The organism is Paenibacillus sp. p3-SID867 (assembly GCF_025142895.1).
GTDB lineage: Bacteria > Bacillota > Bacilli > Paenibacillales > Paenibacillaceae > Paenibacillus_AQ.
Genome location: NZ_JAMBDM010000010.1, coordinates 115,344 through 173,014 on the forward strand (window position 1 = coordinate 115,344; position 57,671 = coordinate 173,014).

Consider the following 57,671-nt stretch of genomic DNA (forward strand, 5'->3'; position numbering starts at 1 on the left):
CATACCGGCATGACGGATCGAGCCTTGCGGCGAAGCCCCCGTACCGCCATCGTAACCGCTGACCAGAATGATATCCGCGCGGCCCTTCGCAACACCTGCAGCGATCGTACCCACACCCACCTCGGATACGAGCTTCACGTTGATATCCGCACGCGGATTGGAGTTCTTCAGGTCGTAAATAAGCTCTGCCAAATCCTCAATGGAGTAGATATCATGATGCGGCGGCGGCGAGATCAGGCCAACACCCGGCGTCGAACCACGAACCTCGGCTACCCAAGGATACACTTTACGGCCCGGGAGCTGTCCGCCTTCGCCCGGCTTCGCGCCCTGCGCCATCTTAATCTGGATTTCGTCCGCGTTCACCAGGTAGTTGGAGGTTACGCCGAAACGTCCCGAAGCCACCTGCTTGATGGCGCTGCGGCGGGAATCGCCGTTAGCATCCGGGATGAAACGGGCTGGATCCTCTCCGCCTTCACCCGTATTGCTCTTGCCTCCGATGCGGTTCATCCCGATCGCAAGGCTCTCATGCGCTTCCTTGCTGATCGAGCCGAATGACATCGCGCCCGTTTTGAATCGGCGCATGATGGATTCTACGGATTCAACCTCATCCAGTGGTACCGGCTCGCCGACCGGCTTGATTTGGAGCAGTGAGCGCAGCGTAAGATGCTGCTCATTCTCACCTTTCACAAGCTCTGCGTATTTCTTGTAAGTTGCATAGTCATTGGTGCGGACCGCCTGCTGCAGCAAATGGATGGTTCTCGGGTTGAACAAATGCTCTTCCCCGTCAGCTCTCCATTGATATTCGCCGGCTGAATCCAGCGCTTTATCGTTCCCGTCCTTATCGGTAAAGGCACGCTCGTGATGGGCCAAGGCTTCCTTGGCCACTTCTTCCAGACCGATCCCCCCGATACGGGACGGCGTCCGTGTGAAATAGCTTTCTACGAAATCTTCTTTGAGGCCGACAGCCTCAAAGATTTGGGCTCCACGATAAGATTGGATCGTGGAGATCCCCATTTTCGATAAAACTTTAACGACGCTCTTGCTTGCCGCTTTAATGTAATTCTTCACGGCTTTCTCATGCGAGATCCCGCGAAGCATGCCCTCCGCAATCATGTCATCCAGTGTTTCGAACGCCAGATACGGGTTGACCGCGCTCACGCCGTAACCGAGCAGCAGGGCGTAATGATGTACTTCGCGAGGCTCACCGGATTCAAGCAGGATCGCCACCTTGGTCCGGGTTCCCTGACGGATCAGATGATGGTGGAGTGACGATACGGCAAGCAGCGATGGAATCGCCGCATTGTCTTTATCCACCCCGCGGTCCGACAAGATCAAGATATTATGGCCCTTGGCGATGACCCGGTCCGCTGCCTCGCAGAGGGTATGGATCGCTTGACGAAGCCCTTCTGCTCCTTCCGCTGCCGGGAAGAATATCGGAATGGTCATGGACTTGAAGCCGGGACGGCGAACGTGGCGCAGCTTCGCAAAATCTTCATTCGATAGCACCGGCGAATCCAGACGGATGTGACGGCAGCTTTCGGGCTCGGGCTTCAGCAGATTGCGCTCCGGACCGATCGTTGTTGCCGTTGAAGTGACCAGTTCTTCACGAATCGCATCAATGGGCGGGTTCGTCACCTGGGCGAACATCTGCTTGAAGTAGTTGAACAGCCGCTGCGGACGGTCGGATAACACTGCAAGCGGTGCATCGTATCCCATGGATGCGACAGCTTCCGCACCCGTGATCGCCATCGGCTCGATGACTTTGCGCAGCTCCTCATACGTATAACCGAAGGCTTGCTGCAGCTGACGTACATTTTCATGCTTCGGATCCGGCAGTTCCGGCGCGTCAGGGAGATCATGAAGCTCTACCAGATGCTCATCCAGCCATTCAGAGTATGGAAGTTCCGCGGCGATGCTTGCTTTGACTTCTTCGTCAGAGATGATCCGACCTTCCTTCGTGTCAACGAGCAGCATCCGGCCGGGACGCAAGCGGTCCTTGTACAGCACGTTTTCCGGCGGAATATCCAGAACGCCCGCTTCGGAGGACAGAATGATCAGATCATCCTTTGTTACATAATAACGGGATGGACGCAGTCCGTTCCGGTCCAGGGTAGCTCCGATCTGAACGCCGTCCGTGAACGCCATCGCAGCCGGGCCGTCCCATGGTTCCATCAGCGTGCTGTGGTATTCATAGAATGCTTTTTTGGTCTTATCCATACTCTCATGGTTGCTCCACGGCTCAGGGACCATCATCATGGCCACATGCGGCAGGGAACGACCGCTGAGGTACAGGAATTCAAATGTATTATCGAACATCCCGGTATCGGATCCGTCCGGGTTGATGACAGGTTTAACCTTCTCGAGATCGCTTCCGAACAGTTCATGCTCGAACAGCGATTGACGGGCGTGCATCCAGTTTACATTCCCGCGCAGCGTGTTGATCTCGCCGTTGTGAATCATGAAGCGGTACGGATGCGCGCGTTCCCAGCTTGGGAACGTGTTCGTACTGAAACGGGAGTGAATCAGCGCAATAGCGGATTCCAATCCCTCTTGCTGCAGATCCAGGTAAAATTCCCCTACCTGCTCCGTCGTTAACATACCTTTGTATACGATCTTCCGGCAGGACAGGCTGGATACATAGAAGCTGTCGCCTTCGGGCTTTCCGCTGTAACGGATAGCCAGCTCGGCGCGGCGGCGGATGACATACAGCTTGCGCTCGAACGAGAGATCATCCTGAATGTCGGAGCTTCGTCCGATGAACACTTGGCGGACGTACGGCTTTGCCGCTTTTGCGGATTTACCCAGCATTTCATCATGGGTCGGGACATCACGGAATCCGAGCAGGGTCTGGCCTTCTTCAGCAATAATCGAAGCCAACTGATCCTCATGGGCCGAGCGGACAGCAGGGTCATGGGATAGGAACAGCATGCCGGCACCATAATGCCCGGCTTCCGGAAGTTCAAAGCCCAGCTTCGCTGCTTCGGCGGAGAAGAAGGAGTGAGGAATTTGCAGCATAATCCCAGCGCCGTCACCGGAGTTCGGCTCGCTGCCCTGTCCTCCGCGATGCTCCATATTAGCAAGCATGGTCAGCGCGCTGCTTACGATTTCATGGGATGGCTTACCCTTGATATGGGCAACAAATCCCATACCGCAAGCATCTTTTTCAAACTGCGGATCATAGAGGCCCTGTTTCTGGGGAAAATCAGTATGTTTCATAAGATGCAACCTTTCTTTGTATAGAATAAAATGCTGCTGATCAATAACGGAAAACATAAAGGTTGGACATCAATCCTCTCCTGCAGTGTGACACACTGTCTTGAGGTGATGCAGTATTGTGCAAAAGCGGCAAGGGGTAACATTTACCTGACACGTAAGATTTATTAGTTCTATATATTTTATCACCGTCATACAGTGCAGGCAATTCAAAGTTTTTATGAATTTGATAAGAATTGTTTTTATGAGAGTTATCACAATACACAGTTAAAACTTATGTAGAATAGTGCAAAAAAACATGCAAATAAAACATTCCGAACAGGCGTTTTTGTTCACCTTATCTCATTTCCACGACCATCCGCTCATCTTTTTCCCTTCACCTTCTCTCCAACGGGAGGGGCAAGTGATCATCATCACCATGATCCAATATAAGATGATGCGACTCTAAGGTCGGTTCTCCATGGCCACGCTCACGCTACACCCGAGCATCAAAAAAGGGACTTCCCCGAGATCTGCTCGACCTTCGGGGAAGTCCTTTTCCTTCATATATAAAGATATCTCGCTTATGCAGTCAACGCTGTATCGGTGTCTGCTGCTTTCTTGTTGTTTCGGGTAGCCAGGAAGTACACGGCGGTCAGAGCCAGGAATACGAGACCGAATCCGGCCAGCACACCCACATTGGCCCACATGCCGTCGAAACTTCCTGTGGATATGACGTCCTTGTAGCCTTTTACGCTGTAAGTCATCGGCAGCAGCGGATTCAATGCCTTCATCCAGTTCGGAATCAGCTCTACCGGGAACGTGCCTGCGCTTGTTGTCAATTGGAGGATCAGGATAACGATGACGACGAAGCGTCCAGGCTGATCCAGCCAGGTTACAAACATTTGCACCAGGAACATGAACGACAAACTCGTGATGATGGAGAAGAGATAGAAGAGCGGAACGCTCTGCACCTCAAGCTTCAATCCGTACAGCATCACGACCGATGCCAGCAGCGCTTGAATCAATCCCATACCGGCAAATGAAAGCGTACGGCTGACAAACCGGTTCCAGCCCGATGCGTTCGGTACCGATGCTTCACGGATCGGCAGGATAATCGTACAGAGCAAGGCTCCGACAAACAAACCGAGCGACAGGAAGTATGGTGCGAATCCCGTACCGTAGTTCGGTACTTCGTTCACTTTATGCTCTTCAACCTGTACCGGTCCGGCAAACATGGTGACCGTTTCGTCGGTTGTTTTGATATCGCCTGTCTTGTCGGCAGCCTCGTTCAGCTTGCCTGCAAGCTCTCCGCTGCCTTCCTTCAATTCACTCATCCCGTTTACCAGCTCACCGGCTCCGGAATCCAGCTTTTTCGAGCCGTCGGCAAGCGTTGTAACGCCACTTCCGAGCTTGCCCGCTCCTCCTGCAAGCTGCTGCGTGCCTTGCGAAAGGGTGGCTGCTCCGCTTGCGAGCTGTTTACCGCCAGCTGCTGCTTCGCTCAGCTTCGTGCCGAACAGCTTCATGCCGTCAACCAATTGGCTTTGGCCGGCGCTCAGCTGTTTGGCACCAGCCAGCAGCTCTTGACCGCCAGCTGCGAGCTGTTTGCCGCCTTCAGCCAGCTGATTCGCTCCTGCGCTCAGCTTGCCTGCGCCTTCCTGCAGCTGCAATGTGCCTTGATTCAGCTCGGCTGCGCCTTGTGCCAGCTGTTTCTGACCGGCATTGAGCCCGCTTGTGCCGTTGGCAACGGATTGGCTTGCAGCCAGCAGCTGCTGAACCTCCGGACTTTGCGCCAGCTCCGGATTGCTTTCAGCCAGCTTCTTCATTCCGTCTGCAACGGCCTTGGCGCCTTGCTCCAAGGAAGCCGTAGCCTCCAGCGATTGATTCAGCCCGGCTTTCAGGCTGCTGCTGCCTTCATGAGCGCTTTTTGCGCCTGCGGCAAGCTGGGCCGCCCCTGCCTGATTGGCTTGGAGGCCTTCATTCAGAGTGGTGCTGCCGGCTGCGGCAGATTCAATCCCCGCTTGCAGCTTGGCACCGCCCTTGCTAGCTTCCTCAGCTCCCGCTTGCAGCTTGCTGTGACCCGCTTTAAGCTGATCCAAGCCGGAAGCGAGAGTGCCGGCTCCTGTGTTCAACTTGCCCGCACCGTTATTCAGCTCCTGCACGCCTTTGGTCAAAGGCGCGATTCCATTCTGAAGCTCCTGTGTGCCGCTGACGAGTTTAGCCAGATTTTCCTTTAGCTTCACGGCACCGTCATCCAGCTTCACGGCACCTTCGGATATCTTGGTTGCACCGTCTCCCGCTTCGCTCAAGCCATCGGATACCTTGGCTACTTGATCGAACAGGGTTTCCGTATAGGCTTCCGTCACTTTCGCGGACACCTTGGACTGAATCTGCTTCACCGCAGATCCGCCGATCTGGGCCGCCAGGAAGTTGTAGCCTTCATTCGGCTCAAATACGATCTGCGCAGGCTGCGGATGTTCATCCATTAAGGTTGTTGCCTGCTGGGAGAAATTCTCGGGGATGCTGATGGTCATGTAGTACTTGTTATCCTGCATGCCCTGCTCCGCTTCCTGCCGATTAACGAATTGCCAATTAAAATCTTTTCCCTTCTTCAGCTCGGCAACCAAATCCTCGCCGGCGTGAAGCGTCTTTCCTTCAAAAACAGCGCCCTGGTCGTTATTGACGACCGCAACGGGCAAATCCTCCATCTTCCCGTACGGGTCCCAGAAGGCCCCGAGGAACATACCGCTGTACATGACCGGTATGAACAGCACCGCGATGATCGGAATCAATATTTTTTTATTCCGAACGGCAGCCCCAAGATCTTTTGCAAATACAGATAATGACTTCATCCCAGTCTCTCTCCTTTTTTCTCTAGATAACCAGCCGACATGAATCTGCATCAGAGCAGATCACATTCCAGTACAGAATGACCAATATCCTCAATCAGTCAGTTTAGGCCAAAAAAAACGATCCCTGGCAAGGAAGACGATCCCTCAAAGCCTAGAGAGTCCGCCTTCCTCATCACGAAGGAGGTTCCTGTATTCTTCTTATGAAGTAGCCTTCAACCCGTCAGCCAAGAACACCATCATATATTCCTTGATCTGTTCCTTGCTTAGCGGCTTGTGAAGCTGATTGAAGTCCGTCGTGAGGGCAACGTACAGTTTCAGCATCACGAAGGATACCACTTGAGCATCCAGCGGCTTGAGCTCACCGATCGATATGGCCTGCTCCACAATTCCTTCGAGATATCCGACGATCCCGTTCTCCACTTTCGTCAATCCTTCATGCGCCTTCGGCGTGCCAATATCCCGCACCTCTTGCGATAGCTTAATGAACAGCTCATGCTCGCCTCGGAATTCAAGCAGCGCATCCAGCACCCGATACAGATTGTCGAAGAAATCTCTGTCCTTCCGGATCTCCCGCTCGGCAATACGCTTCATCTCCATAATGGCCGACAGCAAAATCTCGTCAAACAGCTCATCCTTATTCGTGAAAAACGTGTAGATCGTACCTTTCCCTACATTTGCAATCTTCGCCACCTGTTCCATCGTCGTCGCTTTATATCCGAACAAAGCAAACGACTTGGAGGCAGCATCCAGCACCTGCTTCCGACGGTCTACAGCTGACATGCTTACCCCTCCTTCTTGATCTTTTAGATTGGCCTTCATTTCAAAACTGACCAAAATACTTTTTCAGTCATTCGGTCAAAAATCACTTTACCAGATAATCGGTGGCATTGCAATATCTTTTCGTTAAATTTTTTAATATTCTGAATGCAGGGTTCAAATTTTATCATGACGTCTAATGTAAGGGTACACTCTGACTCCCAGCCGTAAAATAATTGAAATGCTTTTCCCTTTTGCGCGTATACTTATGATGCATACTCTTTTTTTTCGCGCCGCTCTTCAAAAAATGATTCCTGTTTTGTAAGATAGAGGGAGAAAGAAGTAGGTGAAACCATGCGATATACAAGAGTGCTCCTCTTTTCCGAGGGTTTCGGCACAGGTCATACGCAAGCAGCGTATGCGCTGGCTGAAGGTATACAACGGATGAATCCCGGCATCCACTGCCGTGTCATTGAGCTCGGCAATTTTTTGAATCCAACCATGGGGCCGTTAATCTTATCCGCTTATCGAAAAACCGTCAGCACCCGTCCGCGCCTTGTCGGCATGCTGTACCGTTCGCAATATAAGAAATCGCTAAACCGTTTGACGCGGCTCGCGCTGCACCGTATATTCTACGCGCAGGCTCAGCAGGTCATCGAGCAGCTGAAACCGGATCTTATCATATGTACCCACCCCTTCCCTAACGCCGTGGTCTCCCGCCTGAAGCGTCAGGGACTCGAGGTTCCGCTCTATACGCTGATTACCGACTATGATGCCCATGGCACCTGGGTCAATCCGGAAGTGGATGAATATCTCGTATCAACGCCTCATGTGAAACAAATGCTGCTACGGCGGGACATTCAGCCCGAATTCGTTCATGTGACCGGCATTCCGGTGCATCCCAAGTTCTGGGAAAGGGGCAATCGAGAAGCGCTTCAAGCCGAGCTTCAATTAAAAAACATGCCAACCGTACTGATTATGGGGGGCGGTTGGGGTCTCGTATTCAACAAGGAGCTGCTCAGCAAGCTGGCCAGCAGGGCCGATGATATCCAGCTGGTCTTCTGTATGGGACAGAACGAGAAGCTGGTTGCCAGCATGCGTGAGGACCCGATCTTTCAGCATCCCAACATTCATGTTCTCGGGTACCGCGAAGATATACATAACCTCATGGAAGTGTCGGATTTGCTCATTACCAAGCCAGGCGGGATGACGTGTACAGAGGGAGCCGCCAAGGGAATTCCCATGCTATTCTATGAGCCTATCCCGGGACAAGAAGAAGTGAATTCCCATTTCTTTGTCAGCGAAGGCTATGCGGAAATTTTGGACTCTCCTTCCGTGATCGACAAATGGCTGAACCTGCTGTCCGATCATTATGATCAGGTGAGTAAGAAACGTAATGGAGCCGACCGGCGGCGCATACCGCATCTGGAGCCCGACCACTGCGCAAGCCAGGTAATGGGATTGCTGACCGAAGGGCGCATGCCCGATCGTCGTGAGGAAGCCATCAAATTGTTGGCGGACCAGCCCTGATATCTATAGCATGCTCTATAATTCCGCTTTGAACTTTTACCCCAAAAAAGCTTCCCTGTCACGAAGACAGGGAAGCTTTTTATATGAAAAATCCATCTATATTTCCAGCGTTTCTCCAGCCTTCAATGGATGTCCCTGAATGCCTGTTTTGGCTAGTTCGTCGCAGAAGGCCCCTGCATCCTGTTTAATGCCCGGGAACGTGTCATAATGGACTGGGATTACATGCTTCGCACGAATCCACTGTGCGGCCAACAGGGCGTCCTGTGGGCCCATCGTCAATAAATCCCCAATCGGCAGCGCAGCTGCATCAATTTGGTTCATCTCTCCGATCAACCGCATATCGCCAAACAAACTCGTATCGCCCGCATGATAGAATGTTTTCCCGCCCATCGTCAGAATGACGCCACCAGGTTGCCCTGCATAGATCCAGGTGTCCCCTACCGAAATGGATGAAGAATGAAAGGCCGGGGTAAACTTTACCTTAAAACCATCGAATTGCGCGCTTCCGCCGATATTCATTCCATGGGATTTGGCGCCCAGGCTGCCGCAATACACGGCGAGTTCATAGACCGCGATAATCGGGCAATCATTCTGCTTCGCAATCTCGATGCAGTCGCCAAAATGGTCGGAGTGCCCATGCGTCAGCACAACCGCATCCACCTTTACGTCCTTGGGCTCAATGCCGGAGCCTGGATTCCCTGATAGCAGCGGGTCGATGATCACACGAACTCCGCCTTCTTCCACCAAAATGCTAGAATGGCCGTAATACGTAATATTCATGCTTAAACACACCTCCTACATCCTAGTTTACCCATATGGGCACTACTTGTAAAAAGAGTGATTTCCTATTTTTTTAACAAATGTTCTTGAATGATGTACCGTCAGGTCCTGAGCCAGCTTCAAAGACAGGAAGAAGTACGTATCGTCCTTTACCTCTTTTTGGCCATGAAGTGCCGCATTCACGGATTTAATCGTCTCTTTGTTCGGCTTGACACGTTTAAGACGCCCGTTCGCTACAGGACTAAATTGGTGCTTTTGATAGATGACATCGGTAATCGTATCGGGAAAATTAGCGGACCGCAGCCGGTTTAAGACAACATTAGCAACGGCTACTTTGCCTTCGTACGGTTCGCCTTCCGCCTCTGCCATGACAATCTTCTGGAGCAGAAGCAGTTCTTCAGCTGACAAATCATAGGTCCAGGTCGCTTTGGCTTTCTGATCCTGGGTTAACGTATTTGTTCTTGTGAAGAATAAAGTTGTGGGGGGTGTTAAGCTTTCAGTCTGAGATTTGACGACATGCGTCCCCTTTTGTTTTGCCGGTTTCCCGTCCGCAGCCTGAGATTTCGATGGTTTCTTTTTCTCATCTGCAGCCTTCAATGCTTGTTGCGAGTTCCAATATCCGTTTTCAGCCAAACCTATGCCTTTTGTATTTGAAAAAGCATGACTCTTGCTCCCCGGCTTATTCCACTCTTGGAAAACAATTGAAGACAAAATATTGACAGGTTCCCTATCCTGCTTGGTACTCGCGTCTTTTACTAATAGATCAGGGTCATTTACAGGAGCCGGGGCAGCCGTAACGAATTTCGGCATATCCTGCTGCTGTTCTTCCCCTTCCGCCTTTGTCTGCATTCCAAGTAAACTTATAAGAGACAAACTCACAAAGAGCGCTCCGATGAGCAGCGCAACCCAGCGATTTTGCCGTAGCACTTTCATAACCATATTTTTCCTCCTATGATGTCGGCACATTCCTACACTATGTAACCACATTTTTAGGCGTTGAAAACATGGTAATTTTATGAACATTCTATTTTCAGTTTCAGAAAATGGTCGAAAGCCGCGCCACACCTACTGTTTCGTACATTGGAGTTGCATGCAAATTTGTTCGAAAAAGAACGAGCTGCTGCACTTCCCACTGGATGGGCCTGGGTCCTGTTCCGATAACATCCAATGAAAATTTGTGGTTTCCTTGAAATTTCCGGCTAACCGTAATATGCGGACGAAACGGTCGCTCCTCCGGGACAAATCCGAAAGCCTCCATCCTCGATACCACCGATTGCTGAAGCTGAGACAGAGCATTCAAATCCCCGCCGACTCCCGCCCATAAAATTCTTGGCGAGACGCTTGCCCCAAACACGCCGGCATCATAAAGGCCAAGCTTGAAGGGCTTATGCTCCTTAGCGACTTCCTGCAGCGCCGCTGTGAGCTCAGCTATGCGATTTGACGGCGTATCGCCTAAAAACTGTAAGGTTATGTGGTAATCCTGCGGATGAACCCATTTTTTAAAAGTTACCTGCTCCCCCAATGTTTCCGTCCATTCCTGAATTCGGGACGACACCTCCGAAGGCAGATGTACGGCAACAAATAAACGATCCATAGCTCCCTCAGCCGAATGGCTCAACTAAGACACTTCCTTCCAATCTCTTTTATCCTAAGCAGCCGCTTGGCCGCAATAAGCACCATGTTTTCTTGGTTCGTTTATAGTTTGAGCAACAATACCTGAAAATAGTATGAGGGGTGCATCAAATTCGCCTAAAAATATGATGAAGCTTCAATTTACCATAAACCGGACAAAAATTCATGTACAAATTTTCCAATCCGGACAGTTCGTCCATGCGCAAAGTGATGATTTCTGATAATATGTTCCCAAAGAGTTTAACACTTTTATTCTGGTTTATATCACATTCTTTAGGAGGTAGCACCATGCCGAAAATCGTTGCCATACACGACTTAACCACCGAACAACAGCAAAAAATCAGGGATCTCGCCCCCGACTACGAGCTGCTGGTTACGAAAGCGAAAGAGCTTACGCCAAGCATCGTTCAGGATGCCGAAATCATGATCGGCTGGTCACGCTCCATACAGGAGGATATATTGTCTGAGGCCTGCAAACTGAAATGGATTCAAGCATGGTCAGCCGGGGTCGATAAAATGCCGCTCAAAGAGCTCGAAGAAAAGGGCATTCAGCTTACCAATGCCAGCGGCGTACATAGCGTTCCGATCACGGAGCATATTTTTGCGATGATTCTGGCCTTCACGCGCAACCTTCATCTAGCCATTCGACAGCAATCGAACAACAAATGGGATACGTCCGGCACGTTCACGGAATTGGCAGGCAAAACCATCGTCATCGTCGGCGTCGGCCAGATCGGCAGTCATACAGCGCGCGTGGCCCAGGCGTTCGGTATGCGGACCGTCGGGGTCCGTCATTCCGGCAAATCCGATCCTTATGTGGAAGCGATGTATAAGGTCGATCAGCTCGATGAAGCGCTGGCTGAAGGTGACTATATCGTGAACATCCTGCCGCTCACGGATGATACCCGCGGACTGTTCAATGAGGCAAGATTCTCGGCGATGAAGGACTCCGCCTTCTTCGTTAATGTGGGCCGGGGTCAAACCGTAGTAACCGAAGACATGATTCGGGCACTTCAATCCGGAGCCTTAGCAGGTGCTGGACTGGATGTCTTCGAGGAAGAACCGCTTCCTTCAGACCATCCGCTGTGGTCCATGGACAACGTCATCATGACCCCGCATATGGCGGGCGATACGGATCGCTACGGCGAGCGTGCCGTGGATATTTTCCTGGAGAATTTGCAGAATTATGTAGGCGGTAAGCCCCTGTCGCGAAATGTAATCGACTATAGCAAGTCGTACTAAGACCAGGTAACAAGTTCTTAAACACAGCTTTTATCCTGCTCTCAAAGGAGCCGGGAATCGATCGTGCAACAAAGACCACAAGATCTATACAACAAAAGGAACGTCCCGAGGTTTTCATACCTTCCGGGACGCCCCTTTTTATTTATTTAACTACATTTATACGCAATGGGAGAGAGAATCGATGCAGCCGTATACGGAACGTGTAATTGAAGTGATCCGGAGCATTCCGGAAGGATATGTCATGACGTACGGACAGGTGGCCAGACTGGCCGGCAGCCCAAGGGGCGCACGACAAGTCGTCAGAATACTTCACACCCTCAGTCACATTCACAAGCTGCCGTGGCATCGGGTCGTCAACGCAAAAGGAGAAATCGCCATCAAGGACGATGAATCCAGACTCATGCAGGAGCTGTACCTCCAAGGCGAGGGCGTTGCCGTCAATCCCAAAGGCATCATCGATTTAGAGAAATATCGTTATGACCCTGGAGAATAATTAGCAGGCCCCATTATTCGCACAACCAGATATCCCTCACAAAACTCCCCTTGCGGGTCGTGCAATGACGCAGGACCTTCCAGCCCGTGCTCATCAACAACTCGTGTAATGGTTCTGTGCTGACGATGACAGCTCGATCTGACAACCGGCGTAAGCTTTGCAGCATCTGCAGCTTCTCTTCTTCAGGGAAAACAGAACACAGATTATACGGCAGATCCAGGATCGCGGCATCATAATGCCCTTGCAATGTATTCATATCCTGAATGGCAACTTTGTTGTCATCATAACCGTAGTGCCTCAGATTCACCCTCGCTCCCCGAATGGCAAGCGGATTGATGTCACGCCCCTCGGCCGCGATTCCCATCGAGAACGTCTCAATTAATACATTCCCCATGCCGCAGCAGGGATCCAGGAGCGTCACTTCGCTTAATCGAGGAACTGCCAGGTTGACCAGTGCCCTCGCGATTCGCGAGCTGAGGCCTGTGGAGTAATTTTGCGGCTTCTGTTTATGCTTCAGCCATGCGCGTTCAGGTTCATGAAGGAGTCCCAATCTCCAGATGCCGCCTGTTGATATCATACCGAGCGTGACATCCGGGGCTTTCATCTGTGCAATTCCTGTAATTTGGCGGCCTACCACCCGCTCATACCCGCGTGATTGTTCATAACTGAACCGATCTCCCGCCTTGAGACAGACGACTTTGAAGCTTGCGTGGTTAAGATGAATGCGGTCTGCTTGCTCGGCCATTTCTTCGATGGATTCTCCAGTCATCCTGACGTCGATACAGGCTGATAAGAACGGGCTCCGATCCGGATCAACCCATTGCTCGCTTACCAGCCAATCCTCACCGTCAGGCTCATGACCGAACAGCTCCGTCAGCTCCATCAAGCACAGCTCACGCTCCGTTTCATGACAGGCATACGTGTACAGATAAGTGGACTTATCGCTTATGAAGGATGGACCAAAAGTAATGTCATTATCGTTTGAATGCATCATTTAATTTCGTCTCTCTTCTATTATATATGTGCAGCAGTTGACTGCTGCTCCATTAACAGCCGATAGGATTCCAGCCGTGCATTGTAATCACTTACCGGCGTGACGATCAGGAACTCGTCACACCGATACTGCTCTGCCATATGCTGCAGTCTGTTTCGCACACTTGCAGGCGTGCCGATGATCAGCCGCTGGGATGGGCCTGACGAATCGGAACCGGACGGGGCCGGATCTCCGGATTCTGACGCTGAATTCCCTTGAGGATCCCCTTCATGGATCGTGGCTGCTGTTCTGCCACTGGAATGTGTATCGCCGCCGCTCCCACCAATTTCTGCTTGTCCGATCGCAGCCAAGACTGGGCTTTGTTCATGATCGGCCGTTTCCTTACGGCCCGTCGATACGCTGCCCTGCCCTGGTCGGGGTATTTCCGCGGCAAGCTTCTGCGCCTGTTCCTCCGTCGCCGCGCATACCACGCTTACCGCCACCATTGCGCGCGGTTCATGCTGATGAGCGCTTGGCCGATAAGCTTCCCTGTAAGATTGGAGAACTTCCGCCCCGTCTGTATCGCTCATAAACTGGCCGAATACATAGCCCGTACCGAATTCAGCCGCATAACCCGCACTCTTCGTATTCGTGCCGAGCATCCACATTACGGGCGGGGTTACGGGCACCGGCTTCGCAGCAACCGGCACGTCTTCGTAGCGATAACGATCCTCCAGCAGTTCGGTTAATGCCCGAATCCGCTGTGGCAAATCCGCCACATGACCCAGAAAATTTCCGCTGAGCGCCATACTCGTATGCGCCGAACCTCCCGGCGCCCGCCCAATCCCGAGATCGATGCGTCCGGGATACAGCGCTGCCAGCATGCGGAAATTCTCCGCCACCTTCAGCGGGCTGTAGTGGGGCAGCAGCACGGCCCCGGAGCCGAGCCGAATGCGCGCGGTCCTGGCGCCGATATGGGATAGCAAAATCTCGGGCGATGCACAGGACAAATGCTCCAGATCATGGTGCTCTGCCGCCCAGTAGCGCCCGTAGCCCCATGCTTCCGCATTCTGAGCCAATATCACCGCTTGCTGCAAGGCTTCTTCGAACGTACTCTCTCCAAAACGCGGAACCAGATCAAGCACGCTCAGTTTCAATTGGTTATTCATGCAATCCCCCTTTCCGTCAGCATTTCAACTTCCTATAGAATAAGATGCAGGTTCATTAGCAGGTGGTAGCTGAACCATTATCAACGCAACCACACACCTGCTCGCCGCTGCTAATCCAAATCGTAGATCGAGCCTACCTTGAGGCCATACAGCTCGTTGTAGATTTTCTCGGCAAAAGCGTCCGTCATGCCCGCGATATAATCAATCACCATATGCTCCCACGTCCAGATCGGCTGCGCCCGCTTCTGGTCCGCTTCATAGCGCTGAAGCCAATCGGAAGGAATGATCGCCGTGGAGGCAACTGGATCGAGAAAAGCGTCCCACAGGCGCTTGATGATCCATTCGCTGCGTTTTTGCAGTCGCTGCACCCGCAGGTCGCGAATCATGGTCACCCAGGCAAAACTCTTCAGGACGCTGACCGTACGCAGCATATCCTCATCTTCCACGCCGTCTTTAACAAACGTCACCTTTTTCCAATCCCCGTTCGTGATCACGCCCAAGCTGCCTACAAAGAGGCTGACCCAGTAAGCCTTGACCTCCCGCCGGGTACGGGAATAGTCATTCTCGCAGGTCGGCATTTTCTCGTTCCAGATTTTCAGAAACTCGTCCAGCACCAAATCCACTTTCGGTTGGATCTGCTCCTTGGTCCATCCCTTCCATACCTCGTCTTCCAACGTCATGATCTTCTGCACGATCAGTTTGTTCAAGTGACTGTCCCGCAAAAAGTGTTCATGCACCTCGATCTTCCCGGCTTTGATGCCATCCTCTAGATCATGCGCGGAATAGGCGATGTCATCGCAAAGATCCATCAGCTGCGCTTCGAGCGTTCGATGCGTGCCGGGAATTTGCCACTCCTTCCGGATATGGGAGATGTATTCCCATTCATGCCGGTACATCCCCTTGTGATTATCCAACCCGGAGAACGGATATTTATTGATGCCAAGCAGCACCGCATCGGACAGATTGAGTCCGTTGACGTTCTCTCTTTTCTCCAAAAACATGATCAGCCGAAAATTGTGCGCATTCCCTTCAAAATGCTCATACTTGCGCCGCATCGCCTGCTGTACCTCGGCTGCCTGCTCCGGTGTCGGCGTGCCCGGCTGACGTGTCAGCTCCTTCTCGGTTCTCCGGTCAATATGTTTCTCCAGAATGCCCTGCAGCACCTCTTCGCCCTTGTGACCGAATGGAGGATGCCCAAAATCATGCGCGATCGCCGCGCATTCCACCACCTCGGGGTCAATCATCAGCCCGGCGTTCTCCGCCTGTTCCGGCATCACTTCAGGGTAATTGCGGGTCAGGCTTCGCGCTGCTTCACGCGCAATCTGTGCAACCTCAAGCGAATGCGTTAAGCGCGTCCGGTAATAATCGCCGGTGCCGGCACCGAATACCTGTGATTTTCCTTGCAGCCGGCGGAACGTCGGCGAATGGATCAGGCGCGAATAATCCCGCTCATATACCGCGCGCGAAGCATCCGACTTCGTTTGCTCCGGATATTGGCGATGCTCTCTAAGCTCCTTCAGTGTCATTTATCCCACTCCTGTTTTATCTGTATAGGGTCGATTCGAAATCGTTCGTTCTTTAGATTATATGCCATCCGGCAGCTGAAAGAAAAATATGATTCCCAAGTAAACCCGTTCCTCCTTGTATACCCGAATCGTGTCATACGTTATCCACCAGACACGATATTCCCGTCAGGGTGGTGGAGCAAAACATTAACAAGATGATTTGCAATCTCCAATACGCTATTTCGCACCCACAGGAGGCAGAAGCATCAATAATTCCTCCATTATGCAAAAATGCCAAGCGCTTATAGGATTAACACAAGACCTGTGCGCGCATTCTTGCTACGTTGTTAGGTAAGCGCTGTCATTCCTGTCTTAAAGCGCACCACGGAAAGGAGGGAAATGATAATTCATAAGGGTTTTCACCATTATACGGGAGGGATTGCTGTGAAACGAAGGCATGCTTTTTCGAAAAAACTAACGTTCTGCCTACTCAGTGCAGCCATAGTGTTCGCTCCTCTGTTTGAAGGACGCGGATTGGCCGCCGGAGAGAGCGAATACTCGGTTTCCGCATCGGCAAGCAGCTATGACTCTCGCTGCGCTTGCGATGCATCCAAAGCGGTGGACGGCAGTCTTAGCACACGCTGGTCCGGCGAAGGTGACGGCAGTTGGCTGAGGCTGGATCTAGGATCTGTCAACCCGGTTTCAATGGTTAAAATCGCGTTTTACAACGGAGATTCGCGCAATTTCACCTTCGATATTCAGACCTCAACCGATGGCTCCAACTGGATTCAGGCACGGAACACTGTCACTAGCGCTCAAAACAACCAGCTGCAATCCTTCCCCATCCCCGTCGTGGAAGCCCGGTATGTACGCATTGTGGGCTACGGCAACACCTCCAATGACTGGAACAGTTACACTGAGGTCGAAATTTGGGGAGGTACTGCGGATGGAGGAGGTGGAACCCTTGACCCGGCTAAACCCCCTTCGGGCAACTTTGACCTAACCAAATGGAAAATCACCCTGCCCGACGCGTCCGAGATCCAGGCCGGAACACTCGCCAGCGGGTATGTGCATCCGGATTGGTTCTATACCGATCCCGTCACCGGCGGCATGGTATTCACATCGCCTAATATCGGCGAGACCACCGCGAACAGCACTTACACCCGCTCCGAACTTAGGGAGATGCTGAATCCGTCGACAAACAGCGCCTCCTCATGGGCCAACAACTGGGTAACCTCTACCTCCTCCCCATCCATAAAATCTCAGGCAGGCGGCGTGGACGGAACGATGAATGCTACCTTACGCGTGGATCATGTCTCCGTCAGTGGGAACGAAGCCGATAAAATCGGCCGCGTCGTGGTCGGGCAAATCCATGGCCCCAGCACCGAACCGATACGGCTCTATTACCACAAGCGTCCTTCGGACAGCAAGGGTGCCGTTTATTTTGGAACCGATGACCTGGACAACAACAACACCTGGGTGAACATTCTCGGCGGACCGAACCAGCTAAATCCTGCAAACGGCATTGCCCTTGGCCAGAAATGGAGTTATGAAGTCAAGGTGACCGGGCTTCTTATGACAGTGAAAATAACCCCTGAGGGCGGATCGGCCACCACCGTGACGCATACCCTCCCTAGCGGTTATAACGATAAGTATCTGTACTTCAAAGCCGGCGTCTACAACCAAAACAAATCGGATACCACTCCTGATCAATCCGATCATGTCAAAGCCACCTTCTTCTCCCTTACCCGCATGCACCCCTGACATCCACTAGCCTAATCCCATCCCGGGGCAGTCAAACGACGGCTTCCGGGTTTCTTAAACGAGCTTCATACACCCATATTGAAAAGCGAGGGATGAAATGTTGAAAAAGAAACTTAACCGGATCTCATGCCTGATCCTCTGCCTTCTGATCGTAATGAGCATCATGGTTTCACCAGCGCAGCTTATGGCCGTATCGGCACAACCTGCGGCAGAGGTTGATCTTGCGGATGAATCTTTTGCATCGAATTCCGATCCCCTGCCGGAACCAGAAGGGCCGGATATTCTCTTCTTCTCCGATAATTTTGATTCGGAGCGCTACGGAACCACGGGTGGTGTCGTCATTCCGCTGCCTTGGGTTCAGACCGGGGATGGCGGGAGTAAAGCCAAAACCTCCGTATCCAGCAGCGCGCCGTCCACGCCAAACCTTATGAAGATCGATGTAACCGACTCCGTCTATCTGCCTGTCAATACGACGGGGTATGGCAACATTAAGCTGAGCTATTATACGCGAGCCTCATCCTATGTCAGCGGAAGCATTGTGGCCGAGTGGTCCGGTGACGGCGGAGCGACCTGGAGCACGCTGGAGGAGTTTAAACTGGCCCCGGGAACGCCCGAAGCGCCGCGCAGCGAATCCAACACGCTGAAGACTTGGACGCTGCCGCCGGAAGCAAGCAGCAACCCAAATGTACGAATCCAGTTCCGGGTAGGTGATCCGATGAACGCGAATATGTACATCGACAGCGTCTCGCTGTCAGGCCAGGCCATCCCCGGCATTCCGCCTGCGGTCGATCCCGTGCCTGAACCCCCGCCGACCGAAACCGGCCCATACCCTGCTCCGGAAGGCGTAACCCTTTATGAGGATGTTCTGATCGGCAAAGCCGGCGACCGGGACCTCTATACGTCCATCGCTGTTCCGAGCACGCCGCCAGCCGAGCCTATGCCGGTCATGATCTACATTCACGGCGGAGGCTGGAATAAAGGCGACCGCAAAAACGCCCTGGGCAGCATTTGCAACTATGTCCTTAAACGCGGGTACATCGGCGTATCCTTAAGCTACCGCCTAACCCCCGAAGCGCCTTACCCGGCCCAAATTCAAGACGTGAAACTGGCCATCCGCTATTTGCGCGCCCATGCCGAGCAGTACCACATCGATCCGAGTCGTATCGGCGTTTGGGGAACTTCGGCGGGAGGGCATCTCGCTTCCCTGCTGGGAACGACCGGAGACCTGACCATGGAGGATACGGTTACGCTGGATACCGGAGATACGGTTCATCTGCCCGATATCGAAGGCACGGGAGGCTGGCCGGAATACTCCACCAAGGTGCAGGCTGTGGTGGAATGGTACGGACCGGCCGATTTCACGACTGATTTTGCTGACCGCTACAGCTCGGTCACGAAACTGCTCGGCGGGCATAACGCCCTGTCCGTTCCGATTGAAGCACGGCTTGCCATGCCGGGAACGTATGCCACTCCTGATGATCCGCCGTTCTGGATCCGCCATGGAGACGCGGATGCCACCATCCCATATACCGACAGCGTGACCTTCGCCGATCAGTTGACCGATGCCGGAGTGCCGGTCGTGGATTTTGAGATCGTGCCCGGCCAGGGCCACGGTTTTACCGGAGAAGCCAAGGCAATCGCGGATGCCGAAGCTTGGGCCTTCATGGATCAGCACGTGAAGAATCTGGAGGTAACGACACCGATCCTCTACAAGGACGGCTACACGCCGCCTGATCCGACGGATCCTACAGATCCAACCAATCCAACGGACCCGACCGATCCTACAGATCCCTCTCCGGGCGTTCCCGTTGAGGTTGGCCGTTTGGGCCCTACAGACGATGCCCTAATCGACAGCTCTAAACCTGATACCAATATCAACTCGGCTACCGGCACAAGTATCGGACTTCTCAGCGTATCATCCGGTACAACCAACAAAAAGGTTGTCTATTTCAAATTCGATGCTTCCACCCTGAGCGACCCTGACTACCGCTACGAATTCCAAATCGCCGCGAAAAAAGGCACCAGCAACACGGATCTCGAGCTCTCCCTTTATGGAATAGAGGACACGGCTTGGAGCGAAAACGATCTAACCTGGAACAATGCGCCCGTGAACAGCCTCGATCCGGCCGCTTATGTGGGATCGTTTACGGTAAAGGCCGAGAATAGCGGGCGTCCGGAGGTGTACAGCGTCGATGTGACGGATTATGTCCGCAGTCGTCTTGCGAATGGCGTATCTTTTCTCCTTGCGGATGCGGCCCATACCGGTGTCAGCGTCAATATCTATACCAAGGAAGCCAACGGCTCCAGCAATCCAAGGCCTGTGTTGGTCGTAAGCGAGTTGGTGGATTCCAGTCAGGATACGACGCCGCCGTCCTGGCCGCACGGAAGCCGTCTGTCCGTCAGCAGTATCGGCGAAGATTATGTGCACCTGGCATGGCCTTCGGCGGAAGACAACAAGTTGGTTGCGAAGTATAACGTTTATCAAAATGACGTCAAAGTAACGGAGCTGAGCTCCGACATCACCCGCTATGAAATAGAAGGACTGTCTCCGCACACGGAGTACAGCTATAAGGTCGAGGCCGTGGATGCCGCCGGAAACGTCAGTCCGGTTCCGCTTACGTTGGCGGTTACGACGCTTAGCGCTCCCTTAGCCCCTTGGCCTGTGACCTCGGTCACGGCAAGCGGCAGCGACGGCAACATCGAGGATAATACCTTGGACCAGAATCTGTACACCCGCTGGTCTGCCGCCGGCGACGGTCCGTGGATCATGTACGATCTCGGCGAGGCCCGGGACATCGGCTACCTGGGCATTGCCTTCTATAAAGGGAACGTTCGCGCTACGGAGATCGATATCGAAACCTCAGATGACGGCGTGTCCTGGTCTCCCCTGTTCAACGGTTCGAGCAGCGGAACCACCACCGCGATGCAGCCTTTTAACGTTCCGGACACGAGTGCACGTTACGTGAAGCTGACCGGGCGCGGAAATTCGGACGGCAGTGCCTATACGAGCCTGACGGAGGTCCATATCTATCCGCCTTTCGCTAACGGGGATACGCCCGTGGCGATCATTCCGGATTTTGTGCCGCAACCACCGGAAGGAACCGTCCCTTTTACCGCTCCCGGCATGAAAAATGCGGACGGGAGCAACCATCCGGTGCATCAGGCTTTTGTTGCTACCGGAAGGACGTTGAACGTGGTCGATTACGGAGCAGATCCTGCAGACAATGCTTCGGACGATCGACCGGCAATTCAACGAGCGATAGATGAAGCAGTCCAGGGAGACGAGGTGTTTTTCCCGAATGGCGTATACAACTTAAACAGTACTCCAGATGGCCTGACCAATCTGATACTGAAATCGGAGGTCAATTTACGGGGGGAAAGCCAGAACGGCGCGATCCTGAAGACCTCGCTGAACAAGGTCCGGAACAGCACGATGCTGAGATCCGCCAAGCAGCATGATCTGACCATCTCCAATCTGACGCTGACCTCCGCTTGGGAAGGTCAATATACGACCGATCACAGAATCAACAACCCGGATGCCGGCGGTCCGGACATGATGATCATTGCCGCTAATTATGGCGAGACGCCATCGTACAACATCACGATCGACAACGTGACGATCGAGAAATTCAGCCGCATGGGTGTCCGCATCGAGAACAGCTATGACATCGTTGTCCGCAACACCACGTTCCGAAATGCCACGGACCTTGGACCGGGCGGTGCCGGGTACGGTGTATCCATTCAGGGCGTGCCGAAGGTCGACCGCAACGGGTTTGCCAATGATACCAGGTGGAATCTGGTCGAGAACTCTTCCTTCCAGGGACCTTACCTTCGTCACGGATCACTCATTCAATATGTGGCCCATAACAATGTGATCCGGCACAATGAATTCCACCAAGTGCGGCTGGATGCAATTGATCTGCATGGGGAGCTGGAGTATTTTAACGAGATTCACGATAACCTGATCACCGACATGCCTTATGGCGGTGGCATCGGCATCGGCAATACCGGAGGAACCGCCCCGACCAACCACAGCAAATCCGGTCCGCAAAACTATATCCACGACAACACGATCCGCAATACGCGGGAAGGCATCGTCGTATCAATGGGATCGCCGGATACCATCATCGAGAACAACCGGATCGAGAATACCGCCGATATTCCTAACGCGGCAGGCATCAACATTTTGAACGGGCCGGGCACGATCATCAAAGGGAACACGATCCGCCAGAACACCGCCGAGCATTATTGGGGCATCCTGCTTGAGCACGACAACGGGGACACCAACGCGGGCGGCATTGGATCCGGAGATCCGGAGAATGTACAGATTCTGAACAACACCATCACCGGGAACAGCAACGGGATTCAGCTCAAGGCAGGTAAGAATATCAAGCTAAGCGGCAATACACTGGATAACATAGGCGAGAACTTTACGGCGGCTACTGGCGTCACGTATAGCGATCTCACCGTGGGCTTGGAGTACAGCACGACGGCCCCTACGAATGGAGACGTTGTTGCAGCCTTAGTCTCGGAGAGTCCAATTACCGTCATTAATAACGGCGGATCTCCAACTTACAAATTTACCGAGAACGGTTCATTTACCTTCGAATATGAGAATGCAGACGGCAATGAAGGCACCGTTACGGCAACCGTATCGAACATCGATAAAATCGCCCCGGTGCTTACGATTACACTCTCGCCTTCCGTACTAAAGGCGCCGAACCATAAAATGGTCGATGTTCGCGCTAGCCTCGAATCCAGCGATGAAGGCTCCGGCGTTGCGTCAGTCGTGCTGACCTCTATTACCGTGGAGAGTGCGGGCGGCAAGGGGCATAGCGGAGATACATCGGAGATTGTGAACGGTAAAGATAAGGATACGGGTAACAGGGAAAGCAAAGACAATCGAAGCGCCGGGGGACGGGATATACAAGATGCCGAGTTCGGCACCTATGATACCCATTTTCGGCTGCGCGCAGAGAAGTCGGAGCGTGGCCAAAGCCGAATCTACACCGTTACTTATACTGTGACGGACCATGCGGGGAATCAAGCGCAAGGGGTGGGGACGGTGAGGGTGAAGTGAGCTGGGTTGTATTGTTAAGTAACAAACGATGAGGAGCATGTTATTTTGAGTTTACGTAGTGAATTATTATTAAGGTGAATGCACGGACAGGAATTCATCGAACAATCAAGCATGACATTCGTCGGAAGGGTAAGGAATGTTCGAATTCACTAATAACGAACGACTCCGGGAAATGAATAACCGAATCTGCTAGTAAAACACTAACTGATATAAATTTACCCATACAACAAAAGCTGCCCATACCGCTCTAACGATTGGGCAGCTTTATTGTTCAAAATAACGCTTCATTATATAGATGTGACCTGAGAGAGCAGTTTGCACGTTATATTCTCGGTTCACTTACTCGGTCTATCGAAAAACCCCAAACGGTGCAGCACGGTCATGATTCGATAAAAATCAAAACTGCCCTCAGGATCATGCAATACTTCTGCCTGCTGTGCAGCTTGTACTGCCGGTTCTGCCCAAGCAGGAACTTTAGCCGGTTTCTCTGTCTCTACGGCCTTGAGCCTTGTGTTCAACTGCTTCATGGTATTGCTCTGCTCCTCTAACAATTTCATAGCAGAAGCATATTGCTTGCTAAGCTGCTGCATCTGCTCTTGTGTTTTTTGCAGCTCGGCCGTCAATTGTTCAATTTTCATGCGTTCCTCCTCCTCTGGATTAAGCAAATCATATTGATGGAGCAAATTCTGTTCCATTAAGGCGATGAGTTTTTTCGGATAATTAGGGTCTGTAGCGTAACCCCCCCTCCAAATCTCGGTCGCCGCCGTTTTATAATTCGCCCATAACACGCCATGGTAACGCTGTGGCTTGTCACGTGTGCCGTTCAGGATCAGTCGAGTATGATCGGCAACCGATTCACTCCAGCTGTTATACTTACGGAACTGGGCTTGGGTCGTATAGGGTGTCTGCCCCCGGTATTCGGTTGTCTGCATGGTGACGCTTCCCGCCGGACCGGTTCCTTTGATGCCAAACAGATTGTTCGCTTTTTGCGTTAGACCGCTCATTCCCCAATTGGATTCCAAAATTGCCTGAGCGAGCGTAAGCGAAGCAGGCACCCCGTACTGGCGCATATCCTGAGTGGCTATAGGTGCCAGCTTGGCAATAAATTCAGAGGGTTTCATCCTTTTTCTCCTCCTTTCGTGCCGTTTGCTTATCCCCTTCTTCGGATTTGATCTGGAATACCTGTACCACATTACGCAGGGACTGGGGGATCGGTACCCCCATTCTTCCCACGTTCTCAATAATAGACAGCAGCTCATTCGCGAGATAGAAGAAGATCACCGTATTCTGAAAATAATTCATCTCTCCCAGCACCCGGTCCACCAGATGCATCAGAGCGATGATGAGAAAAATGGTCATTTTGCGTGCAATACCAGTATAACCAATACGGCTGCGCAGCTCGCCGTTCATCCAGGCCGCGCCCCAACCGGTCAACCAATCGATCACCACGAACCACAACAACAGATGCAGCGGCAACGACCATCCGCCCCAGACGTACCCTGTCACGGCCCCCGTCCCCGCCACCAGCATCTTAAACAGTTGACCGATGTGCTCATACATAATTGTTCCTCCTTTTATAATGGTTTGGAAGGTGTGAAAAAGCCCTCGGAGGAGCCGAGGGCTTTTGTTGTTGATTTACTTGGTCGTTCTGTGCATGCTATCTCCTAGCTAAACATCACTCCGCATGCGGATCATTCTTCCGATCGCTGTTGCCCCCAGATTTTCTTATAACTTGATAGATAAGGTTAAAATCCGGGAACAAAGGCGAACGCTCCGCTTCTCCAGGATGATTCCGCCTTCTCCGTTGAAGCCTCTTTTAATGTATAGTAATTCAAAGCAGCGTTTAGTATGCCTCGCCAGTGATGATTTCATATTCTTCGGAAGTGATCACCCCTTGCTCCGACTGGGAATAAAAAAGGGACGACACTTGAAAAGGTTGATTCAGGGATATAGAGGGCCCCCCTACACCTCTACTCCGTTGGGATCCATCCAGTCAGCCTTACCCTTATAGTATATTCTGTGGACAACGCGACATCTGCACTCTCAACATTGCATAAAATATACATTGTATTACATCGATTTATCCTAAAATAAATTTCCCATCCATGAATATTTTCCATTTACTGTCTGTCGGAGGTGTTGTCCCCGGCTCTAATTCAATAACTAGGGATACTGGACCGGAAGTATCAAAATTATCAGGAATAGTTGTTGTTATAACTCCGCCTGATGTCTCCGTGCTAGCGTACGAGAAATAACATCTTTTATATTCTAGATCGAATTGTAGAGACAATAAATATAGAGTGGGACCTCTAGACCAATAGCCCGGTCCGGATGAGGCTATTATATGCAAAAGACCGTTTTTATCTCTTAAATGCCATTTACAGCCGAGCATCAATGTGCCGCCAGTCACTATCGTAATGTAGGATGCCCCGGCTTGGTCTTTTTGCGTCTTTTTAGGTATAAAAAAGATATTGGATAAACCCGCATCGAATGTATAGATATTTTCTACTTTTGTCGATCCAGCAGGAACATATGAGTATGGGTACTCAAAAGCAGTAGTAAAACCCTCTACTTCCATCCCTTTGTTAGATCTTACTTTCTCCGCAAGTGTAGCCCAGCTATCGTTGATGGAAGCACCGCCCAAACTGGCGTTAATGGCTTCCACCATAACATTTTTAGCATTAACGCCAGATTGAAAAGCTTTATTCGCTGCCTCTAAAGAGACGGATATAGCGGTCGCATTCTGCTGGACGGCGTCGGTCAGCTCTTGGAGCATGGCCTTTTCGTTAGCTGCGTAGGTTCCGGTGAATGGAACGATAGACGATTTGTCGAGCATTAGGTAGTTGACGGAATAGGCTGCTGATGGATCGTAATTAGAAACTGTTGTATACGCATATCCCATTCCATTGACTAATGATGAATTCGGAGAAGTTCGCAAGATCCATCTGTCGTCTCTCTTCCCATTCATGAAGATAGCCGCTATACGAGCAACCTTATTTGATAGGAATGATAATGTCTGCCCAGTCCCCGAACTGTCATTTATCCGCACGTACCCGTCCGCATAAACAGAAGGATTCGCTCTCTCCCGAGTTACAAACCCCGTTCCAACTTCGATCAGGTTATCGCCTTCGTTAAACGTAAACATGCCCTCGGAAATGATAGGCTCAATCGTTGGCGTTACGAGTTGGTATATGAGTTGGTATGGTTGCCATGCGGTATTTATCGTACGGGTAGTGGGCAATGTTGTTGTCCAAGCCCCGGATTGAACGCCCGTCGAGGAGGTTGGATCTAATTGTACCCATGCTTTTGTTCCAGTTCCATTGTACGGAGGGATTGGAACGGTGTCCCCTTGCTCATATGGAAACATCCTCCAGCCCATAAAATACGCCTTAATCTCGTCAGGCGTCGGCGTGTAGTTGTCGCCCCATCCGCTGTCTGTGTTAGGGATACTTAGCCCAAGGGCAGCACTACCCGTTGTTGTCCAATTAATTGTACTGAATTGGTCAAAATTACCGGGAAGAGTCGGCCCTCCAGCTATTAACGATTTCCCATCGTATTTAATTAGGTATGGAAGGACCCCTATATTTCGGTCTAGAGGCGCTATATAAGAAGTTATACTTTTTGCTCCAGCATAGGATGTGTAGTGTACATACGATATGTTGCCATCAAAAACAACTTTCTTCCACTTTGCCAGCTTGAAATACTGCCCGTCCTTTTCGAACACTTCGTCAGCATTCACACCTGTTAACGGATCGGCGTATAAGTCCGTTTGTAGTACGAGCATGGCGTCTTCGCGTGGTTTGAACGGTTTTGGAGTGGAACCGATATTAAGCATAATATCTTCAACAACATAATCACCAATTTCGGCATTTTCTGGTATTACAATACGAACCTGCATTGTTCTAATATTTGCTGGAGTAGAAAATGTGTCTGTTCCAATACCTGATCCATTGATGGCGGTTCCGGCTATGTCCAGTACCGACCGCCCATTTTCGTCGTACCCCATTACATCAACATACACACCATCATATCTTTCTACACCATTTCGAGATATTTTCGCCTTGAGTGTATAGATAGTATTTGGTATAGCAGAGACGAGATTAGAACTATACTGCACTACCGTTGATCCCGTTGCTTTAATTAAAGCAGAATAGGCTGACATTATGTTTGTAGAACTACCGACAGTACCCTCAAATAGTGAAGGAGTTAAATTCTCCCCGTACCGGATAGCATACGGATTTCGGACAGGCTGAACGCTATCAACGTATGGGTATTTGTCGGCGACCTGTTCCGGTGTCATGCTTGCGAGGTCAGCATATTCCTCGGCCGATACCTCGTATATCCGAGCTGCATCAAAGTAGGCAATGATCGCCGATGATCCCGATCCTTTTAATGCTAAGTCAGCGTTAGACGTGGTATCAGCTGTAGGGCTGTAAAATGCAACAGAAGGTTTAAAGGTTGTCGAAGTTACATTATTACCGATAGCCCCGACTCCGGAAAGATGGATTCTAGCATACTCGGCATTCTCTATCCGTGCATCAACAATAAGAACATATTTTTTGTTAGCGTAGAATTTCACATTAGGAATGAATGCAGCTCCGCTCGAAAATCCTTGCGCAACTGTTACTTTCAGTGCTGTTCCTTGGCTATATTGGCTATTATCAAGTGCAAGTGTTACCTGGTAAGGGGAAATGCCGTTTAAAGAATCACAAGACCCATCCCGCCCCAACAAATTCACCAACGTCCGCCCCTTAATCCCGCTCAACTTAAAAGGCGCGCTCCGCTCCGCGTTCACGATCTGAAGCCCCGGCTGCAGCACGACTTCCCTGCGTTCTTCCGTATCCAGGCGCTTTTCCAGAGCATGGATGGCCTCACTGCTTTCACCCGCAAACCGATCTACGGCATCCGCGTTCTGATCGATATACTTCTCCAGATCGAAATACGTCGTGGACGGCGAGGTTCGATCGATTTTGTTCAACCCGATATTCGGTGTAACCGGATTCGTCATTTAGGCTCCTCCTCCCAACAATCTGTCTTGTGTTGTTGCTGATATTTCCTCAAAGGTCATGCCCTCTACCTCGGCAATGGTGAGATAACGCAAAGCGTAATCGACCGCCATATGCGCGGGTTTGATTTCCTCAATGGCTGATTTTAGATCACTTAAATTTGGCGGAATACCCAGCGTATCTCGAAAATGAATCGTCACTTTATACTCCGCTGGCTGGACGGATACCTCGATGCTGCCTCGCTCATAAGCTTGCGCCACATTTTTGAGCATGCTGGCGGACACCTTGCCGCTTCCCCGCATCTTCGAGATGATAACCGAGCGCCGCTGCTCGATCGGCTTGGAGAGATTCACCGGAATGTTCAAGTCCTGCTCGAACCGGGATAACGCCCACGTAGCAGTTTCGGGATAATACTGGTCCACTTGATCCTCCAGTTCCTGCGCTAACTTGTCCAATTCAGCCCCTTCTGCCCCGGCAATGGCTTTCATTTCTCGAACATCATGATAATAGGACGGCAGGTAACCCAGCCAGGCTTCGGCTTTACTCATCGGACCGTCACCGTCCCCAAGACAGCCACTGCTTCCGGTTCGATCGGAATGCTGTCCGTTCCTCCGTTCACGGTCAATACCTCGTAGTCGATGACCGCCGGAATATCCAAAATCACGTTGGCGATCCGGTTATACCGGACCAACGGGTCGGACATAGCCAGATCTTTCAGATACTGGTGAACACCCTGCTCAATGGCTTCCTGCACACCATCCATTCCGGCCCCATCGAGCAGCGTAACCTGCACTTCGATATTCACAGGCACTTCGGCCGCCCCAACGACGGTGACAGCCGAACCGACAGGCGCTGCCCCTTCCCCCATGCCATCCATGGTCGGATCGATGTACTGCTGCACCGATTCCACAACGGAAGGCGTCGGCGAACGCATCTCGTTATCCAGCAGCACCACCTTGACGGTGCCCGGACCATCCCATAAAGGAAAAGCCTTAGCCTTTCCAACCCCGGCTTTCTCCCTCGCCCACAGTTCATACTGATTCCGGTTTGCACTGGTCACGGGTCGGGAGATTTTTTCGCGGTATCGGTCATACAACGCTTCGTCCGACTCGGTATCTACGCCAGGTACCCAGAGCTCCATCAGCTCCGCCTTCACCAAGCCTTCTACGTATTCCAGCGGAAGCAGCGAACCGAATCGGCGGTTGCCTTCCTTCCCGCTTGTCTCGCACTCCAGAACAAATTGCCCTGCATCCAATCGGGTGATGACTTTGTAATTCAGCGGATCCAATGAAAAACGGCTCCCTAGAGGCACATCCACCGCGGCACCGTTATTGCCTGAGAAGTGCCCCAAAAGCTGTGCTTTTGTAGACTGCTTCCGGGTCAGCCCTGACCAGGCAATGCTCCGATCCAAAAATTCGCCCGATGCCGTCGCGGCAAATTTCAGGTTCATGGAGTACCCCAATTCCACGTACATCTGGGCAAGCTCAGCCGCAGAGGGGGCCAACGCATCGTAGATGATGCTGCCTTCCCTTTTATCCATACCATCCGGGATTCGATCCATCATCCGCTCCAGAATGGCTTCATACGTCTGTTCCTCAACCATCCTCCCTCACCACCTTAGTCATACTGTAAATGCCATACACACTTCGGACCGTAAACTCTGCCATGGCCAACTCGCCCGTAAAAGTAATATTCATATCATCGACCGACAATACGCGATCATCCTGCATCAGCGCTTCCTTGATATGCCGCTCGATTTCAGCATAGGCCCAAAGCGGGTCGCGGCCAATGACGGAGTCCAGCTCCTGCCCATAGTTGCCGCTATAGATCAGATGCTCAAATCGGCGAGTCTGAAGGATTTTGACGACAGCCTGTTTAGCAGCCTCAAGACCGTCAATGTGACCGGAGATCGTCCCTTCCTCCAGATTCAAGTCATATGTCAAACTAGGCCGCTCTATGGTTTCCACGATCTCGCTACTCGGTTGCAGCGTTCCTCCTTGCGGGATCATGACGGCTTCACCAACCGATCCAGCACGAGATACGTTTGCCCGCCCTGGTAACGTATGAGCAGCACCGTGTCTCCCGTTTCCAGCCCTTTTCGAATTACATATTCCGCGCCGCCAATGTTCAGCTTGTACTCGGTCATCGACTCTCCGATAACTAAAAAATCCTCCGTCAGGCTGAAACGCTGATCCACGTTCACCTCCAGAGGATGGATTGATGTGACTGTACCGTACAGCACCGCCATCGGGTTTGTGCTTCCCACGGCGCTGAGACTGGCTTTTTTGATAATATCCAGCATCCCTGCTTACACCACCTTCATATTCAGCGACATCGTGTGCGTACCGTCCGAGAATTTATGCGTACACTCATCGATGAGATACGGCTTCAAGCCTTCTTCCGGCAGATTCACATAGATCGTGTTTCCGGCACGGACCCTCAAATCCCCGATAGCCTCAATCGACAACGTCTGCTGCTCCCTGTTCTTCAGCTCCAGCAAATTTTGCGCTAACTGCTTCAATTGTGCGGGGTTCATGTTCTCGTCAGCAACCTCATACAACTGGAGCAGGCCCCACTGGGCAATGTTTTGTCCGTGCTGGTAAAGGTAAACGTCCCGTTTGCCCGTCTGCTTGTTATCCCGCACGACTTTGATGCGGTTGTACGTCTCGTTGTCGATGCTTTTTTTATATGAAAAATCCGTCATGAGGCTATCTTCTCCCACCGCTAGCATGAGCAGCATGTCGTTGATGTTGGTCAACCTCAGCTCACCGTACTGGTCGTAAAACATATAGTACTGCTTGGTCGCGATCAGCGTAGAATCCAAGGCCTTGCAGATGATATCAATCAGTTTCTTGTCCGCTTCCAGCATGGCAGGGATGGTATGGCCGGTATCGGCCAACGTCCCTGTTTTCAGATTAAAATCCTTGGCAATCTTGCGAATGATATCCTCCACCTTGGCATTCGTAAACCGGTAGGTGTCGTTGCTGGACAGGTAACGCAGCTGGTCGTAAGCCATCACTTTAACCTGGGCGTCCATGCCCCACTCCTTGGAAAAAACATATCCATAAAACAGATCCTTGTTATCCTTGCGGAAGCGCACAATGTCGCCGTTTTCCACTTCGAATTCCTTGCTCTGCGCAAGACCATTATTCACAAAGTTGATATCCAGACTCGCCGGCTTCGCCTGACGGCTTGTTTTCCACGTGATGTCGGTTACGATCTGCCCCAGATCCCACACGCTTCCGTTCTTGCGGTCAATCATCAGTTCAATCATGGCGCCACCTCTTTAGGGAATCTTGAGAACCCGGCCGACGGCCAGCTTCCGGACCTCATGGTCCTTGATTCCGTTCAGTTTTTGGATATCCGCATGACGGGAACCGCTGCCGAGTAGCTTTTGGGCAATGCTCCACAGGGAATCGCCTTTGGCAACCGTATAGGAAGTCGGCTTTTTCCGGTCATCCGGCCTGTCTTTGGTTTTCACCGCAGCGGCTTTTTTGTCCTTAACCGGCACGACTTTACGCGCCCCGTAGAACACATAGCGCTTGAGCGTAATTGAGAACTCGATATCTTCCGGTGAACCGGCCATCGTATTCCAGTTGAAGCTTTCGATGGATGCCGCCATGTTGATGCCAAAAGACTTCATCGCTCTCACCACATTCTTGCCATCCGTACCGCTCAGCGGATCGGGAACAAGCCCCGTCATGACAAAGCGAACAGGTCGACGGGACTCCATCCAGCCCTTAATGGTATTAACGTATTCAATCGGAAGCTTCAGCTTTTTGTCAGAACCTAGATGTACAAAGGGATACACTCTCCCCGGGAAAAAGCTCTCAAACGAGATCTCCGTCAGCTTCGGATGCAGAATCGCATTTACTTCGCCAAGCCCAGCTACCGTATAGGATTTGCCTTCACCGCTATCCTTGACGTCAAACCGCTCAGGATTCACCGGAAATCGGAAAACTTCCTCCTGGTTATTGAAGCTCAGAAAAAAACCATAATCGCTCATGCTACAGATACACCCCCTCGGCACTGGACACAAACTGCTCCTCCAGCGTTCGGTTAATTCTCGACATGATCGTATCCAGATCAGCTCCGGAATTAATATCTCCCGTCGTCATCTGTACGGTTGGCGTCAGGGTGATCATATTGCTGATCGCATTCACTTCTGCCAAATCGCGCATCACTTTCAGATCCTCGCTCGCCACGTCCACCGAGTTATCCACTTTACCAATGGAATCGATGCTGCCACCCGCAGGGGCTACCGGGATTGGAGCCGTTGGCATGGCGGGCATAGCAGGCATGGACGGGGTCGGGGTTGTTTTTGGAAGAGCAACATCGTACCCGGTTTTTCCTGTGTTGTACTGTTTTAAAAGATCCTCGTTGTTCTTGCCCAGGTTCTTATCCGGCATGAATTTATCCTTAAATGTATCCATGGAGAAATCTTCTATGCCTTTCTGTCCGGTTTCTTTGAAATTTGTAAAGTCTGCCTTGTACTCAATCTCTGCAATCTGCTTGGTATCCACACCAAGGACCTTTCCAAAAAAGCCCGCTACCGCGTTAACACCTTTAATGATGCCGTTAATGACGGAAATGACAGTGTTCACCGTGTTTTGAGCCAGGTCGACAATGAAGCCGAATACGTTACTGAATATTTGCTTAAGGCCAAGCGTCACCACTTTCCAAGCCCCGAATGCGGCCATTGCAGCGATAATTAATGAAATTAATAACATAAGAGGATTAGCTTTGATAACCATATTAAATATTCTCATCGCTCCTGCAGCGATGTTCGTAATCGTGGCCATCACGGATTGAGCTGCCGCAAACGCGTAAGCCGATATTCTCCCCATGATCATCCCTGCATTTAACATCGCAAAAAAAACACCCGCTAAAGCGATAACAGGAAGCAACCCCATAAATATAGTGACCAGATTCCATATGGTGTTACCGACACCAGCAATCGTAGCTTTAATGAATTCCCAGGCTGGAGGGATCATTTGCGCTACCCACAAAAACCCCTCAGCAATTACGGTTAATCCTATGGATATAGCATCAATAAAAGGCTGGAAAGTCCCGTTTTCAAAAGCTGCATTCAACATATCCAGAATTGGCATGATTGCAGCTAATGCGCCACCCCCCATCTGAACAAAAGAATTGTTGACGGATCCCATTAGTTGCTGCCACTTATTAACAGGCGAATCCAGCATGGCATCCATAGCTTCCTGTGTCATCCCTGATTTTTGCAGCAGTTTGTCCATGGATGAAAGAAATGCAGTAAAATTCCCTTTAGATGATATGATTTCTGCATTAAAGCTTTTAATCTGGGAATCAGGAATATTAAAATCTTTAGCTAGAGAGCTGGTATCGCCACGCAACGCACTCATAATCGCCCCTGTTGCATCTTTTGAACTCTTGCCGTCTGTTGATAGTGTGCTCATTCGATCAGCGAAGCCATTTAATTGCGCAATTTGATCTGAGTTTTTAGTCATTGACATGAACGTTAAAGCATTATTTAACGAATCATTAACATCTAACCCGGTTTTCAATGCATTCTGTTTGACGTTCTCGAATATAGCTGAACCTACCTCGGCATCACCAGTCTTAACTTTAAAGAAGTCTTCCGTTACTTGTTCTTTTGCTGCTGGAATAATCGTCATTTTCGCAACAAAATCGGCCGCTTTATATGCGGATTTTAACAATTTAAAAGTATTCCCAAGCTTACTGGCTTTCTTTTCCCCTTGCTCAATCCGTTCATTAAGCTGCTCTTGTTCTGCTGCTGCCTCAGCAATTTGATCAACAGTTTGTTGAAAGCTGTTTTCAAGCTGTAACAGCTGATTCACGATCATTTCATTAGCCAAATTATTTAAGCGCAGGAGTGCATCCTTTACACTCGCCATTCCTTCACCCCCTTTTCTACAACCTATCTCCGCTTCCGGACTCGCTCGCGCTTCTCCTTCTCCACCCGCATCGAGATCATGGCATAGATGGCGGCCCGTTCCCGGACCGTCATCGCCATGAGCTGGTGAGGAAGGATGTGCAGTTCATGGAGGGCATAGTACGCATAATTAGCGTCACCATCGCCCTCTTTGATTAGTTTTTTACGTCATCTACCAGTTCGTTCATATCCCGGTCAAAACCGTTCAGGGCTTGCACCCGCTCACCAAGCGCGGCGAACTCGCCGGGCAGCAGCATTTTGCGGAGCAGGGATTCTGCACCGAGCACGCCGTACGATTTTTGCAGCTCGCTGTTTTTCAGATCCGGGTAGATGACGCTCGATACCATCAGTTTCGCCATATAGTCGTTCGGGTCGATTTCCGGCGTGAATACACCGTTCTTGCCCTTAACCTTACGCGTAGCCGCTTTGCGGCACTCCTGGTTCTCTTCCTCCGTGATGCTGCGCAGCTTCCAAGGCACGGGGCTCCCTTCCGCGTTCTTAAAACGAACAGAGACCACGAATTCCTCCGTGATCTCCGCAGACGACTGGCCAGCAAAAAACATACTAAAATCGCTCATATTCCTTCCTCCTCAATTATGTTAAGTATTAGTTCAATGGGTTAAACGGCGTCTCAATCCGCACATTCTCAAACGTGAAGGCCACTTCTTCCTCCAGCGCCTCCGCTTCGGTATCGAGAGATGCCATAATCACGCTGTCCAGGTTGACCCCTTCCAAAATCACCGTCTGACGTCCCGTCGACGAACCCGGATCCTCATTACGTACTTCAATCATGAAGTACGCATCTTTGCCTGTTTGAATGTATTCCATCATCAACTCGCGGAACAGTGAGGTCACATAATAAATGGTCATCGTGCCGCTGCCCTTCCAGCCAATGGCTTTATGCTGTACTGCGCGTTGGCCCATCGTTTTCAGCTCGGCTTTTTCCTTCTCCACCGTAGCTTCCAGTGTTTTAATGTAGAACATTTCCTCCATACGCTCGCCAATTTTGACGAATGCCTTGCCCTCTTGCCCCGAAATCGTATCGCTTGCCCGTAAAAATGCCATCTTAGACCACCTTCACTTTCATATATACTTTTTCAATTGCATCCACTGGCTGTACCTTAATATCCACAAACAGCACATCGCCTTCTGTGCCCGGCGTCACCGCAATATCCTCGTTCGCATCGAAATTCTGGATAGCCCCGATATTCTGCAAAGATGCAAAGTACGCCGCACACTCCGCCCAAAACAGCGTCCGGCCATCCACATTGTTGTCTACCTTCCCGATATAAGACTTCTCGAAAATCAGCTTCAAATCATTTGCAATGCCATCCAGAACGCGGACCACCCGGTTTTTGGAAAAATGGCGCGCTTTGGCCGGCTCAATCGATGTAAAGCTGTTAATATCCTGCTCTACCACGGCCTTGCCGCCGCTGTAGCTGAACAGGAACTCGCCCTTCGTCAGCGCTTCTTCAATCTCCGTATGGCTAAGACGAACATCGGTATCCACCGCTTCATCGTAAGCCGCGTACGTTAGGGATTCGTTAACAGCTGCCGCAACCGTGGCGCCAGTGACCCAGGCAACTGCCTTGACCTTGTCCACGACGGAGCCGTCAGTGAGAACAACGCCATTTTTCACGGAGATGACGCCTTCATAATCCGCAGCCGGATAGTCGGACAATACAGCTTGGACCTTCTTGCCTTCCTGCTCGCGAAGCCGCTTGACGAATGCGGTATACAAGGACTTAAGCGTTGGGTCACTCGACAACAGACCTACAGTCTGGAAGTCTTGGACCTCAAGCGCGGCAAGGAAGTCCACATGCTCTTGGTTCGTCACGGTGCCGTTCGCGCCACCTGTCAGAGCGAATCCTGCCGTGGCCGCCAAATCGCCTGTATCCGGTGCGAAGGTCACGTACAAGTTAGGTTCTAGTTCGGCTGCACTGGCTACAAGCTGCTTGTCCACAGCTTTGCCGCTCAGCAGCGTGCTGACCACAAACTTTCCGGGATCATCCACCGCGTTCTCAACAACGATCTGGAGATCATTACCGCGTTCGCCACCATAAAGTGCGGTTGCTTTGAGACCGGCAACAGAAGCTGCAGCCTGGGCCCCGCTGTTCAAGCGATACAACAGAAGCGTGCCAGCGCGCTTAAGTACTTCTTTTACAGAGAGCAACTGTGGTGCGGTGACATCATAACCCAGCACCTCCACCAGATTGGTGCCTGGTTTGATCGTCAGAATTTTATGAGGCTCTCCCCACGGAAGGGACAAGCCCAGTGCCGCAATCCCCCTTTCACCTACGCGCCCGATCGGCTGCTCCTGCGATGAGATTTGGGTGTATACGCCTGGTCTTACTTTGTTGGGTGTTGTCCATGTTCCTCCGGCCATTTAGATGACCTCCTTTTTCAAAAATGTGGTTAATTGTTCTTTCGCTTGCTGAATAGTGTACGTCTTGCCCTCTTCGAGAATGGCGCTCAGCACATCCTTCTCGCGATTACTGAATTGATTGGATTGTGCCAACTGTTGCTTGTTGAACGCCGGTGCTGTTTCTTTTTTACTCATTTCAATCCGCCTCCCTGTTTCAATGTTTGCATCTTCATGTCGGTCTCTTCCTGATCCGTTGTCATCTGAATGACATACTCTGCACGAAAATATCCTTCTCCCGCTGCACCATCATTCCCCGTTGGTCGCTCCCACGCCACTGATGAAGCCCGGCAAGGCCGGCCTTCAACTTCAAGGGTGGTTAAGCTCTCCAACATCTCGTCCATGATCGTTGCCACCGGCTTTCCTTCCACTGGCACGTAAGAGATGCGGAAACGAAAACGAGCCGCATATCGACTTGTCGATATCGGCTCGAACTCGGCTAGGGTTAGCTCAGTTTGGAAGTATGGGGCTGGGGGCAGTGGGTCGGCATCCTCTTTGGAGATGAAGGGGATGTCTTTAAATTTCGTTTGTAAGACGCTTTTCAGAGAAGTTTGCATTTCATGAACAATCATATCTATTGTTCCTTTCTTTAACTGGATGTCTGGTGTGTCCTTCTATTATATTTGATACAGAAAAAAACCGAGACAACTCCGAAGCATGAAATTGATACTATTTTGGCGGTACAAGATCCGGACGGATAACATACACATGAGCCAGAACCTTTTCGCGATCATGCGGTTGCATTGGGTAATTAGATACGACTTGATCAATAGTGCCCTCGCCCTCATTTACCTGAGTAATGCAGGCATTAGCTACGACTCGCACCTGAAAATCTTTAAGCATCAGCAATCACCTTCCCTCATGAAAATAGGATATCGGTAATCGTCATTTCGACGTCCGAAACCCTACTTTTCAATGATTCATTTTCGGTTTTCAGAGAAGTAACTTGCTCCGAAAGGGCCGATTGCGGTTCTTGAGGCGTCTCTGGGTCAGTCGGGTCAGGATAATTAAACAGAGGCTTAAGTGTTCCCAGGTCAATCCGTGTTATTACTCCCCCTTGTGCATAATCTTCAGCATACGCACCATACTCTAACTGGATCATTCCCACCGTCTCCGGTACCCGTTCACGCAAGGAGCGGTATGTCTCAAAGTCCTGCTCTACCGTGGTTTTCACCACCCACCCGCTACGCTCCCCTGTATCTTGAATCACTTCACCTGTCGCTTTCAGATAATACAGGCGTCTACCTATTGAGTTATTCAATGTCCCCAAGCCTCCCAGTAAATCTGATTATTCCACCAATTATAATTATAAACACTAAACCCGCTATTACTGATGGGATTATCTCCAAGGGCTCTCCCAAACCCGGACATCCCCGATCCGTCACTAGTCGTATCCGGGGTAATAAAACCATAGACGCGATGGATGGGTTCGTCGAAGAGAAAACAAGCCGTAAATCTGCCCTCGACGTTAGCATATTGACCGTATAGTTTGACCATTTTGGGTCGAAAGGCCACCCCACTGACGTATACTCGCCCCTCCGAAGCATTAAGACTCCCCCACGCATACTTTGACGTCTTAATCATTCCGATTTTTTGGGCAAGGACGGCATTCGAATCATTCGTCGAAGCCCATACACCTTTAGCCGTGATCTCATTGGCTATAGCTTGCTTTTCGGCTGTGGTCATACGTTCCAAAGTGCCTTGAATGCCAAGGATCGCTGCATCTTTGGGTATGTTTTCAGGCTTTAGGGTTGGAGCCGGGGTTGTTATCCACGTTGACCCGTTATAAAATCCGTGTGGAGGGCGGATAAAGACCCGATCCCCAGCCCATACCGTCGATTCAAGACCAGGCATGTGGTTGTTCTCGGCGCTTCGGTTCGGCATCTGACCAGCTTTTTTAACTCCATCGTCGTACCCTGAGTATCCCGCGACAAGCATATTCGGATCGAGCACAGCGTCGGCCGTATCAACAACAGTGGGCTTGCCTGGTACCCCAAAAATATTTACACCAGATCGAATATTGCCTGATAAAAGATCAGGATCATGTGCTTGGATTGTAACCTGCGAGCCTGGTGGGTAAAATCCGCTATCGATATTGACGTACGTATCAACATACGCATCCCCATCTGGGTTCGACCATAATCCAGACTTAAACTGATTCCCTTGTGTCGGTATGGTTCCGGTTACTATTCCGTTGTCGGTTCCAATCGTTTTAGGTGCTAACACATCGGCCGCTGTCGCTGTTCCTACCTCCCCCCCTTCACCCTGTAAGATAAAAACCTCGCCATCATATACCAAGGTGTAGACACCATCCTGCTTAAAACTGGCGGAACTACCGTTTGTTTTAAGAACTGGTTTGACTCCCAAACCATTAACGTTGAGCATTGGGGCTCCAGTGCTTGCAACGTTGATTTTTACGGTAACCCGAATCCCAGCTGTAAGGCTCGCCGGGGCAGGCTTTAGGTTAACTTCATATTCGTTCGCTTTAGGCTGAGTCGTTACTCCGTATCCTCCTGTTCTGCCCACAGCCTCATCAATCTTATCCCAGTTCTCATTCAGCATCGTCTCGATGTTAAAGGTCTCATTGCCATCCACCATCGGGTCTTTCTTCAATAGTCCTAAATTCGGTGTGTTACTGGACAACTCAAACACCTCCTGCAAATTTGTTTAACGGCGTCTGCCCCAGCTCGCCCAAAGTCATCACGTCATGAATATCGCGTATGAGCAAGTAGTTGAACGCATACGACACTACCAGATGCGCTGGCTTGATCTCCTCGATCGCGGACTTCAAGTCCTCCAGATTCGGCGGGATGCCGAGCGTATCGACGAATTTAACCGTAAAGCCCCATTCCTCGGGCTGAAAAGAAACCTCGACCGTACCGCCATCGTAAGCTTCAGCCACATTCTTCACGAGAGCCCCGGAGAAAGTTCCCGCTCCGCGCAGCTTGGACTCCAATACCGCCCGCCGCTGCTCGATCGGCTTGTTCCGGTCGGTTGGAATGCCAAGCTCCATCTCCCAGCGTTCCAGGCCCCAGGTTGCTGTACGGACGAAAAACTGGTCTGCGGCCGAATTCAGCGCTTGGTAAAGCGCGTCCAGCTCGCTGCCCTTGGCATCCATATCGGATTGCATGACGCGAGAGGTCTCGTAATAGGCCGGAAGATAAGAAAACAGCTCGCGACCCCGCAAGCTGTTCATTCGGGTATTATTCACTTACGCTCACCGTCCCCAGCACCGCTACCTGACCAGAACCAATTTCGATATTTTGCTGCTCGGTATGGCCGTTAATCGTCAAATCCGAGTAGTCGACGATAATCGGAATATCCAGCAGTACGGCGGCTATCCGCGTATATCTCACCAAAGGATCCTTCCGGTTAAAAGCGATCTGCTGTAAATACGTGCGAACGCCATCCTCGATCAGCTTCCGGATTTCGTCCATCGTCGAGGGCTGCTCCTGCGTACGCTGCACTTTGACGGAGATATCAATCGGAACTTCCGCCGCGGGCATCACCGTGATAACCGGACCGGCCGGGGCAACGCCTTCACCCTGTCCATCCTGGGACGGGTCAATGTGCTGCTGAACGGCATCCACGATATCCTGGCTTGCCGCACGCTTGTCCGTATCTATGAGATACAGTCCGACGGTACCGGGTCCTTTCCACAACGGCGCCACTTCCACGCCGCCAACACCCGCAATCTCATTGGCCCACTGCATGTACTGCGCTTTGTTGCCGCTCGTTCCCTGACTCCGGACTTTGGCGTAAAAACGCTCCAGGAGCGACTGATCACTTTCGGTATCCGTCCCGCTCCGCGTGGGTTCCGGATTCGTAACCGATGTTACACCGCTGACCGACGTCATCATAAGCTGAATGACGCCTGCAGGAACATTGCCGCTACTGCCCGGCATGACTGCTCGGATCGACGCCGTGCCGGTACCCAAATCACTCAGCATAACGCCTGATGTAGTCACATACTCCACGGAGGATTCCCCGGAGCCCTCATCGGCTGGCGTAGCGACATAGGTTCCGGCGGGCACCGTTGTCCCCGGCTTCCCCGTAAAAAGAACGCTGCCGGACGAAGCGACCGCTTCCCTCCGGGTAATCCCATGCTCTGCCGTCCTCAGATCGAGTTCAGCTGACCGAATATCCGGATGATCGCTTGCCACGGTGCTTGCAAAGCCTCGACGCAGCAGTTCCTGTGCCCACAAGGCAGCCTCGGAGAGCATAAACGCGACCGGCGCCTGCGCATCCCAAATAAAAGAGCCCTCCGACTTGTCGATGTCTGAAGGCACTTTGTTCAGCATGCGGTTCATAATGTTCTCTTCCGTCTGATCCAACAAATACAACGGCAAATCTGCCATCAGATCACCACGCTTTCTATAATTTCCGTCTCATCCCGAACGCTCGTAATGCGGCAGCTGAAACGGCAAGCTTCCCCTTCCCAGGCAAAAAGGAATTGATCCACACTCTCTGTCCGCGCGTCCGCCAGCAGCGTCTCGGTGACCATGCGCTGAATCTCGCTCTCTTGCAGAGATCGGTCATAGCCTTTGCCGACCAGCTCCTCCAGCTCGCTGCCGTAATCGCGCGTATAGATCAAATGACGGTAACGCGGCGTGCGAATTGCTTTTTCGCACCAGATGACCCAAGCCTCCTTCTCGTCCACAACCGGAATCTTCCGGGTCGGGGACATCACGAACTCGCCAGCTTCAAAATCATACCGCCAGCTCCGTCCAAAAACAGCCCCGTCTCCTTCCAGTACCTCCAGATCGGTCGCATCCGTCCAGATCATGTCATCGCCTTCCGGAAATAAATTAGCCACCACTGCTCACCACCTTGCATACAACCACCACGTCATTGCCGCTATTGACCCGAACGGCGAGCACGCGGTCTCCCGGTTTCAGACCTTTTCCCAATTCAAAAAGGGTATCTTCAACTTCGTTCTCTTCGGCATCAAACATCATATTCTGCTGCTGCCCCCCCAAAGTCACAGTGCCCTTTGCCGTATAACGGGGCAAGGACAGCATTCCCGGCAGCTCCGCTACCATATAGTCCTGCAGCTCATGCTTGAAATCATCCAGCTTGAGTCCCGTCGAGGTTATCGTGCCGAGCACGGCCCCTACGCCGCCCATGGCTTGACGGGTTTGCTTGTTCATTGAGGCGTATAAGGAGGACGCCAATTGTCCATAGGGGTCTTTATTCAAGGTAAAACCTCCTTTTTACATCGTCATAACTCCCCAGCTCCAGCATCATGCTCCCTGGACTTCCGAGCTCACGGCTGACGGAAATCACGAGCAGCTTCATCGAGCCCAGCATGATCGCATCTCCGGCGCGGATCGTATTGATATCGGGTGCATTGAGGGAGATCGTCTCCCGAATCCCCCTTAGTTTGCTCCGGGCCAGCTGGCGGGCAGCCGCAGGCGACTTCACCTCATCATCCTGAATAATAGCCTGGAGCTGACCGTATTTGGCGATATCCTTCTCCTCGATGGCCATCACCTTGGAAGGAACCTCTTTTCCTGTCTCGCTTGCCGCTGTCGCCAGCACCTTGACCTTGGTTGCCGCACCCTCCAACGTCCGCGATTGCGTAGTATCCGTGATAGCCTCGAGGATGTAGACCTCTTTGTTCGTTCCCAACTCATACAGCTCAAGCCCTGAAGAGATCATCCGCGGATGATACAGCTTGCCGCCGGCTTTGGCTGTCTCCCGCAGATCAGCGAACATGCTCGCGTATATCGACTGCGTCCGGTAAACGGAACGCCCCAGCTGCTTCTCGGTATCGGGCAAAACCGCAATTTTCAAATTCCAATCCGCCGCATACTTTTTAAACCGCTGGGTGGCGGTCTGCTTGGCCGGGAACAGATATTCATCCTCCGACTTGTCGAGATATACCGTCCGATCGTACAGCGTGAGGGTCATCCGCTTCACCCCATTGTTGGAGGTTTCCACTTCCCACACGACAGCCGGGTGCAGCAGAGGGACGTAATCTTTTTTACCGTATGGAATTCCGCTGATCCGGATCGCCATTCCCGGCGAGATCGGCGGCATATCCGGCGTTACGACCAGATTGACGGTGCCCTGATAAGCGACTTGTTCAAGCGAATCCCGTAGACTGATCGCTTCCACCAAGGGAGATAAATCGTATTGATCCTGCAAAATCACCTTGTAACTCATGACAGCACCAGCTTTTGGCCAGGCTTAATGGCGTTCGGATCTTTACCGATCATCTTCTGATTCAGCTTGTAGATCTGGTTCCATTTCGAGCTGTCCCCGAGCTCAAGCTTGGCGATTTTGGAGAGTGAGTCCCCTGACTTCACGGTGTACGTCTTGTTCTTTTCCTTCATGTCGGCCCGGGGCTTTTTATTCGTTCCAGATGCCCCGCTGCTGCCAGCCGTTTTGGCCACCTTCATTTCACTCCATGTCCGAAGCGTGATGTCAAAATACACATCCCCGATCTCCCCCCCACGAAACGTGGACTGATGGGAAGCGACATACACCGGCACGTTCACCGTCGTCTTGGTAATGACGAATTGCAGCGGCGTTTTATACGCCAAAAACTCGTTAAGTTTATTCATCGCGGTTTGCGGTTTAATATGATCTTCCTCATCGCCTTTGCAATAAGCTGCATCATACTCTTGTGGAAAAAATGAAGAGAACGATATCTCCTTGATCCGATTACCTTGCGGAAAATCAAATTCCCCAAAGTTGAGAATCGTAGCCGTTTCCAGTCCCTTTTGGCGTGAAATGGTCACCTCTTCGGGGTTGACCGGGAACAGGAATGTCATGCCTTTTCCGTTCTTCAAAAGAAACTCCACCTTGGCCCCCTCCTTTCTGTATGGATGCCTTCGGACCGACTTCATGCCTGCTGTTAACCATCATCTTCAATAGGCCATCGGAGTCGGCTTCCGGTTCTGCGCCGCTTTGCTGAATTCGGCTCTCAGCCGCTGACCGATCAGAAGGATCAATCCTTCTACATCGATTGGGTGTTCCTCATGCACCGTTACCTGCACCGCGCCTGGAGGAAGATTGTAATTCACGGTTGTCTCCGTTTTGAAATCCATCAGCAAGCCGGATATCGTGCTCATCTGCTCCGGGCTGATCTGAACAGATTGCGGGGAGGTTGGCTTCCCTGCAAAAGCTTGGTTTTGTGCTGCACTCGCTGGTGGACCAAAAGATCCACTGCTTGAAGAATGGCTAGGCGGCACATACGGGCCGTATGTCGGGTTCAATGCTGGATTCGGCAGCAGCGGCTTGCTGAAATCAGCCGGCCCTGGTTTCGGAATGATGGGAGCCGGAAGGGCAGCCGCACTAGGGGGTGGTGCCTTCGGAACATCCTTCGGTTGAGCAGCTTCCTTGTCCTTTTTCCCGAAGGAAAACGTATTGGAGAACCACTTCGATACCTTCTCCTTACCTTCTTTGAACTTGTCACCAATACCGGAAATTGCGCCGCCAACCTTCTCGCCAATAAAGCTTCCTACGGTGCCGCCGAGCGTTGAGCCGATCATCGTACCTGCAACTGGGATCACGGAGCCAACGATGCCGCCGATCGTGCTTCCGATACCTCCGCCGACGGTGGAGCCTATGGCTTGGTTTCGTTCTTTTCCCGGTTTAGCGGTAGCGATTGCGGTCGCATCGGCTATATATCCTAGCGGGCCGAGGGCCCGTTTGCCAAGCCCCTTCAGCAAGCCGGAGCCTAGGCCGCTTTTGCCGGCATTTTTTGCTGCACTAGCTCCAGCGCTACCGTCAGCTGCCTGTTTTACTGCATCTGACCCTGCACCGGACTTGGCAGCGCTCGCCGAGCCTCCGGATACGATGCCGCTGGCACCGCCACCACCAAACATCCCCTTGGTCATATCCATGGCACCCTTGAGTATTTGTACAGCTCCCTTCCCCGTGTTGCCTAAAGTTTCTATAAAATCTCCCGCTGTTTCTGCTTTGTTAAACGCCTTGCCCCACTTCGTTAAAGGCTTATTGTCTGGTTCCGACTTGGGAGCAGCCGCCGTGCTTTGACTGGAATTGGATCCACGGCCGCCCCCCCTTCTGACCCCATTGGGCCTAGGCGCCGCCCTAGGTGAAGGTTCAGGGGCAGGTTGATCTTTACCCCATGCTTCGCGCATCTTTGTTCCTTTACCATATAGTTGGCCTCCATTTTTCATGGTGGCACCCACGGTGATAACACCGCCTAAAATGCCTAGAGCCGTATCCCAACCAGACTTTTTACTACTCCCGCCGCCTCCAAGCTGAAGCGACCCAAGCGCAGCCGTAAGCTTATCCACCGCCGTCGTATTCGCCGTCAACGCATCGGTCAACGGAGAAAAATCAAGCCCTGCCGCCCGCAAATCCACCTGAACGCTCGCCTCAATCTGCTTCTGCACATTCAGCTTCACATTCGCTGAAGCTTGGATGACTTGCGACTTCACCCGCTGCATTTTGGCAAGCAAGTTGTCCAGCCCCTTCGAGGCGCTGTCCTTCAGCACGATTTCTGGCGCCATGCGGGTACGCCCGATGCGCATGACGCGTCCCTGGATCCGCTCAAAATAACGCTCCATCGCCCGCAGCTCGCGGTTGGCCTTGATCACGTTTTTCGGATCGATGACCAGATTCATGCGATAGTTCATGGCTTCGGCCATTTCGTTTCACCTCCTGTTCACTTCAAACTCTGACCGGCCATGCCCTCGATCTCCTCCTGGGAGAAAGCGAGCAGCAGCAGGCGCTCACCTCGCGGGAGCCTCCAAAAATCTCCGGGACGAAGGTGATGCCGGACCCACAGATGATACAGCATCGTCGTCATTCCCCCGGAGCCGATCAGTTTTTTAGGTCAGCAATCTCAACTCCGAAGCCGGACAGCTCCAGCACTTTATCGCCTACGGCATCCAGCTCTCCGGCCAGCAGCATGCGGCGAACCGCCTGCTCTCCGCCCGACAGCTTCAAGCGGCTTGTAATCCGCGGATCGCCCCAGCCGCTAAGCGTCAAACCCTTCACCGACAGACTGCTCGTGGCCTCGGAAATTAGCAATGCATTAAACGTCTCCGTATCCACCTTCTCATCCACCGCACCCTTTATCGTACGGCGAACGGTACAGCGCTCGCGGATGCTGTCGACCTTGCTCGAAGTCAAACCCTGCAGCACCATCTTCATATCCAAGCGCTTAATGCGTACCGTTTCCTCCGGCAGCTTCTCGGCTGCCTCAAACAGACTGTCCAAAATTTGCTCTTCGCTCATGTTCTCATGCAAGCTCATGCGTATATCTCCTTTACTCATAAAATAGTAACCCACAGCTCAGCGGGCGACGTTCGCCCGAATCAGGCACACCATGCCGGGCGAAGCCCCGCTTATTGACCGCTTTCAAGACGTGCTTAAGGCAAACAGCCTTAATCCCCCTGAATCGGATCCAACAGCTCGTATCCCTCAAAGGTAAATGAAGTTTCCTCCTGCACTTCTTCACCGGCTGTCCAGTTGGCCAGCTGGATTTTGTCCGGCATGCAGCGGATCAGACGAACGCGCTCATGGCCGTAGGATTCGGGATCATCCAGCTTGGAGATGATATCGAATTTGGTGAAGCCGCGGGAGATCATATCGGAAGTAACCTTGTAACCAGTCATCGTGCCGGTTCCTTTTTTGCTGCCGTTTTTGTGTACCGTCCAGTCGTTGCCGACCAGCTTCAGCTCGCGTTTCTCCAATTCCACGCTGGCTTCCAGCTTGTTAATGTGTGTCTGCCAAACCCCGTCAATGTACGCCTGGCCGTATGTCCCCATAATGACTCTTGAAGCATCCAACATGTTAAATTCCTCCTCGATTTCTTTTCAGTTTTTTCTTAAAAAAAGCCCTCTTCGGGCAGTCCGTCTCATCTTAAATGCGCTGATTGCCGTACTCGTTATTGCACGTAAAATGTACCGAACAACTGCTCCATCACATCGGTCAGCTTCACGTTCCACTGCAGGAAGACCTGATCCGGCTCCGGCGTGTTCACGGCAGAATCGCCATAGTACGCTGGATCGAGAATGACGTCATAACCGTCCGGCTCGATGACATTGCTCAGCGACAACGAAGCGAGATATTCCTTTACGGCACCGATCAGCGCCAGACGGCCTTCCTCCGTATTGTTCACTTTGCCGATGTAAGTCTGCTCTGCAGCCAGCTGCAAATCCGCATGGATCGCGTCCATCACGCGGATGGAACGGATTTTTTTCCAGGCATTGTTTTGGCCTTCAGCCGGATTCACCAACGTGTTGATGCCGCGCAGCGCCTTCACCTGGCGTCCGTCGTAGAAAAGCACGAATACGCCATTGCGTACGGCCTGCTCCTGCTCGGAACGCGTCCAGCGGCGGGTCACATCCTCGAATGGCGTTACCGCATATGTAGCGGATTGATTCAAGCGTTGACCCGCAATAAGCCCGGCAACATAAGCAGCCGTCAGGGCAGAACTGTAGTTCACGCCGGACAGACGCACGCCCGTACCTACATTGATAATCCCTTCATGGTTCAATGCAAGCGAACGGGCCGCCGCCAGTTTGGCTGCATCCTTGGAGGTATCGTCCGCAGCGCTTCCGCCGAATACGGCCATCACGCCGCGTCCTTCTTGTCGAAGACGCTTCACCCAGGCCGCAAAGCTCTGCAGCAAAGCCATATCTGCAGCATAATCCAGGGCAAGTACGTTGAATTCCTGGCCTTCGACCGCATCCTGCATTTCGATATAATCTGCATTCGTCAGGTCGCCGTTGCCGCTCTTGCCTCCGGACAGCACAGCTCCGTTCACATCGGCAGGTACGCCGGTCGCCTCCAGTGCGGTAGCCGTTACCCAGAGATTCTCATCGTCTTCATTGATCTGCGCCGCAATCGAGGCTGCTGTGCCATCCAGGCTTGTATAGGTTCCAAGCAGCTTGGCGCCTTCATAGAGGCGAAGCTCGCGTGCAGTCGGGTCGATCAGCGATGGCTGCACGGTTACGGAGAAGCCGTTGCCACGACTGCCCGGATATTTCGCCTGCAGCTTCAGCACGTCCGAAGGCGTAGCTTCCGCATTTTGCAGCGTTACGCTAGCCGCTGCCGCGGTGTTATCTGCCAGGCGATAAGCCAGCAGTTTCTTCGGCCCGCCAAGCAAGGCCAAATAGAGCGTTTCGTAAGCCGTAGCTCCATCCTGGCTATCCGCGGAATACAGCTCGGAAATCGCGAACTCGCTGCCGATTTCCACGAACTCGCGCACCGGCCCCCAGTTGGCTTTAACCGGCACGACAACCGTACCGCGGGATCCGCCTTGGATAGCCGACGCGGCGGCCGCCTTGAAATTCATATACAAACCCGGAAGTACCGGTTTATTTGTGCTTTCCCATGTTCCACCTGCCATGATTAGTCCACCTTCGCTTTCATAAATTGTTGGATTCTTTCTTTGACTTCGGTTACCGTGAACAGCTCTCCGTCTGCCCCATACATGGCACCCGCGAGCACTTCCGCCCGAACCTCGAACAGTTCCTTGGCGTGTGTTACGAGTTCATCTAGCGCATATCGCGGAGCGCTGATACTGCGGGCTTCTGTCTTGAGTGTTTTTTTTACAGCCATTGTGACCACCTCACTTTAAAATTGGATGTACGTTAATGCGCCTGATCAATGCAGCTTCCTCAGGTGAACGCATCTTCCGGTGCACCAGAGTCAGCTTCAGCTGCCCGTCCAGAATGGGATCGGCCTGCATATCGGAGGAAATCTCCGCAACGGATAAATAGCGGCGATTCTGTAAATCCAGCATCAGCTGGACCTGGGTACCAAGCTCCTCCACCAGCCTTGCAGCCGTGAGCTGCTCGTCCGCGGAATCAAGGGCGGCAATATGCCCGGTAAAGATTTTGCGAACCTCGAACATCGAAGCTCCCGCCATCTTGGTCTCGCAGCCCGTCATCCGCCATAATACGGCGTGATCTTCCCGTCCTGCCGGCCATGCCGAATGATAGATTCTCCAAGGATCACCCAGTACTTCTCCTGTCCAAGCTGTCAAGGTATGCAGCCACTCGTCGGGTTGTCCGGTCGAACCGGCCCCGGATGCCTGAGGCACATAGACGCCGAATCGCATGATCCGGATCATTTTGCCTGAAACAGAATCGAACTTGTCGGCTTCCGGCACACCCAAATAATGAAGCTTGAATGCTTTCCCATCTGCTCCGATCACCCGCTTGCGATGTAGTCCCGGGATTAGACGCTCCACCCAGCGATCCAACTGATGCAATTCGGAACGATCCGCATACAGCTTCAATCGCACCACCTGCCGGTATCCTGCCCATGAGGATTTCCAAACGTCCTCTCCGAGCGTCATGACGCCATAAAAAGGCTCGCTAACCCCATCCGGCGGATGTACGTCATATATTCGGCCTTCAAGCTCAGGTACGATATCTAGAGCGGCCTGCTTGATCGCCCCTCTCATTCCGCAGATGGCCGGGTGGCTTCCGGTCGGTTATGGGATAGCCAGCTTCTTGCGGCGCTCACATGCTTGCGCAACACGGCCCCCTCCTTTCCTTTATATATAGAGAATCGAAAATGAAGCAATCGAAGCCTAAGGCCGCAGCAAAAAACCGGTCCTTCATAAGGCCGGCTCACATCTACACTGTGTGTGTTCGGTATGCTCGTTTAACTTCATTTCCGATAATACAATCTTACACCCCTAAATCGGATGCGCTGACGTCTTATGGGACGGATAATGCGGAACTAAAAGTGGAATGTTGGCGGAAAATAGTACGAACCTATGTTCTCATTTATTGCTGTTTCCTCGTTTCACTTTAGGTTCTGCCTCATGGTGCGGTATCTTCAACTTGAAATAGAAAAAACCGGAGGGCCTCATTGAGGTCCTCCGGTTTAGGCTCGGTTTAATTATCCATCTCGGCATTATCAGTTCATTTTACTCTTTGCGGACTTGTCCAACTCTTGCAGCTTCAGCAGCCCCCTGTCTGCTAAAGCCAGCGCCAGTTTATAGAAGGCCCGGGTGCGGATCTTGGTATACGTATCCTTGCTGACCGGCGGTTCGAGGATATGGTTGTACACCTTGTAATCGAATACGTCGTCCTGCTTCATATAACGTTCCCGAATCAAAGTCTGTTCCCTCTCGCCAAGCCGTTCCACGATTGACTCGATGATCTCGCAATACTGCTTCCTGGCCGCAGGCATATCTACATTATATATGGCAACCGATGCCGTTTGGTCCGAGGTGACGTTGGTCGGTCCATGAAATCGTTCCGTGTAGGATGCCGTGACGCTCGCCTCCCTGACTTCGAATGTAATGGTTTTATAGATACGATATTTCTCGAATATCGCTTCAACAGCACTTTGGGTCTTTCTGCGATCCAATTCCGGTAAAAATGGATTCATTCGAAAAACACTCCCTTTTGATTGTCATTGTCGAGGTTTGCTTTGCCATTTGGCAGAAGTTAGTCTCACCTTAAGTGTTCGCATTTTGTTCGTATTTTTCATTAATATACCACTATTTGGAGACCCACGTAAACCTTCAAAAGGGTGAACTATTCAAAAGATTTTGGAGCGTACCTTTCATATTCTTGCCTTTTGGCAATAATACTCTCTTTTGTTTTACCTGTTGGCAAAGGTAGGGGATGTGTTTATACTATAAGTAGATGTTTCAGATGGACTATGGTGAGGAGTGGCCGGAACGTGGATCACATATTTGGATCATACTTGAAAGAGATGAGGGAGAACAAAGGCTGGAGCATCAATCAGCTGGCCCAAGCCGCCGATATCAGCGGATCACAAATCTCCCGGATCGAGAATGGGCTGAGGGGCATCCCCAAGCCGCAAACACTTCGCAAAATGGCAGAGGCACTCGAAGTTCCCTATGAAGAGCTGATGAATAAAGCAGGTTATCTGCAGCAGGATGCTGCCAAGCACGAGAACATCTCGGCTCCCGCTTGGGCAACCTCCAGGGATAAACGGGATTTCAAGAAAATGCTTGAGGATGACGGTGAGCTCATGTTTGACGGCGTCCCGCTGAACGAGGAGGACAAGCAGCGCATCAAGGACGTTCTGAGCGGACTGTTCTGGGAAGCCAAGCAAATGAACAAACGCAAGAAATAAATCTACATGGATAAGGAGATACATACCGATTACAACGATTCAACCAATCCCAATATTGCAGGTGAACCGGCATGGATGATCATTTACAACCCTTAATCCGTCAGCTGATCAAAAAACATCATACCAACTGCCCTTTTGAAATCGCGACTTCCTTGGGCATACATATTCGATTCGCAGATTTAGGCCAAACGACCAAAGGGCTGTATTTCCGTAAGCTGAGGCGGAGATTCATCGTCATCCACAATCAGCTGCCGCCGGCATGGCAGCGCTTCGTATGCGCGCATGAGCTCGGGCATGACCGGCTCCATAAGGGTATCAGCCGCTTTTTTCTGGAGGAGCATTCCTATTTCAGTCCGGGCAAACTGGAGCGGCAAGCGAACCGTTTTGCCATTGCCCTTTTGACGGCGGGTTTGGCTCCCGGACCGGGTGAGTCCTTACACGAGTTCTATCTACGAGCTGGCATTCCACAAGAAATGCTATATTTTTTTAGATTTTAAACGAACATATGTTCCTTATTTGAGTGAAGGATTCCAGATGGCCCTCCTACGAACAAAAAAACAACCCGCTCTTGACATGACGTCAAAAGCGGGTTGTTGTGGAAGCGACGCCTCCCTTGGATAAGAGGTTAGCAGCTAAGGACGGCAGCAGGTCTCTTCTATATTCCGTCCGTTTTACTCCGTTCAAATCGGTTCAAAGATGGCTACCTGTCGTTTGCCCACCTTCATATGCTGAATCCTTTGAAACCGGTCATGCTTTAATTTTTGCCCTTTGTCGGATATGACGGCAACCACGGAGCGGCCAGGATCCAGGATGGAATGAATGCCGTTAAAGAAATCCTTCACCGGCTCATCGCTTCCGCCGCCCCAGCTAACCAGGTCACCATAAGGGAGATCGGTCATGACGATATGGGTTCCCTTGCAGGAGGCCAAGCTTTCCTCTGGTTGGGTTATATCAGCTTGAAAACAAACCATCTCTTCCAAACGCGACGACCTTAACAGCTCCCTCAATCGGCCAGCGCTTTGTAGCGCATCCTGGTGCGACGGCTTATGATACAACGCCAACAGCTCTTTCAACTGTTCGGTGCGTTGTTCCAGCCCCTCCTCGCGGAGCAACGACAGGTTTTTCGCGGCTATTCCGAGCACCTCTGCGTTAATGTCAGAGCCGATGACGCGATGAATGCGCTGCCCGTGCAGCAGCCCAACCACCGTTAACAGATACGCCCCGCCGCAGCAGGGATCGAACAAGGTATACGGCCCCTGTACCCCTTTTTTCTCCAATAGTTGAAAGCACCGCTGGGCAATCTCGCTGGCTAGTCTGACAGGAAACGAAGTCGTTCCCTGCGCATTATACAGAACCCGGCCGCTGGCGAAATCCTCGTAGCTGCGCTGGGCTGATTCATAGATATATTCCATTCGAATGATTCCTTTCATCCGGCTAAAGCCTAAGTAGTTTCTAATGATTCCACATACAGATTAACATCCCTTGACCCTATCTCAAAATCCGGTTCCGGCTTGGGAGGTGATGCCATGGAGGTATACCAAACATTGACGCTAATGATTTCGTTCGCGACGCTGGTGGTGTTCATACTTTCGTTCCATAAGAAAAACCGTCTATGACGTACATTCACAGAAGACAGACCGCGTTTAGAGGACGTTTTTCTTGCGATTATCGAATGAGTTCAGCTTCGCTGAAAACTTATAAATTCTATAATTTTAAAAAGAAATAGACCGCCCTTGGTCAGGATCACGGTCTATTTCTGATCGGATTTCCTATAGCCGACCGCTCTTATAGCGGTACGTTGTACGCCGGGATCGTGTTCGCGCACGGTCCCTTTTACATTCTATACACATTATAACGCGAGTTTATTCACAAATGCCAAGCCTGGCTTGAAAAATCGCGCGAATGATCGGCACCTGCCGCCTCACTTATCCAGATGGGACATATAATCAAACGCCGTCGTGCCGTACACATTCTTGAAATGCCGGTTCAAGTGGGCAAGATCCGTGAAGCCGCACTGGGTAACGGCCTGATATACATCCCGGCTGTCCTCGATCAGATGCTTGGCGCGCTCCACTTTGCAGTTCAGATAATACTGATAAGGCGACAGCCCCGTATTTGCTTTAAAGTAACGAATGAATTGATACTTCGACATCCCGAACTCCCCGCTTAATTCATCCAGACGGAGAACATGATCCAGATGATCCTGCATCATTTCTTTGGCCTTCCGCGTAAATATGCTGTCCTTCCGGCTATCCGGGTTCAGAATACTCTCGTTAAAATGCCCTGCCAGACCCAGCAGCAGCTCGCTGCTTCTAGCCTCCGGCTGACCCGTGAAGATCGACCTCGTCACATCCAGAATGCTCTTCCGCAGCCCGGCATGATATACAATCGGGGATTGGAACCGGACGATATCCTTTTTCTGAATCAATTCCAGAAATAGCTCCGGATGAATATAGATCATCACATAATCGATGCCCGTTCGTTCCTGGGACCAGCCATCATGATTCTGCTCCGGATGGAACAGCATAACCCCGCTTTGGTAAGAAGCCTGCTGACTGCCGTCCAGCGAGTACTTCTGAATGCCGCGCAACGTGACGCCGAGGGCATACTCCTCGTGATAATGCTTTTTATATTTGAAATCCGTCAGGCTCGCGGACAGCGCCGTAATGCCCAACGCTTTTTTATAGATAAACTGCTCCATCTTCCATCACCCCTTTATGAGCTCCGGTATGCCGGATACGACGATTGCCGAGTACAGCAGAAACAAAGCCAGGATCGTGTTGGTCGTTCTCCGATATTTTTGCATAATTCCTTGAAAAAGGCTACCGCACACGGCCCAGGTCATATACGCGGACAGCCCGATTAACGATACCGCGACAACAAACGCCGAGATGACAGGACCTGCCGTATAATACGGCATGACGTAGCTTGGAATGACCGTCAGCGTAAACAATACCACCTTCGGATTGAGAAACTGCATCAAAAAGCCGGACGTGAAGGACGCCGTTTGATTCGTGCCGGACTTGGATACGTCCATGGTATACACCTGATACGTGAGATACAGCATGAACAAGCAGCCTACGATCCGCAAGATTGGCAGTACGATTGGCATGCCTGTTGACAGAAGCTGGCCCAATACCACGGAAGCAGCGATTAATAAGAAAAAAGCGATGGAGGCTCCGGCAATGTAGCGCAAGGTCTTCTTCATGCCGGAATTCTGAACCGAAGACAAAATGACGATGTTGGATGGCCCCGGCGAGAAAGCCACGATAAAACAGTAAATAAAAAAAGAAGACAGGTTCATGATGATAGCTCCTAACAAAGGAATTTCCTTTGTCATTATAGAGCTGGAGGCGAAGCAGGGCATAGTACATTATTGCAGCAGAACTAGAGCCGCACAAATACGGCTCTTCACCGCAGATTTCGGTTTCTTCTATCGCCCTTAGTGACCGGACTGGTGCGTCTTCGGTTGTTCCTGCGCATGCGCGCTGCCGGATAGATTCAGCAGAACGACCCCTGCGATGATCAGCAGGATCGAGAATATTTTCAGACCGTTAATCTGCTCCGCAAAGAACATATAACCGATGACGGTAATGATCATGATGCCAAGTCCCGACCAGATCGCGTAAGCCACGGATATTTCAATCTGCTTCAAGCTCAGCGTCAGGAAGCTCAAGCTGCAAATATAGAATACCACCAGCAGCACGCTGGGCAGCGGTTTGCTGAACCCCTCCGACAGCTTCATGTTCAGCGTCCCCGCCACTTCAAACAGAATCGCCAAACTTAAATAGAACCAATGCATAATCTCAAGACTCCTCCCGTTTCTCTGCGGCAATCCCGAACAGCAAGATGTCCATAACGGACTGCAGCAGCTCCCCTAGCGGCAATTGATGCTTCACCGTCGCCCTCGAATCGTAAATCTGATGGAGCGATCCGAGATACAGATCGATGAACAGTGGCATATGAATTCGTTTGATGCTTCCCTCGGCCATGCCTCGCTCCATCAGCTCGGTGACAATGCCCCATTCCTCTCGGAAAAAGGTGTCCAGCTTCTCCCATTGCGCATAATGCGTGCGCTTCAGATCCGGCAGCATCCCCAAATCCATCTGCTCCATCTCCTGGGGCAGACAGATTAGAATCTGGTGTATCTTCTCCAGAACGGTAAGCCCCTCATCCTCCGCAATTTCACGTTCGCGCTGCTGGATGTGCCGGATCATCCCGTCAATGATATGTTCGACAATCTCTTCCTTGGATGAGAAGTGCTCATAGATCGTCCGTTTACTAATGGCAAGGACGCGGGCCAGATCACTGACCGTAAACGTAAATCCTTGCCGCTGAATTAAGCGGATCGTTTCATTCAATATTCGCTCGCGCAACTGACTAACTCCCCTTCTGGTACCATAAATACTGTATCGGTACCACTAGTATTATAACTCCTTGATCAGCATGAAATCCAGACATGATTTTTTAAATATAGCGGGGCAGAAGATAGCTAAACGTACTAGGAACGCCGGATACATATGATAAAAAACGTTCATAGACCGTACTTTCTCAGAAGGCAGACTGCTCATAACAGATGTTTTTCTTGCGATAGAAGGATGGTTAGCATTTGAAGTTTGAATCTCATAACAAAAAGAGCCCGCTTACGTATCGTAAGCAGACTCTTTTCGATTTCACCAATCCTTTAATCAAACCGCACGTCGCCAATGCCGAACCATGGAAAATATCCGGCTGCGGCATAAGCGAAAGCGGCCGCAACTGCAAGTAATCCTATAACCAGAAGATCATAGCGTGAATAACGCGACGGGTAATAATACGTTCGGGACTTCGCCTGATCGCCATCGAATTGCTTGGCCTCCATCGCGGCGGCCACCCGATGGGCCCGGCGGATGCTCTGTGCCAGCAGCGGCACCACATACAGTCCTGCGCGGTTCACCATGCCGCGAATTCCGCGGATCGGGCGGACTCCTCGTACCTTCAAGGCTTGGCGGCGGATCACATATTCCTCCCACACCATGGGCAGCAGCCGGATCGAAGCCATGAAGCTGTAAGCATACTTGGGTGCAAGCCTCAACTTCTGCATCAGGCTGTAGAATAAATCCACCGAGGACGTTGTCGTCACGAGCAGCAGCCCCTCCGAGGCAAAGGCAATTCCCTTAAAGCCCAAATGCAGCCCTCGGTAGAAGCTTTCTTCCGATACCCGGAACAACCCCCACTCCCACCAGATCGTTTCTCCCTTACCGAACAGCATCATGGAAGAGGCGGACGATATGAAGGCAAGCAGAAACGGAATGAAGAACAACAGCATTTTCCACGGCTTCACCCCGCTGAGCACCACGAGACAGACCATAAAGATCAACGCCTGGTACAAAACAAAATCAAGATCATGGGTTAACACCGTCATGAAAAACAGCGCACAGATCAGACCCAGCTTCACCACCGGATTCGCCCGGTGCAGCCAAGTGATCCGTACGGGGTTCCATATGTTCATGCATTCACCCCCGTGAGGCGATGATCGGCCGTGGTTAGATTTTCGCGAGTCTCATCAGTGCCATTCACTCCGCCCGCCTCCCGTCCGGATTCCGTCCCGGTACACCAGCGCGGGGAAGGCATGCTCGAGGTCAGTTGTCCCTCGCGGATTTCCCATATATGCGTGGCGACCCGCTGGGCGACCTCCATTTCATGCGTCACCATGAGAATGGCGGTTCCCGCACGGCGCAGCTTCTCGCACATCTCCAGAATCGCGAATGTATTCCGCGCATCCTGTCCGAAGGTCGGCTCATCCAGAAGCAGGACGGACGGCTGTCTTGCCATGGCCGTAGCCACGCTCAAGCGGCGCTTTTGGCCTGTCGACAGCTGGTACGGATGCCTGGCCTCCAAGCCATTCAATCCGAAACGTTCAAGACAGCGCTCGGCCTGCGCCTTCGCTTCCTCCGGCGGCACATGATCCACCAGCAGCGAGTAAACCACCTCATCGCCGATGCGCTCCGTCAGGAATTGAAGCTCCGGATTCTGAAACACGAATCCGATTTGGCGCAGCTGCTGCTCTCTCTTCTTCCGCACCTTCCTGCGCTTGCCCTGAATGACCTCTTCCCGGCAGAGCATGTAGGTCCCTTCGGCGCGAAGCAGCCCCATCAAACTGAGCAGCAGCGAGCTTTTGCCTGCTCCGTTCGGACCTACCACCGCAATGAATTGTCCCGGAAACACCTCGGCCGAAGGGAGGCTAATGACCGGTTTATCCCATCTCATTCCCCTGAAATTCGCCAGGTGAATGACAGGCTCCCCACGTTGAGCATACGGCGGAGCAGCCTCATGCAGGAGATTACGATTACCCTGCTCATCGCCAAGCGCATCGACCGGAGCAAACAGCTCTCTGCCCGCCCGGGTCTGCGCATAATCTTCCCATACGCCGGGATACCAGATTCCATAAGCTTGGAGTTCCCGCTCGTATTCTGCGAATATCGCTGCTGGAGGACCTTCGCCCAGAATCACGCCATCCGGGCTGAACAGCACGACACGATCCACGTATCTGGCCATTTCTTCGATCCGGTGCTCCACGATGATCAGTGTCCGCCCATCCGATACGGCCTTCACCGCGGACCAGATTTGCTCCCTTCCTTCCGGGTCGAGCAAGGCAGATGGCTCGTCTAGGAACAGCACCTCCGGCTCCAGCAGCAGAGCCGAAGCCAGCGCTAACCTTTGCTTCATGCCTTGGGACAGATGCCCGATCGGCATATGAAGCTCCTCAAGATCAAGCCCCACCTCGCGGAGCGCCGCTTGCATCCTCTCCTTCATCTCATCGCGCGGAACACTTAGATTTTCCAGTACGAAAGCCAGCTCTTCATCCACGTACGGCATGCAGAACTGGGTATCCGGATCTTGAAATACATACCCCCAAGAGCGCGGAACCAGCTGCGACTCGCATTTCATCGGCACCTCCGTTGCGCGGGGAATCATCCCGCTAAGCACCTGCAGCAGCGTGGATTTGCCGCAGCCGCTCGGACCGAGCAGCAGCACCTTCTCCCCGCGGACAGCCGAGAAGGAGAGGTCTTTGAACATCAGTCGTTCCTCGCCCGGATACTTCAGACGCAATCCCTCCACATAGACCGCCGGTTCCGGAACCATCTCAGCGGACTGAGCCGGAACCAGGCTAACCGTGGCATTAGACATGGCGCGGATCATCCAGTGCTTCGTAATCCTTCTTCGACGCAGGACGCAGCAGGGATGTGACGCCCGTGCGGTCCAAGGCTTTGGCCAGCAAGAGCATGAGCAGGCCTGCAATGACGGCACC

General features: G+C 51.8%; 56 protein-coding genes (2 of these 56 cut by a window edge). 8 read left to right on the forward strand and 48 right to left on the reverse strand.

Going from position 1 to position 57,671, the window contains the following annotated elements; all coding sequences use genetic code 11:
• From gltB to M4D81_RS20930, 3 genes are all read right to left on the reverse strand, one after another.
• A protein-coding gene (gltB, locus tag M4D81_RS20920) for a glutamate synthase large subunit (RefSeq protein WP_260067942.1) crosses the window boundary here: on the reverse strand, positions 1-3,216 show its 5' portion. The gene continues 1,380 nt to the left of window position 1, outside the view; 3,216 of the gene's 4,596 nt are visible here — the first part of the coding sequence; its start codon is at positions 3,214-3,216; its stop codon lies off the left edge, out of view.
• A gap of 560 nt (positions 3,217-3,776) precedes the next feature.
• Positions 3,777-6,044, reverse strand: a complete 2,268-nt coding sequence (locus tag M4D81_RS20925) for a YhgE/Pip domain-containing protein (RefSeq protein WP_260067943.1) — start codon at positions 6,042-6,044, stop codon at positions 3,777-3,779.
• A 198-nt stretch (positions 6,045-6,242) separates the two neighbouring features.
• Positions 6,243-6,824, reverse strand: a complete 582-nt coding sequence (locus M4D81_RS20930) for a TetR/AcrR family transcriptional regulator (RefSeq protein ID WP_071222484.1) — start codon at positions 6,822-6,824, stop codon at positions 6,243-6,245.
• Positions 6,825-7,154: 330 nt separating this feature from the next.
• Here M4D81_RS20930 and M4D81_RS20935 point away from each other — a divergent pair, with 330 nt between their 5' ends.
• Positions 7,155-8,330, forward strand: a complete 1,176-nt coding sequence (locus tag M4D81_RS20935; protein ID WP_071222483.1) for an MGDG synthase family glycosyltransferase — start codon at positions 7,155-7,157, stop codon at positions 8,328-8,330.
• Positions 8,331-8,426: 96 nt separating this feature from the next.
• Here M4D81_RS20935 and M4D81_RS20940 read toward each other — a convergent pair whose 3' ends face one another.
• The 3 genes from M4D81_RS20940 to thpR all read right to left on the reverse strand — a co-directional run bounded on the left by M4D81_RS20940 (position 8,427) and on the right by thpR (position 10,728).
• Positions 8,427-9,110: a metal-dependent hydrolase gene (locus M4D81_RS20940; RefSeq protein ID WP_216530746.1), complete on the reverse strand. Its 684-nt coding sequence runs from the start codon at positions 9,108-9,110 to the stop codon at positions 8,427-8,429.
• Positions 9,111-9,152: 42 nt separating this feature from the next.
• The gene (locus M4D81_RS20945; RefSeq protein WP_260067944.1) at positions 9,153-10,049 is read right to left on the reverse strand and encodes a cell wall hydrolase; all 897 of its coding nucleotides are present in this window, start codon (positions 10,047-10,049) and stop codon (positions 9,153-9,155) included.
• 97 nt (positions 10,050-10,146) lie between these two features.
• Positions 10,147-10,728: an RNA 2',3'-cyclic phosphodiesterase gene (gene thpR / locus M4D81_RS20950; protein WP_260067945.1), complete on the reverse strand. Its 582-nt coding sequence runs from the start codon at positions 10,726-10,728 to the stop codon at positions 10,147-10,149.
• A 302-nt stretch (positions 10,729-11,030) separates the two neighbouring features.
• On the opposite strand from thpR, the gene M4D81_RS20955 reads away from it, so the two are divergent.
• A complete protein-coding gene (locus M4D81_RS20955; protein WP_071222480.1) occupies positions 11,031-11,984 on the forward strand; it encodes a D-2-hydroxyacid dehydrogenase in 954 nt (317 codons plus the stop codon).
• Between the two features lie 181 nt (positions 11,985-12,165).
• Positions 12,166-12,477, forward strand: a complete 312-nt coding sequence (locus tag M4D81_RS20960) for an MGMT family protein (RefSeq protein WP_216530750.1) — start codon at positions 12,166-12,168, stop codon at positions 12,475-12,477.
• A 13-nt stretch (positions 12,478-12,490) separates the two neighbouring features.
• Here the strand turns inward: M4D81_RS20960 and M4D81_RS20965 are convergent, their stop codons facing one another.
• The 3 genes from M4D81_RS20965 to M4D81_RS20975 all read right to left on the reverse strand — a co-directional run bounded on the left by M4D81_RS20965 (position 12,491) and on the right by M4D81_RS20975 (position 16,145).
• Entirely contained in the window at positions 12,491-13,471 is a 981-nt protein-coding gene (locus M4D81_RS20965; protein WP_260067946.1) for a TRM11 family SAM-dependent methyltransferase, read from the reverse strand.
• A gap of 20 nt (positions 13,472-13,491) precedes the next feature.
• Entirely contained in the window at positions 13,492-14,619 is a 1,128-nt protein-coding gene (locus M4D81_RS20970) for an MsnO8 family LLM class oxidoreductase (protein ID WP_260067947.1), read from the reverse strand.
• A 110-nt stretch (positions 14,620-14,729) separates the two neighbouring features.
• Entirely contained in the window at positions 14,730-16,145 is a 1,416-nt protein-coding gene (locus M4D81_RS20975) for a deoxyguanosinetriphosphate triphosphohydrolase family protein (protein ID WP_071222477.1), read from the reverse strand.
• A gap of 423 nt (positions 16,146-16,568) precedes the next feature.
• On the opposite strand from M4D81_RS20975, the gene M4D81_RS20980 reads away from it, so the two are divergent.
• On the forward strand, positions 16,569-17,888 hold the full coding sequence (locus tag M4D81_RS20980) for a polysaccharide lyase family 7 protein (RefSeq protein WP_260067948.1): 1,320 nt from the start codon (positions 16,569-16,571) through the stop codon (positions 17,886-17,888).
• A gap of 97 nt (positions 17,889-17,985) precedes the next feature.
• Complete coding sequence (locus M4D81_RS20985; RefSeq protein WP_260067949.1) at positions 17,986-22,968, forward strand: alpha/beta hydrolase fold domain-containing protein; 4,983 nt, start codon at positions 17,986-17,988, stop codon at positions 22,966-22,968.
• Positions 22,969-23,303: 335 nt separating this feature from the next.
• Here the strand turns inward: M4D81_RS20985 and M4D81_RS20990 are convergent, their stop codons facing one another.
• The 31 genes from M4D81_RS20990 to M4D81_RS21140 all read right to left on the reverse strand — a co-directional run bounded on the left by M4D81_RS20990 (position 23,304) and on the right by M4D81_RS21140 (position 49,663).
• Complete coding sequence (locus M4D81_RS20990) at positions 23,304-24,089, reverse strand: glucosaminidase domain-containing protein (RefSeq protein WP_260067950.1); 786 nt, start codon at positions 24,087-24,089, stop codon at positions 23,304-23,306.
• Positions 24,076-24,528, reverse strand: coding sequence for a phage holin family protein (locus M4D81_RS20995; RefSeq protein WP_260067951.1), 453 nt, complete (start codon positions 24,526-24,528; stop codon positions 24,076-24,078). The genes M4D81_RS20990 and M4D81_RS20995 overlap by 14 nt, the downstream gene beginning before the upstream one ends.
• A 520-nt stretch (positions 24,529-25,048) precedes the next feature.
• Positions 25,049-27,976, reverse strand: a complete 2,928-nt coding sequence (locus tag M4D81_RS21000; protein ID WP_260067952.1) for a hypothetical protein — start codon at positions 27,974-27,976, stop codon at positions 25,049-25,051.
• Positions 27,977-28,522 carry a YmfQ family protein gene (locus M4D81_RS21005; RefSeq protein WP_260067953.1) on the reverse strand — a complete coding sequence of 182 codons (546 nt, stop codon included), beginning with the start codon at positions 28,520-28,522 and terminating at the stop codon, positions 27,977-27,979. It lies immediately after the preceding gene.
• Positions 28,519-29,577: a baseplate J/gp47 family protein gene (locus M4D81_RS21010; protein ID WP_260067954.1), complete on the reverse strand. Its 1,059-nt coding sequence runs from the start codon at positions 29,575-29,577 to the stop codon at positions 28,519-28,521. Before M4D81_RS21010 ends, M4D81_RS21005 begins: the two co-directional genes overlap by 4 nt.
• On the reverse strand, positions 29,570-29,983 hold the full coding sequence (locus M4D81_RS21015; RefSeq protein ID WP_260067955.1) for a DUF2634 domain-containing protein: 414 nt from the start codon (positions 29,981-29,983) through the stop codon (positions 29,570-29,572). Before M4D81_RS21015 ends, M4D81_RS21010 begins: the two co-directional genes overlap by 8 nt.
• Positions 29,980-30,276: a DUF2577 domain-containing protein gene (locus tag M4D81_RS21020; protein WP_009594605.1), complete on the reverse strand. Its 297-nt coding sequence runs from the start codon at positions 30,274-30,276 to the stop codon at positions 29,980-29,982. The genes M4D81_RS21015 and M4D81_RS21020 overlap by 4 nt, the downstream gene beginning before the upstream one ends.
• 6 nt (positions 30,277-30,282) lie before the next feature.
• Complete coding sequence (locus M4D81_RS21025) at positions 30,283-31,248, reverse strand: XkdQ/YqbQ family protein (RefSeq protein ID WP_260067956.1); 966 nt, start codon at positions 31,246-31,248, stop codon at positions 30,283-30,285.
• 12 nt (positions 31,249-31,260) lie between these two features.
• A complete protein-coding gene (locus M4D81_RS21030; protein ID WP_260067957.1) occupies positions 31,261-31,980 on the reverse strand; it encodes a LysM peptidoglycan-binding domain-containing protein in 720 nt (239 codons plus the stop codon).
• A gap of 1 nt (position 31,981) precedes the next feature.
• Positions 31,982-33,868, reverse strand: a complete 1,887-nt coding sequence (locus M4D81_RS21035; protein WP_260067958.1) for a phage tail family protein — start codon at positions 33,866-33,868, stop codon at positions 31,982-31,984.
• A gap of 193 nt (positions 33,869-34,061) precedes the next feature.
• Positions 34,062-34,484: a phage tail assembly chaperone gene (locus M4D81_RS21040; RefSeq protein WP_260067959.1), complete on the reverse strand. Its 423-nt coding sequence runs from the start codon at positions 34,482-34,484 to the stop codon at positions 34,062-34,064.
• Positions 34,485-34,512: 28 nt separating this feature from the next.
• Complete coding sequence (locus M4D81_RS21045; protein ID WP_260067960.1) at positions 34,513-34,971, reverse strand: phage tail tube protein; 459 nt, start codon at positions 34,969-34,971, stop codon at positions 34,513-34,515.
• Between the two features lies 1 nt (position 34,972).
• A complete protein-coding gene (locus tag M4D81_RS21050) occupies positions 34,973-36,292 on the reverse strand; it encodes a phage tail sheath family protein (RefSeq protein ID WP_260067961.1) in 1,320 nt (439 codons plus the stop codon).
• Positions 36,293-36,466: a hypothetical protein gene (locus tag M4D81_RS21055; protein ID WP_260067962.1), complete on the reverse strand. Its 174-nt coding sequence runs from the start codon at positions 36,464-36,466 to the stop codon at positions 36,293-36,295. It abuts the gene before it with no gap.
• The gene (locus M4D81_RS21060) at positions 36,463-36,900 is read right to left on the reverse strand and encodes a phage tail terminator family protein (protein WP_260067963.1); all 438 of its coding nucleotides are present in this window, start codon (positions 36,898-36,900) and stop codon (positions 36,463-36,465) included. The genes M4D81_RS21055 and M4D81_RS21060 overlap by 4 nt, the downstream gene beginning before the upstream one ends.
• A gap of 287 nt (positions 36,901-37,187) precedes the next feature.
• Positions 37,188-37,589 (reverse strand): hypothetical protein, encoded by a 402-nt coding sequence (locus tag M4D81_RS21065; protein ID WP_260067964.1) that lies wholly within the window; start codon positions 37,587-37,589, stop codon positions 37,188-37,190.
• Positions 37,586-38,971 (reverse strand): hypothetical protein, encoded by a 1,386-nt coding sequence (locus tag M4D81_RS21070; RefSeq protein ID WP_260067965.1) that lies wholly within the window; start codon positions 38,969-38,971, stop codon positions 37,586-37,588. The genes M4D81_RS21065 and M4D81_RS21070 overlap by 4 nt, the downstream gene beginning before the upstream one ends.
• Before the next feature lies 1 nt (position 38,972).
• On the reverse strand, positions 38,973-39,539 hold the full coding sequence (locus M4D81_RS21075; protein ID WP_260067966.1) for a YmfQ family protein: 567 nt from the start codon (positions 39,537-39,539) through the stop codon (positions 38,973-38,975).
• The gene (locus M4D81_RS21080; RefSeq protein ID WP_260067967.1) at positions 39,532-40,686 is read right to left on the reverse strand and encodes a baseplate J/gp47 family protein; all 1,155 of its coding nucleotides are present in this window, start codon (positions 40,684-40,686) and stop codon (positions 39,532-39,534) included. Before M4D81_RS21080 ends, M4D81_RS21075 begins: the two co-directional genes overlap by 8 nt.
• On the reverse strand, positions 40,686-41,144 hold the full coding sequence (locus M4D81_RS21085; RefSeq protein ID WP_260067968.1) for a DUF2634 domain-containing protein: 459 nt from the start codon (positions 41,142-41,144) through the stop codon (positions 40,686-40,688). The genes M4D81_RS21080 and M4D81_RS21085 overlap by 1 nt, the downstream gene beginning before the upstream one ends.
• Positions 41,137-41,526: a hypothetical protein gene (locus tag M4D81_RS21090; RefSeq protein WP_260067969.1), complete on the reverse strand. Its 390-nt coding sequence runs from the start codon at positions 41,524-41,526 to the stop codon at positions 41,137-41,139. The genes M4D81_RS21085 and M4D81_RS21090 overlap by 8 nt, the downstream gene beginning before the upstream one ends.
• Positions 41,519-42,496: an XkdQ/YqbQ family protein gene (locus tag M4D81_RS21095; RefSeq protein ID WP_260067970.1), complete on the reverse strand. Its 978-nt coding sequence runs from the start codon at positions 42,494-42,496 to the stop codon at positions 41,519-41,521. Before M4D81_RS21095 ends, M4D81_RS21090 begins: the two co-directional genes overlap by 8 nt.
• Positions 42,493-43,137, reverse strand: a complete 645-nt coding sequence (locus tag M4D81_RS21100; protein WP_260067971.1) for a LysM peptidoglycan-binding domain-containing protein — start codon at positions 43,135-43,137, stop codon at positions 42,493-42,495. The genes M4D81_RS21095 and M4D81_RS21100 overlap by 4 nt, the downstream gene beginning before the upstream one ends.
• A 66-nt stretch (positions 43,138-43,203) precedes the next feature.
• On the reverse strand, positions 43,204-44,952 hold the full coding sequence (locus tag M4D81_RS21105; RefSeq protein WP_260067972.1) for a hypothetical protein: 1,749 nt from the start codon (positions 44,950-44,952) through the stop codon (positions 43,204-43,206).
• 17 nt (positions 44,953-44,969) lie between these two features.
• Positions 44,970-45,104, reverse strand: a complete 135-nt coding sequence (locus M4D81_RS21110) for a hypothetical protein (protein WP_015737373.1) — start codon at positions 45,102-45,104, stop codon at positions 44,970-44,972.
• Positions 45,105-45,127: 23 nt separating this feature from the next.
• Complete coding sequence (locus tag M4D81_RS21115; RefSeq protein WP_071222452.1) at positions 45,128-45,562, reverse strand: phage tail assembly chaperone; 435 nt, start codon at positions 45,560-45,562, stop codon at positions 45,128-45,130.
• A 131-nt stretch (positions 45,563-45,693) separates the two neighbouring features.
• Positions 45,694-46,101 (reverse strand): phage tail tube protein, encoded by a 408-nt coding sequence (locus M4D81_RS21120; protein ID WP_006212545.1) that lies wholly within the window; start codon positions 46,099-46,101, stop codon positions 45,694-45,696.
• 95 nt (positions 46,102-46,196) lie between these two features.
• A complete protein-coding gene (locus M4D81_RS21125; protein ID WP_260067973.1) occupies positions 46,197-47,663 on the reverse strand; it encodes a phage tail sheath family protein in 1,467 nt (488 codons plus the stop codon).
• A 2-nt stretch (positions 47,664-47,665) separates the two neighbouring features.
• Positions 47,666-47,875 carry a YqzN/YkzM domain-containing protein gene (locus M4D81_RS21130; RefSeq protein ID WP_071222449.1) on the reverse strand — a complete coding sequence of 70 codons (210 nt, stop codon included), beginning with the start codon at positions 47,873-47,875 and terminating at the stop codon, positions 47,666-47,668.
• Between the two features lie 10 nt (positions 47,876-47,885).
• A complete protein-coding gene (locus M4D81_RS21135) occupies positions 47,886-48,725 on the reverse strand; it encodes a hypothetical protein (protein ID WP_260067974.1) in 840 nt (279 codons plus the stop codon).
• A gap of 461 nt (positions 48,726-49,186) precedes the next feature.
• Entirely contained in the window at positions 49,187-49,663 is a 477-nt protein-coding gene (locus M4D81_RS21140) for an ArpU family phage packaging/lysis transcriptional regulator (protein ID WP_071222447.1), read from the reverse strand.
• 297 nt (positions 49,664-49,960) lie between these two features.
• On the opposite strand from M4D81_RS21140, the gene M4D81_RS21145 reads away from it, so the two are divergent.
• Together M4D81_RS21145 and M4D81_RS21150 are read left to right on the forward strand one after the other, a co-directional pair.
• Positions 49,961-50,380, forward strand: a complete 420-nt coding sequence (locus M4D81_RS21145; protein ID WP_260067975.1) for a helix-turn-helix domain-containing protein — start codon at positions 49,961-49,963, stop codon at positions 50,378-50,380.
• 71 nt (positions 50,381-50,451) lie between these two features.
• Positions 50,452-50,877 carry an ImmA/IrrE family metallo-endopeptidase gene (locus tag M4D81_RS21150; protein ID WP_260067976.1) on the forward strand — a complete coding sequence of 142 codons (426 nt, stop codon included), beginning with the start codon at positions 50,452-50,454 and terminating at the stop codon, positions 50,875-50,877.
• A gap of 183 nt (positions 50,878-51,060) precedes the next feature.
• Here the strand turns inward: M4D81_RS21150 and M4D81_RS21155 are convergent, their stop codons facing one another.
• Positions 51,061-51,792: a hypothetical protein gene (locus M4D81_RS21155; protein WP_260067977.1), complete on the reverse strand. Its 732-nt coding sequence runs from the start codon at positions 51,790-51,792 to the stop codon at positions 51,061-51,063.
• Between the two features lie 114 nt (positions 51,793-51,906).
• On the opposite strand from M4D81_RS21155, the gene M4D81_RS34860 reads away from it, so the two are divergent.
• Positions 51,907-51,996 (forward strand): putative holin-like toxin, encoded by a 90-nt coding sequence (locus M4D81_RS34860; RefSeq protein WP_397376768.1) that lies wholly within the window; start codon positions 51,907-51,909, stop codon positions 51,994-51,996.
• Positions 51,997-52,301: 305 nt separating this feature from the next.
• On the opposite strand, the gene M4D81_RS21160 is transcribed toward M4D81_RS34860, so the two are convergent.
• From M4D81_RS21160 to M4D81_RS21190, 7 genes are all read right to left on the reverse strand, one after another.
• On the reverse strand, positions 52,302-53,081 hold the full coding sequence (locus M4D81_RS21160; protein ID WP_071222442.1) for an AraC family transcriptional regulator: 780 nt from the start codon (positions 53,079-53,081) through the stop codon (positions 52,302-52,304).
• Positions 53,082-53,087: 6 nt separating this feature from the next.
• A complete protein-coding gene (locus tag M4D81_RS21165; protein WP_071222441.1) occupies positions 53,088-53,684 on the reverse strand; it encodes a LysE family translocator in 597 nt (198 codons plus the stop codon).
• 138 nt (positions 53,685-53,822) lie between these two features.
• On the reverse strand, positions 53,823-54,182 hold the full coding sequence (locus M4D81_RS21170; protein ID WP_071222440.1) for a DMT family transporter: 360 nt from the start codon (positions 54,180-54,182) through the stop codon (positions 53,823-53,825).
• A gap of 4 nt (positions 54,183-54,186) precedes the next feature.
• The gene (locus M4D81_RS21175; protein ID WP_071222439.1) at positions 54,187-54,756 is read right to left on the reverse strand and encodes a TetR/AcrR family transcriptional regulator; all 570 of its coding nucleotides are present in this window, start codon (positions 54,754-54,756) and stop codon (positions 54,187-54,189) included.
• Between the two features lie 308 nt (positions 54,757-55,064).
• Entirely contained in the window at positions 55,065-55,871 is an 807-nt protein-coding gene (locus M4D81_RS21180; RefSeq protein WP_071222438.1) for an energy-coupling factor transporter transmembrane component T family protein, read from the reverse strand.
• Complete coding sequence (locus tag M4D81_RS21185; protein WP_260067978.1) at positions 55,868-57,550, reverse strand: ABC transporter ATP-binding protein; 1,683 nt, start codon at positions 57,548-57,550, stop codon at positions 55,868-55,870. Before M4D81_RS21185 ends, M4D81_RS21180 begins: the two co-directional genes overlap by 4 nt.
• Positions 57,543-57,671, reverse strand: partial view of an ECF transporter S component gene (locus tag M4D81_RS21190; RefSeq protein ID WP_071222437.1) — the 3' end only. It continues 501 nt past the right edge of the window; the window shows 129 of its 630 coding nt (coding positions 502-630); its start codon lies beyond the right edge, outside the window; it ends in the stop codon at positions 57,543-57,545. Before M4D81_RS21190 ends, M4D81_RS21185 begins: the two co-directional genes overlap by 8 nt.

Coding starts and splice junctions, on each gene's coding strand:
- M4D81_RS21015 (WP_260067955.1), bottom strand. CDS start 29,983: ATGATCCCGCAAGGAGGAACGCTGCAACCGAGTAGCGAGATCGTGGAA.
- M4D81_RS21185 (WP_260067978.1), bottom strand. CDS start 57,550: ATGTCTAATGCCACGGTTAGCCTGGTTCCGGCTCAGTCCGCTGAGATG.
- M4D81_RS20990 (WP_260067950.1), bottom strand. CDS start 24,089: ATGAAACCCTCTGAATTTATTGCCAAGCTGGCACCTATAGCCACTCAG.
- M4D81_RS21005 (WP_260067953.1), bottom strand. CDS start 28,522: ATGAGTAAAGCCGAAGCCTGGCTGGGTTACCTGCCGTCCTATTATCAT.
- M4D81_RS20930 (WP_071222484.1), bottom strand. CDS start 6,824: ATGTCAGCTGTAGACCGTCGGAAGCAGGTGCTGGATGCTGCCTCCAAG.
- M4D81_RS21165 (WP_071222441.1), bottom strand. CDS start 53,684: ATGAACCTGTCTTCTTTTTTTATTTACTGTTTTATCGTGGCTTTCTCG.
- M4D81_RS21040 (WP_260067959.1), bottom strand. CDS start 34,484: ATGAGCGATTTTAGTATGTTTTTTGCTGGCCAGTCGTCTGCGGAGATC.
- M4D81_RS21125 (WP_260067973.1), bottom strand. CDS start 47,663: ATGGCAGGTGGAACATGGGAAAGCACAAATAAACCGGTACTTCCGGGT.
- M4D81_RS20925 (WP_260067943.1), bottom strand. CDS start 6,044: ATGAAGTCATTATCTGTATTTGCAAAAGATCTTGGGGCTGCCGTTCGG.
- M4D81_RS21030 (WP_260067957.1), bottom strand. CDS start 31,980: ATGAGCGATTATGGTTTTTTTCTGAGCTTCAATAACCAGGAGGAAGTT.
- M4D81_RS21160 (WP_071222442.1), bottom strand. CDS start 53,081: ATGGAGCAGTTTATCTATAAAAAAGCGTTGGGCATTACGGCGCTGTCC.
- M4D81_RS21170 (WP_071222440.1), bottom strand. CDS start 54,182: ATGCATTGGTTCTATTTAAGTTTGGCGATTCTGTTTGAAGTGGCGGGG.
- M4D81_RS20970 (WP_260067947.1), bottom strand. CDS start 14,619: ATGAATAACCAATTGAAACTGAGCGTGCTTGATCTGGTTCCGCGTTTT.
- M4D81_RS21115 (WP_071222452.1), bottom strand. CDS start 45,562: ATGAGCTTGCATGAGAACATGAGCGAAGAGCAAATTTTGGACAGTCTG.
- M4D81_RS21080 (WP_260067967.1), bottom strand. CDS start 40,686: ATGGCAGATTTGCCGTTGTATTTGTTGGATCAGACGGAAGAGAACATT.
- M4D81_RS20940 (WP_216530746.1), bottom strand. CDS start 9,110: ATGAATATTACGTATTACGGCCATTCTAGCATTTTGGTGGAAGAAGGC.
- M4D81_RS21135 (WP_260067974.1), bottom strand. CDS start 48,725: ATGAGAGGGGCGATCAAGCAGGCCGCTCTAGATATCGTACCTGAGCTT.
- M4D81_RS21035 (WP_260067958.1), bottom strand. CDS start 33,868: ATGGCGAGTGTAAAGGATGCACTCCTGCGCTTAAATAATTTGGCTAAT.
- M4D81_RS20985 (WP_260067949.1), top strand. CDS start 17,986: ATGTTGAAAAAGAAACTTAACCGGATCTCATGCCTGATCCTCTGCCTT.
- M4D81_RS21050 (WP_260067961.1), bottom strand. CDS start 36,292: ATGGCCGGAGGAACATGGACAACACCCAACAAAGTAAGACCAGGCGTA.
- M4D81_RS21155 (WP_260067977.1), bottom strand. CDS start 51,792: ATGGAATATATCTATGAATCAGCCCAGCGCAGCTACGAGGATTTCGCC.
- M4D81_RS20960 (WP_216530750.1), top strand. CDS start 12,166: ATGCAGCCGTATACGGAACGTGTAATTGAAGTGATCCGGAGCATTCCG.
- M4D81_RS21095 (WP_260067970.1), bottom strand. CDS start 42,496: ATGAGTTACAAGGTGATTTTGCAGGATCAATACGATTTATCTCCCTTG.
- M4D81_RS20975 (WP_071222477.1), bottom strand. CDS start 16,145: ATGACACTGAAGGAGCTTAGAGAGCATCGCCAATATCCGGAGCAAACG.
- M4D81_RS21150 (WP_260067976.1), top strand. CDS start 50,452: ATGGATGATCATTTACAACCCTTAATCCGTCAGCTGATCAAAAAACAT.
- M4D81_RS20995 (WP_260067951.1), bottom strand. CDS start 24,528: ATGTATGAGCACATCGGTCAACTGTTTAAGATGCTGGTGGCGGGGACG.
- M4D81_RS20945 (WP_260067944.1), bottom strand. CDS start 10,049: ATGGTTATGAAAGTGCTACGGCAAAATCGCTGGGTTGCGCTGCTCATC.
- M4D81_RS21020 (WP_009594605.1), bottom strand. CDS start 30,276: ATGCTGGATATTATCAAAAAAGCCAGTCTCAGCGCCGTGGGAAGCACA.
- M4D81_RS21000 (WP_260067952.1), bottom strand. CDS start 27,976: ATGACGAATCCGGTTACACCGAATATCGGGTTGAACAAAATCGATCGA.
- M4D81_RS21055 (WP_260067962.1), bottom strand. CDS start 36,466: ATGAGTAAAAAAGAAACAGCACCGGCGTTCAACAAGCAACAGTTGGCA.
- M4D81_RS21140 (WP_071222447.1), bottom strand. CDS start 49,663: ATGAATCCATTTTTACCGGAATTGGATCGCAGAAAGACCCAAAGTGCT.
- M4D81_RS21010 (WP_260067954.1), bottom strand. CDS start 29,577: ATGGTTGAGGAACAGACGTATGAAGCCATTCTGGAGCGGATGATGGAT.
- M4D81_RS20955 (WP_071222480.1), top strand. CDS start 11,031: ATGCCGAAAATCGTTGCCATACACGACTTAACCACCGAACAACAGCAA.
- M4D81_RS20965 (WP_260067946.1), bottom strand. CDS start 13,471: ATGATGCATTCAAACGATAATGACATTACTTTTGGTCCATCCTTCATA.
- M4D81_RS21060 (WP_260067963.1), bottom strand. CDS start 36,900: ATGATTGTTCATGAAATGCAAACTTCTCTGAAAAGCGTCTTACAAACG.
- M4D81_RS34860 (WP_397376768.1), top strand. CDS start 51,907: ATGGAGGTATACCAAACATTGACGCTAATGATTTCGTTCGCGACGCTG.
- M4D81_RS21180 (WP_071222438.1), bottom strand. CDS start 55,871: ATGAACATATGGAACCCCGTACGGATCACTTGGCTGCACCGGGCGAAT.
- M4D81_RS21120 (WP_006212545.1), bottom strand. CDS start 46,101: ATGTTGGATGCTTCAAGAGTCATTATGGGGACATACGGCCAGGCGTAC.
- M4D81_RS21025 (WP_260067956.1), bottom strand. CDS start 31,248: ATGATTGAACTGATGATTGACCGCAAGAACGGAAGCGTGTGGGATCTG.
- M4D81_RS21045 (WP_260067960.1), bottom strand. CDS start 34,971: ATGGCATTTTTACGGGCAAGCGATACGATTTCGGGGCAAGAGGGCAAG.
- M4D81_RS20935 (WP_071222483.1), top strand. CDS start 7,155: ATGCGATATACAAGAGTGCTCCTCTTTTCCGAGGGTTTCGGCACAGGT.
- M4D81_RS21110 (WP_015737373.1), bottom strand. CDS start 45,104: ATGCTGTATCATCTGTGGGTCCGGCATCACCTTCGTCCCGGAGATTTT.
- M4D81_RS21105 (WP_260067972.1), bottom strand. CDS start 44,952: ATGGCCGAAGCCATGAACTATCGCATGAATCTGGTCATCGATCCGAAA.
- M4D81_RS21130 (WP_071222449.1), bottom strand. CDS start 47,875: ATGGCTGTAAAAAAAACACTCAAGACAGAAGCCCGCAGTATCAGCGCT.